Genomic DNA, 56,608 nt, shown 5'->3' on the forward strand with positions numbered 1-56,608 from the left:
CCACGAAGCCGACCTCCGCACCGACCGCCACTGCCACGTCCCCCGCGAGGACCACCGTGACTTCCACGTCCGCCCCGTCGCAGGCCGCCCCGGCGCAGCCGAAGGCCACCACCGGCACCACCGCCGCCAAGGCCGCACCGAAGCCGACCCCGGCCCAGCCGGCCGCCAAGGCGCCGGTCCCGCCCCAGGACATCGCGGCTGACCAGCCCGAGATCGTCCCGCTGCGCGGCGCGCCGGCCCGCACGGCCACCAACATGGAGACCAGCCTCGAGGTCCCGACGGCCACCAGCGTGCGCGCCGTCCCGGCCAAGCTGCTGGTCGACAACCGCATCGTCATCAACAACCACCTCGCCCGGTCCCGCGGCGGCAAGGTGTCGTTCACGCACATCATCGGGTTCGCCCTGGTCAAAGCGCTCCACCAGATGCCCGACATGAACTACGCCTATACCGACGTCGACGGCAAGCCGGCGCTGGCCAAGCCGCGGCACATCAACCTCGGCCTGGCCATCGACATGAAGAAGCCCGACGGCACCCGGCAGCTGCTGGTGCCGAGCATCAAGGGCGCCGAGCACCTCAACTTCGCCGAGTTCTGGGCCGCTTACGAGGACATCGTCCGCCGGGCGCGCGACAACAAGCTGGCGGTCGCCGACTTCCAGGGCACCACCATCACGCTGACCAACCCGGGCACCATCGGCACGGTCCACTCGGTGCCGCGACTGATGAAGGGCCAGGGCACCATCATCGGAGTCGGCGCCATGGAGTACCCGGCCGAGTACCAGGGCGCGGCGCCCGAGACGGTGGCCCGGCTGGGCGTCTCCAAGACCATGACGCTCACCAGCACCTACGACCACCGCATCATCCAGGGCGCCCAGAGCGGCGACTTCCTGCGCATCGTGCACGGTCTGCTGCTGGGCCAGGACGGCTTCTACGACGAGATCTTCCGCGCGCTGCGCATCCCGTACGAGCCGATCCGCTGGGCCACTGACGTCACCACCAGCCACGAGGACGAGGTCAGCAAGCAGGCCCGGGTGCTGGAGCTCATCCACGCCTACCGCGTGCGCGGCCACCTCATGGCCGACACCGACCCGCTGGAGTACAAGCAGCGCACCCACCCCGACCTCGACGTCAGCACCCACAACCTCACGCTGTGGGACCTCGACCGCGAGTTCGCCACCGGCTCGTTCGGCGGCAGCAAGCGGTTTATGCTTCTGCGCGACATCCTCGGCGTGCTGCGCAACGCCTACTGCCGCACCGTCGGCATCGAGTACATGCACATCCAGGAGCCCGAGCAGCGGCGCTGGATCCAGGAGCGGGTCGAGAAGCCGGTCGACCTCACCGCGCGCGAGGACCAGCTGCGCATCCTGCTCAAGCTCAATCAGGCCGAGGCGTTCGAGACCTTCCTGCAGACGAAGTACGTCGGGCAGAAGCGGTTCTCGCTCGAGGGCGGCGAGTCGCTGATCCCGATCCTCGACGAGGTGGTCGAGGCCGCCGCCGAGGCCGGGTTGCAAGAGGCGTGCATCGGCATGGCGCACCGCGGCCGGCTCAACGTGCTGGCCAACATCGTCGGCAAGAGCTACGCACAGATCTTCGGCGAGTTCCAGGGCAACATCGACCCCCGCACCGTCCAGGGCTCCGGCGACGTCAAGTACCACCTGGGCGCCGACGGCGAGTTCACCGCGCTCGACGGCTCGAAGATCAAGGTGTCGCTGACCGCGAACCCGAGCCACCTCGAGGCGGTCAACCCGGTGCTCGAAGGCATCGCGCGGGCCAAGCAGGACATCCTCGACCGCGGCGAGGAGTTCCCGGTGCTGCCGATCCTGGTGCACGGCGACGCCGCGTTCGCCGGCCAGGGGGTCGTGGCCGAGACGCTGAACCTGTCCCAGCTGCGCGGCTACCGCACCGGCGGCACCATCCACGTCGTCGTCAACAACCAGGTCGGCTACACCACGTCGCCCGACCAGTCGCGCTCGTCCATGTACTCCACCGACGTCGCGCGCATGGTGCAGGCGCCGATCTTCCACGTCAACGGCGACGACCCCGAGGCGTGCACCCGGGTGGCCCGGCTGGCTTTCGAGTTCCGGCAGGCGTTCAAGAAGGACGTCGTCATCGACATGGTCTGCTACCGCCGGCGCGGCCACAACGAGGGCGACGACCCCAGCTACACCCAGCCGCTCATGTACGACCTCATCGAGGCGAAGCGGCCGGTGCGCAAGCTGTACACCGAGGCGCTGATCGGACGCGGCGACATCACCATCGAGGAGGCCGAGCAGGTCCTGCTCGACTACCAGCAGCAGCTGGAGCGGGTGTTCGCCGAGACCCGGCAGACCGCCCCCACCAGCGTCACCACGGTACCCAGCTACCCGGACAAGCCGGCGCCCGAGGGCGAGGTCGTCACCGCCACCACGCCCGAGGTGCTCAAGCGGGTCGCCGACGCCTACCTCACGGTGCCCGACGGCTTCACCGTCCACCCGAAGGTGCTGCCGCAGGTGCAGCGGCGGGCGCAGGCGCTCACCGAGGGCGGCATCGACTGGGCGACGGCCGAGATCACCGCGTTCGGCGCGCTGCTGCTCGACGGCCGCCCGGTGCGGCTGGCCGGCCAGGACTCCCGCCGCGGCACGTTCGTCCAGCGGTTCGCCTCGCTGGTCGACCGCAAGACCGGCGAGTCGTACATCCCGCTGCAGCACCTCGACGAATCGCAGGCGAAGTTCTACGTCTACGACTCCCTGCTGTCGGAGTTCGCGGCCATGGGCTTCGAGTACGGCTACTCCGTCGCCCGGCCCGAGTCGCTGGTGCTCTGGGAGGCGCAGTTCGGCGACTTCGCCAACGGCGCACAGACCATCATCGACGAGTTCATCACCGCCGGTGAGGCCAAGTGGGGCCAGTACTCCGGCGTCGTGCTGCTGCTGCCGCACGGCTACGAGGGCCAGGGTGCTGACCACTCGTCGGCGCGCATGGAGCGGTTCCTGCTGATGGGCGCCGAGGACGCGTTCCGGGTGGCGCAGCCCTCCACCCCGGCGTCGTACTTCCACCTGCTGCGCTCGCAGGCGCTGGGCGCCAGCCACCGGCCGCTGGTGGTCTTCACGCCGAAGTCCATGCTGCGCAACAAACGGGCGGTGTCCGCGCCCGACGACATCACCGGCAGCACGACGTTCCGGCCGGTGCTGGGCGACCCCGAGCCGCTCGACGCCGCGAAGGTCGACCGCGTGCTGCTGTGCAGCGGGAAGATCACCTGGGAGCTGCTGGCCGAGCGCGGCAAGCGGTCCGACGACCACACCGCGATCGTCCCGGTCGAGCAGCTCTACCCGCTGCCTGCCAAGGAGGTCGCTGCTGAGCTTGCCAAGTATCCGAACGTGCGCGAGATCCGCTGGGTCCAGGACGAGCCCGAGAACATGGGCCCGTGGCCGTTCATGGCGCTGCACCTCACGCCGCGGCTGCCCGACGGCATCCCGTTGCGGCCGGTCACCCGGCCGGCCAGCACGTCGCCGGCGGTGGGCAACCACAACGTCCACCTCGACCAGCAGAAGGCGCTGCACAACGCCGCCTTCGCCTGATCGCCCGACCCTTCCCGCCGGAGTCAGAGGATGTACTTCACCGACCGCGGCATCGAGGAGCTCGAGGAGCGCCGGGGTGACGAACCGGTCACCCTGGGCTGGCTGGCCGAGCGGCTGCGCGACTTCGTCGACCAGAATCCCGAGTTCGAGACCGCCGTCGAGCGGCTGGCCACCTGGCTGGCCCGCGCCGACGACGAGGACGACGCCGCCGCTGCCGAGGACATCTGAGTGACCGATCCCCGCGATGTCCGGGTCTGCGTCTTCGGTGACTCCTTCGTCGCCGGCGTCGGCGATCCCAAGGCGCTCGGCTGGATCGGCCGCGTCGCCGCCCGCACGCCGCCGTCCACGGGCGTCGAGCTGACGGCGTACCCGCTGGGCGTGCGCGGCGAGGCCACTGAAGAGGTGGTCGTGCGGATGCCGCTGGAATGCGCGCCCCGGTTCGCCCGCGGCGACGAGCACCGCGTCGTGCTGGCGCCCGGCGTGGCCGACGCCTACCGCGGCGTCCCGGCGGCGCGGTCGGTGGCGGCGCTGGAGTTCGGGCTGTCGTCGGTGAGCGTCCCGGCCCTGGTGGTCGGGCCGCCGCCGGTCGGCGACGACGCCATGGTCGCGCGGATCGGCGAGCTGGACGCCGCCTGGGCCGACCTGTGCGCGCGGCGCGACATCCCTTACATCGCGACGTTCGGGCCGCTGAGCGCGAAGGCGGCCTGGCAGCGCGCCCGCGCCGACGACGGCCTGCACCCCGATCAGACCGGCTACGGCCTGCTCGCCTACCTCGTCCTCAACGGCGGCTGGTACCCCTGGCTGGGTGTCGAGGCGCCACGAACGCCGGTCAAGGATCGCCGGGTCCCCCGCGCCACGTCCTGAGCCGCGCGCCCGCCTCCACCCCACCCTCCCGTGTTGATCTTGGAGTTGTTCGGGTATCTCTCGGACATTTCACCCCTCGATTGCCGAACTTCTCCAAGATCAACGGGGGACGGAGGCGGAGTCGGGTGGCGCGGCGCTACAGGCGCGGGGCGCGGCCGGTGAACGTCCCCGCGTCGGCGAGGTAGGCCGGCGAGATCCGGCCGGCCGCGAGCGCCTCGCTGACCGCGTCGACGGCGATCTTGCGGTCGCGCGCCACCGCCTCCGGATCGCGGCGCAGCGACGCGCCCTGCTCGAGCAGCCGCTCCTGGACGGCACGGTGGTCGGTCTCGCGGACCTGGCCGGACGACGCGGCTGCCGTCGCCGCCAGCACTCCGGCGGCGTGGCCGATCGCCATGACACCGCCCTGCGTCCGGAACGAGCCGTGCGCGTCGTGGTCGGCGGAGATGGCGCGGCCGGCGATGACCAGGCCCTCCAGGTCGCGCGGGATCAGGCTGCGCATCGGGACGTCGTAGGTGTCGTCCAGGTCGCGCCAGGTGCCGCCGCCCTCGTAGCCCTCCTTGCCGGTGAGGTTGTGGATGTCGATCGGGAAGTAGCCGCGCGACACCACGTCGTCGAAGCGCGCGCCGCCGACGACGTCCGCGCCGGTCAGCACGTACCCGCCGGTGATGTGCCGGGACTCGCGGATGCCCAGCGCCGTCCCGGTGCCGGCCAGCGCCGCCCGCTCGAAGCCGGGCACGTTCTCGATCAGGTACCTCGACAGGGACATCACCTGGCGGCGGCCCTCGATCTCGCCGCGGGTGAGCGACTCGGCGTCCGTCGCGTCGACGTCGGCCACCCGCGTGGAGTTGAAGTGCAGCACGCCGTGCTGGACGGTCGTCAGGAACAGCATGGAGTCGCGGCCAAGGTGCAGCCGGTCCTCCCGCAGCCCCTTCGCCACCAGGTCGAGGAAGCCCTGTCCGACGAAGTGCTGCTGCGGCAGCCGGTCGGAGTACGGCGACACGGGCACGAACTCCGACGCCCACTCGAAGTCGTCGAGGTGGTCGTCCATGTACTGCTTGACCCGGGCGGTGTCGACGCCGGTCATGTCGAACATCAGCGTGGCCGGCTGCGACCTGCCGGCGCCGTTGCCGACGGTGTGCGCGGCGCCGGCCCGCGCGGCCACGTCGCCGTCGCCCGTCGCGTCGACCACGACCTTCGCCCGGATCTCCCGCCGGCCGGACTTGTTGGCGACGACGATGCCGGTCACGCGGCCGTCCTCGACCAGGGCGTCGGCGATCCAGGTGTGCAGCAGTGGCGTGCCGCCGGCCTCCAGGTACATCGACATCGCGGTCCACTTGTACGTCTCGCGGTCGTAGAAGCACAGGTAGCTGCCGCTGCCGTGTGGATTGGTGCAGCGGATGTGCCCGGTGCTGCCGCCCGCCGCGACCATGCGCTCGACGAACTCCTGCGGGACGCCGGCGATCACCCGCTCGTCGCGGAAGTAGAACGGCGAGATCGGGCCCAGCCAGGACACCGTCGGCATGCCGCCCAGGAATCCGTACCGCTCGACCAGCAGCGTCCGGGCGCCGCTGCGGGCGGCGGCGATGGCGGCGATGAACCCGGACGGTCCGCCGCCGCAGACGATGACGTCGAAGTCGGAGGTGGCAGTGGTCACGGTGATCCTTCCTGATGGGTGACGAGTGGCGACGGTGTCAGCGCGCGGCCGAGTCGTACTGCTCGGCGACGCCGGTCAGCGCCTCCCGCGGGTCCTCGTCGCGGAACACGGTCTGCTGGCCGACGCCGACGAGGGCGGCGCTGAGCTCGTTGAACCGGCTCGACACCGGCTGCGGGCGGCCGTGGTCGACGACGTAGTCGCGCCAGCTGCGCAGCTCGTCGGCGTTCGGCAGGGCGTCGAACTCGGGGGTGTCGTAGACACTGGCGCGCACCGGCAGCACGCCGGCCTCGGCGAACAGCGCCTGCGACTCCTCGGACGTGTAGTACTCGATGAACGTCCAGGCCGCCTCGGGGTCGTCGGCATTGGCGCCGATGGCCATGGTCTGACCGGCGACGGCGGTGGGCAGCGGCTCGCCGGGGGTCCGCGACGGGACGGGGACGGTCTGCAGGTTCTCGCCGATGCCCTCGCCGGAACGGGCGGCGCCGACCCGGTAGCTGCCTTCGATGGCCATCGCGACGGTGCCGGCGGTGACGCTCTGGATGACGTCGTCGGCGGCCATGTTCAGCACTTCGTCGCCGAACGCGCCGGCCTCGTGCAGCCGGCGCAGGTACTCCAGCGCCTGCACGCCGGCGTCGTCGTCGAACGCCGCCGTGCCGTCCTCGTCCAGGATCTCGCCGCCGAAGCCCCAGGTCAGCGGAATGAACTTCTCGACAAAGTCCGCACCCAGGCCCTGGTCGGAGAACCCGATGGCGAGGCCGGTCTGGGCGGCGCCGGACGCGGCCAGCGCCCCGGCGGTGCTCGCCAGCTCGTCCAGCGTCGCGGGCACCGGCAGGCCGGCCGCGTCGAGCAGATCCTTGCGGTACCAGAGCAGCCAGGCCCGCGTCTCCCACGGGATCGACATGACCGAGCCGCCGAACCTCACGCCCTCCAGCGGGAAGATCAGGTCGTCCCCGATCTGCGCGAGGTAGTCCGCGGCGTAGTCGTCCAGTGGCAGCACGGTGCCGGCGTCGACGTGCGTGGCCAGCTGCGCGCTGTAGACGTTGACGAGGTCCGGGCCCTGGCCGCTCGCGGTGGCGCGGACGACCTCGCTGTCGATCTTCGCGTAGTTGATGTTCCGTATGGTGACCTCCACCTCGTCCTGCGACTCGTTGAACCCGTCGACGACGGTGCGCAGCGCCTGGCCGCGCGGGTCGTCCGGCGAGTTCGGGTCCAGGAACGTCCACAGTTCCAGCCGGCCGTCGCCGGACGACGTCGAGCCGCCGCCGGAGCCGCAGGCGGCGATCAGGCCGAGCGCCGCTGCGGCCACCGCGGCGCGACGCAGCAGGGTCGCTCTCCTCGAAACGGACATGGTGAGCCCTTCTTCCTCGAAAGACACGGGTGGACGGGTCAGCCCTTGGTGGCGCCGGCGGACAGGCCGGCCACCAGGCGCTTCTCCATCAGCACGAACAGGACGACCATCGGGACGATCGTGACCAGGACGGCGGCGGTCAGCTGACCCCACTCGATGCCGTACTGGGACAGGTAGTTGTAGAGGCCGACCGAGACGAGGCGCTTGTCGTCGGAGCTGACCATCGTCGCGGCGATCAGGTAGTCGTTCCAGACGTACACGAACGCGATGACGGCGGCGGCCGCGAGCCCCGGCTTGGCCAGCGGCAGCACCAGCTGCACCATCACGCGCAGGTCGGACGCGCCGTCGATGCGGCCCGCCTCCTCCAGCGACGTGGGGATGGTCTGGAAGAAGCCGCGCAGCATCCACAGCACCGTCGGCACCTGCCAGGCCGTGTAGACGACGATCAGCCCGAGGTAGCTGTCGTACACGCCCACCTCGACAGCCAGGAAGTACAACGGCACCAGGATCGCGATGCCCGGGATCATCGACGTCATCAGGATGAAGAACAGGCTGGCGCCCCGGCCGCGGAACCGGAACCGCGCGGTCGCGTACGCGCCCAACGTCGCGAGCACCAGCGTGGCCAGCACGGTCGCGCCGGCCACGACGACGCTGTTGAACAGGTACCGCGGCACCTGCGACTCGAACAACACGATCGTGTAGTTCTCCAGCGTCGGCGCCGACGGGATCCATGACGTGTCTGTGAGCACCGCGTCGGGCGACTTGAACGACGTCGACAGCGCCCACAGCAGCGGCCCGACGGCGAACAGGCTGGCCGCGACCAGGGCGGCGTAGGCCAGCGGGCCGGCCGGCTTGCGGCGGCCGGTGCGGATGCTCTCAGCCATCGCCCTCACTCCTGATCAGCTTGATGTACGCGGCGCCGAAGACGATGTTGAAGACGAACAGGATCACGCTGTAGGCGGCGCCGAGTCCGAGGTTGAAGAAGCTGAACGACTCGTTGAAGGCGTCCAGGCTGACCAGCTGGGTCGCGCCGAACGGACCGCCGGCGGTGAACGTCAGCACCAGCGTCACCATGTTGAAGTAGAGCAGTGTCAGCAGGATCGCGACGACGAACAGCGTCGGCGCCATCATCGGCAGCGTGATCCGGCGGAACCGCGTGAACGGTCCGGCGCCGTCGACGTCGGACGCCTCCTCCAGCTCGGCCGGGATGGTCTGCAGCGCGGCCAGGCACAGGATCGTCGCCAGCGGGTAGCTGATCCAGACGTTCACCAGGATCAGCGCCGCCATCGCCTGGACCGGGTCGGCGAACACGTCGATGCGGGTGCCGGCGACGTCGCCAAGTCCCAGCGGGCCGTAGTCGGCGTTGAGCAGCCACCGCCACAGCAGCGCGGCCACCGTCTGCGAGATGACCCACGGCATGAGGATCAGCGCGCGGAACACCAGGCGGAACCGGGCCGGTCGGTTCAGCAGGTGCGCGATGCCCAGGCTCATCGGGATGGCCAGCGCCAGCGACGCGACCACGTAGATCAGCGACCGGCCGATGGAGGCCCAGCCCGCCGACGAGCCGAGGATCGCGGCGTAGTTGTCCAGCCCCACGAAGTCCTCGAGCTGGGTGAACCGGGTCTCGTGCAGCGACAGGTTCAGCGCGAAGACGATCGGGAACACCGACACCACGGCCACCACGACGACGGCGGGCAGCAGCAGGCCGTACGGCAGCAGGCGCGGTCGCGTCGATGGTCGTCGGCGCGCCTGGACCGCCGGCACCGGCCGGTGCTCGCGTACCGGTGGCGCCTCGGGCGACTTCACGGTCATCGTCGACCTCCTGTCGGGCGGGAAGTTCGGTCGGAGCAGCGTCCGGCGGCTCAGGACGCGCGGCTCCAGGAATCGAGCAGCCGCTCCGCGTCGGCCACCAGCGCCGCGGCGGGCGGGGCGGCCGGGATGCGGCAGCGGGCGGACAGCAGCATCCCGCGGCGGACGAGGCCGAGCTTGAGCAGCGTCAGGTGCGGGCCGAACGTCGACACGGCGGCGTCGACCGCACGCTGCGCGGCCCGGCGGCTGTCGTCGTCACCGCTGGCCAGGGCGGTGAGCTGGGCGTGGAACGCCTCGGCGGCGACCTGGTAAACGCCGGAGACCACGCCGGCGCCGCCCGCGTCCAGCACGGCTTCCAGCAGGCCGTCGTTGCCGGACAGCACGCTCACGCCCGGCGGGACGAGGGCGACCAGCTCGCGGACGTAGTCGACGCCCGGGATGCTGACCTTGACGCCGTCCATGCCGGTCGCGGTGACGATGCCGGCCACCTGGTCGGGGGTCAGGTGCACGCCGGTGCGGTCGGGGAACAGGTAGGCGAACACCTCGGCGTCGCCCGCGCCGTCGCGGACGGCGGCGAAGTACTCGTGCGCCTGCGCCGGCGACGTCGCGGAGTAATACGGAGTGACGGCGGCCAGCCGGGTCGCGCCGAGCTTGCCGGCCCGCGCCGCCAGCTCCCGCGCCTGGTGCGCCGACGCCGAGCCCACGTGCGCGATCACCCGGTCCGACCCGAGCACGTCGAGGGCGGTCTCGATGACGTCGAGGCGCTCGTGGTCGGCCAGGCTGACGAACTCACCGGTGGTGCCGGCGACGAAGACGGCGTCGAGGTCGTCGTGCCCGCCGAGGGCGGCGAACAGCGACCGGCAGCCGGCGAGGTCGAGCCCGCCGCGGTCGTCGAACGCGGTGACGGCGGCGGCGATGACCACGGGGCGTGCGCCGCTCATGCGCGGCCGTCCTGATGGGCGGCCGTGCTGTCGGCGGAGTTCGCCGCGGTGACCCGGGCGTGCGCCGTCATGAGCCGATTGCGGGCACCGAGCAGGTGCTCCTTCAACTCGACAACGGCCTCGTCGAGGCGGCCGGCGCGCATCAGCTCGTACAGGTCGACGTGCGACTGCAGCGACGGCCCGAGCGTGACGTCCTCGGCGTTGGTGATCTCGAGCAGCACCGCGAACGTCGGCTGGTACTGCCGCCAGATGTCGCGCAGGCGGCGGTGCCCGGACAGGTCGTAGAACCGGGCGTGGAAGTCGAGGTCGGCGCGGGCGTACTCGTCGGCCCGCCCGGCGTCGGCGGCGGAGCGCATTCGGTCCAGCGGCTCCAGCAGCGCCTGCCAGGTCGCGGTCTGGGCGTTCTCGTGCGCCATCCGCAGCGCCAGCGTCTCCAGCGACTCGCGCAACGAGTACAGCTCGGCGATGTCCGCGGCCTCCAGCCCGACGACGAACACCCCGCGGCGGCGGCTCTCGACCAGCCCTTCGGCCTCCAGCTGCCGCAGCGCGTCACGGATCGGCCCGCGGCTGACGTCGAACATCGAGGAGAGCTGAGCCTCGACCAGGTGCGCACCCCGCGGGATGCGACCGGTCACGATCAGCACGCGCAACCTCTCGACGACGTGCTGACCGAGTGCCGGCGCCGAGGGCACCGGTGCCGAGAACTCCCAAGCCATGGACGAGCGCCTCCTCATGGTGAACTGTCTACGGTTAACCGTAGACCGGAACGTAGCGGCGCCTTGTGCGACGTGTCAACAGGAGGCAGCGGTGTCGGCCGTCAGACCAGCAGCCCACCCGACGAGTTGGCCCAGGTCACCGCGCCGCCCATCCCGCGACCCGCCTTGGAAATGATCACGTTGAGTTGGGCTGCTCCAGCTCACCCATGCATGCCTGGGGAAGCGGGAGCGGTCCTATGCCTGGACGTGGGGGGTCAGGGGGTGAAGACGACCTTGCCGAAGACGTCGCCGGCGTCGAGCGCGGCGAAGCCGGCGCGGGCCTCCGCCAGCGGCAGGACGCTGTGGATCGGCGGCCGCAGGCCGGTCCGCTCGCAGAAGGCCAGCAGCCGGACCAGCTCGTCGCGCGTGCCCATGGTCGAGCCCAGCACCCGAAGCTGCAGGAAGAACACCCGGTTCAGCTCCGTCTCGGCGACGTATCCGGAGGTCGCGCCGCAGACCACCAGGGTCCCGCCCGGCCGCAACGACTTCACCGAGTGCGCCCACGTCGCCGCTCCCACCGTCTCCATGACGGCGTCGACGCGGGCCGGCAGCCGCGCGCCGCTCTCGAACACCTGGTCCGCACCGAGCGACATCGCCCGCGACGCCTTCGACGGGTTCCGTGAGGTCACCCAGACCCGCACACCGGCCGCCGCCCCCAGCGCGACCAGCGCCGTCGACACACCGCCGCCTGCGCCCTGCACCAGCACCGTCTGCCCGGGGGTGACCCGCGCCCGGGTGAACAGCATGCGGTACGCCGTCAGCCAGGCGGTCGGCAGGCACGCGGCCTCCTCGAACGACAGCGCGGCCGGTTTGGGCACCAGGTTGCGGACCGGCACCGCGACCCGCTCGGCGAACGTGCCGGGATGCAGCTCGGACAACAGCGTGCGCTTCGGGTCCAGCGTCTCGTCGTCGCGCCAGTCGGGGTCGGAGACGACGGCGTGCACGAGCACCTCACGGCCGTCGTCGGTGACGCCCGCCGCGTCGCAGCCCAGGATCATCGGCAGCCGGCTCGCGTCGAGGCCGACACCGCGCAGGGACCACAGGTCGTGGTGGTTGAGCGCGGTCGCCCGCACCGACACCGTCGTCCAGCCGTCCGGGACCGACGGCTCCGGGCGCTCGCCCAGGGTCAGCCCGGCGAGCGGGTCGTCCGCATCGAGCGTCGAGGCGTAGGCGGCGAACATCCCCTGAGCCTAGTAAAGCGCCGGCCGCGAGGTCCCAGGCAGCGGGGAGACCCACAAGGGAGAGGGAACCAGCCAGTCGATCCGGGCCCACCGGGTTCACGCCGACCGGCTCGGATGGCAGGATGCGTCCGGGCGCCCGGGGCCGGGGTGTGACACTCTGGTCGGGGAGCAACGCGAGTTCTCTGGCCTTGTGGCCGTCCGGGCAGGCGGGAATCGGTCGGCCGATTCCAGTAGGAGGAGGTTCGGTGAGCGAGTCCGATTCGATCGGTGACCTGGTGGAGCTGCAGGTACCGGCGTCCAGCGCTTACCTCACGGTGCTGCGGACGACCGCCGCCCGGCTGGCCGCCAGGATCGGGTTCACGCTCGACGAGATCGAGGACCTGCGCATCGCCGTCGACGAAGCCGGCGCCATGCTGCTCCCGCTGGCCGTCCCCGGCTCGAACATGCACTGCAGCTTCCAGCTGCACACCGACATCCTCGACGTGGTGGTGTCCGTCCCGGCCGCGCAGACCGACCTCCCCAGCCGCGACAGCTTCGCGTGGACGGTGCTGTCGGCGCTGGCCGGCGAGGTGCACTCGCGGGCCGAGGACGGCCGGGTGTCCATCATGCTGCGCAAGAAGCGGGGTTGAGTCAGGCGGTGGGAGCGGCCGAGGCGAGGCTGACCAGCGAGGCCACGGGGCCCGCCGGTCCGGTCGTCGACGTCGTCCGGCCGGTGGTGACGGTCGGACCGATCGAGCCGGCCGATCCGCCCGCGGGCGAGACCACGCGCGGCACGGTCGACCGCGCCACCAGCAGGGCGCTCCTCGAGCTGCTCGCCGGCCTCGACGCCGACGATCCCGAGCGGGCCGAGGTCCGCAACCGGCTGACGACGCTGCACCTGCCGCTCGCCGAGCACCTGGCCCGCCGGTTCGCCGGCCGCGGCGAGCCGTACGAAGACCTCGTCCAGGTGGCCACCATCGGCCTGATCAAGGCGATCGACCGGTACGACCCCAGCCGCGGCGCGGAGTTCTCCACCTACGCCACGCCGACGATCCTCGGCGAGATCAAGCGCTGGTTCCGCGACAAAGGCTGGGCCATCCGGGTCCCGCGCCGGCTGCAGGAGCTGCGGCTGTCCATCAGCTCGGCGACGACGGAGCTGCTGCAACAGCTGGGCCGGTCGCCGACCATCGCCGAGCTGGCCCAGGCCACCCGCACCACAGAGGACGAGGTGCTCGAGGCGCTGGAGACGGCGGCCGCCTACAGCACCGTCTCGCTCGACTCCCCGGAGCCGGGCGAGAACGCGCCCAGCACCATCGAGACCATCGGGCAGGACGACGAGGCGCTCGAGGGCGTCGAGAACCGCGAGACGCTGGCCCGCATGCTCGAGGGCCTGCCGGAGCGCGAGCGGCGCATCATCGTGCTGCGGTTCTTCCGCGGTATGACACAGTCGCAGATCGCCGGCGAGATCGGCATCTCTCAGATGCACGTGTCCCGGCTGCTGGCCCGAACCCTGATCCAACTGCGCGAGGGTATGTTCCGCTGACCGGCGGCGTAACCGCGGCCCGTAGGCTGGCCCCTGGAGGGCCGTGCATACCGGCGGCGACTGGGGGCCGGAGGCTCCCACGAGTCGTCGGTCGGGAGCGGGAGAGGACTGGAGCGAGTGAGCATGAGGTGCACGGACCGACGGATCGAAGGTCATTGATGCGTGCGCTCGTCGTCCTGAATCCCAACGCCACGACGACGTCCGTGCGCACCCGCGACGTGCTGCTGTCCGCGCTGAGCAACGACCTCGACCTCGAGGTCGCCGAGACCACCCACCGCGGCCACGCCACCGAGCTGACCAGGAAGGCCCGCGCCGACGGCGTCGACCTCGTCGTGTCGGTGGGCGGCGACGGCACCGTGAACGAGGTGGTCAACGGCCTGCTCGACCCCCCGCCGGCGGCCGGCGAGACCGTCCCCGACATCGCCATCATCCCCGGCGGCAGCACCAACGTGCTGGCCCGCAACCTCGGCATCCCGGAGAACTCCATCGAGGCCACCGGGCTGCTGCTGGACGCGCTCCGGGCCGGACGGCGGCAGAGCATCGGGCTGGGCCGGTTGGGCGACCGCTACTTCACCTTCACCGCCGGGTTCGGGCTGGACGCCGACGTCATCCACGCCGTCGAGGCCGAGCGCGAGCGCGGGCGGGTGTCGACCGTCCAGCTGTACGTCCGCACGGCCGTCCGCCGGTTCTTCGCCCAGCCGGAGCGGCGGCACGGCACCATCGAGCTCACCGCCGACGGCGGGCTGCCGGTCCCCGGGCTGGCGGTCGTCATCGTCACGAACTGCACGCCGTGGACGTACCTCGGCGCCCGGCCGCTGCGGCCGACCCCGTTCGCCGACCTCAACGCCGGCCTCGACGTGTTCGGGCTGACCAGCCTGCGGCTGGCGCCGACGCTCGTGCACCTAGCCCAGATGACGACGCGGCGCGGGCCGCGCGGGCGGGCCGTCGTGTCGCTGCACGACCGCAAGGAGATCGTGCTGCGCGCGCCCGAGCCGCTGCCGGTGCAGGTCGACGGCGACTACATCGGCGAGCGGACGGAGGTCACGCTGACATCGGTGCCGCGGGCGTTGCGGATCGCCTACTGAGAGGCGCCTCCGTCGATCCGAAGCCGATCGGCGCGTCGGACCTGCCGGATGCAGGTCCGCAGGACCCTTGTCAGGGCAGGAGGTGCCGGTTATCGTCGCATCTTGGCTGTTTTGAACCGATGTTGTGACCGACGCTACACCGACCTTCATGAGACGGATTACACAAAGCCCTTGTAGATGCATCACGAACTTGTCACCCTGGTAGGGCGACGCGGTTACATGCGCGCCACGCGCGCGCGGTAGGCCGCCGCAAGACTTCGCGCCATCCCCCTCGGCCCCACGGAGACACAGGGCCGGGCAGGGATTCGTGAACGAATTCACGTACTGCAACGTTGCCGGACACGTCCGGCACCACACCATAAGGAGCTGTGAGAACCATGGATTGGCGCCACCGTGCCGCCTGTCGCGACGAGGACCCTGAGCTGTTCTTCCCGATCGGGAACACCGGGCCCGCGCTGCTCCAGATCGAGGAGGCCAAGACCGTCTGCCGTCGCTGCGACGTGCGCGAAGCCTGCCTGAGCTGGGCTCTCGAGAGCGGTCAGGACGCCGGCGTGTGGGGCGGGCTGTCCGAGGACGAGCGCCGAGCCCTCAAGCGCCGCAACGCCCGAGCCCGCGCGCGAGCCTACTGACGCCGCAACGCTGCGGGCCCCGACACCCGCGCTGAACGCTACGCCCCGCCAACCCCGGATCGGCGGGGCGTCGGTATGTCCGGGCCCGGCTCGGCCCTCTCGTCAGCGCGGCGACTCGGCCTCGACCGGCAGGTCCAGTACCACCCGGGTGCCGCCGCCGGTCCGCGGCCCGATGTCCAGCGTCCCGCTCAGCTCCCCCACGACCAGCGACCGGACGATCTGCAGTCCCAGGTTCCCGGTGGTGCCCACGTCGAATCCGGGCGGCAGACCGGCGCCATCGTCCTCCACCGTCACCAGCAGCTGCCCGTCAGACCGCTGCGCCGTCAGCTGGACGGCGCCGCCGCGACGACCCAGGCCATGCTCGACGGCGTTCTGCAGCACCTCGGTGAGCGTCATGGCCAGCGGCGTCGCCGTCTCGGCGGCCAGGATCCCGAACGTCCCCGACCGCGTCGCCCGGACGTCGGACGTGGTCGCGGCCACCTCGGCGACCATGCCCAGCAGCCGGTCGGCGACATCGTCGAACGCGACGGTGTCGTCGACGGTCTGCGACAGGGTCTCGTGCACGATCGCGATCGAGCCGACGCGGCGGACCGCCTCGTCCAGCGCCGCCCGGCCCTCCGCCGAGGCGATGCGCCGCGACTGCAGCCGCAGCAGCGCCGCCACCGTCTGCAGGTTGTTCTTGACCCGGTGGTGGATCTCGCGGATGGTCGCGTCCTTGGTGAGCAGCTCGCGCTCGCGGCGGCGCACCTCGGTGACGTCGCGGCACAGCGCCAGCGCCCCGACGTGCTGTCCGCCCGGGTCGAGCGGGATGATCCGCAACGTCATCACCGTGCCGTTGCCCTCGATCTCGGTGCGGATGTGCTGCCGGCCGCCCAGCACGTCCTCCAGCGGCTCGTCGCGCGCACCCGGCGGCGGCGCCAGCGTGGCCGTCGCCTTGCCCAGGTGCTGGCCGACGAGGTCCGCGGCCAGGCCGAGCCGCCGGTAGACGGAGACGGCGTTCGGGCTGGCGTAGAGCGCCAGGCCGTCGGCGTCGAGGCGGACCAGGCCGTCGCCGACCCGGGGCGCGCCGCGGCGACCCATGTCGGTGCGGGTCGAGTGCGGGAACCGGCCCTCGGTGATCAGCGTGGCCAGCTGGCTGCCGCACTCGAGGTAGGAGAGCTCCAGGCGGCTGGGCGTGCGGACCGCGACGAGGTTGGTGTGCCGGCCGATGACGGCGATCACCCGACCCTCGTGGCGCACCGGGATCGCCTCGACCCGCACCGGGACGTCGTCCCACCACTCCGGGTCGCCCTCACGGCGGATGACGCCCTCGGTGTACGCGGTGTCGATGAGCGGCCGCCGGCCCTTCACGAGGTACGTGCCGACGAGGTCCTCGACATAGGCCGTCGGGCCGGTGGTGGGGCGCATCTGTGCCACGGCGCGGTAGCCCTCGCCGTCGCGGTCGGGCACCCAGAGCACGAGGTCGGCGAACGAGAGGTCGGCCAGCAGCTGCCAGTCGGCGATGAGGGCATGCAGCCAGTCCAGGTCGGCCTCGGAGAGATCGGTGTGACGCTGGACGACGTCGTTGAGCGACGGCACGTCACTGAGCGTAGCTCTCGTCACCTCGCTTCCCTCCACGGAGGTGGTTCTGCGAGGATTGCTCCGTGCAGCAGTCGTACTGGGAGCAGGTCGTCGCCGACGGCTTCCGGCTACCCCAGGGTGCTGCCCTCGACGAGCTCACCATCGAGCTGGTCACCATGCTCGGCGACACCGATCCGCACGTGCGCGAGGATATCGCCCGCTCGGTCCTGCAGACCTGGATCCGCGAGGGCGTCTACGACGACCTGCTCATCGGGCTCGGCGACGGGCTGGCGCTGGGCCTGAAGAAGGGCCTCGGCGAGGAGGGCACCGACTCCGTGCTGCGCCGCTCGTTCTCCGCGAGCGTGCTGGCCGAGGTCATCGCGCGCGACAACGTCACCCATGGGCTGCACCCCGCCGCCGTTCTCACCTGGGCCGACCAAGCCGTCGGCTGGTTCCTCGGCGAGCGCGACCTGCGCGGCTGGACCCCCAGCCAGGGCTGGGCCAACGCCGTCGTGCACGGTGCCGACGTGCTCGGCGCGCTGAGCGCGTCGCGGCATCTGGGCGCCGACGAGCTGCGCGTCCTGCTCGACGTCGTCGCCGAGCGGCTGACGACGCCGACGCGGCACCGCTTCTCCGCCGGCGAGGAGCAGCGCCTGGCCTACGCGACGATGTCGGTCCTGCACCGCGACCTCGTCACCATCGAGCCGCTGGAGGCGTGGCTGGACCGCCTGGGCCAGGCCTGGCGCGACGACGCCCGGCCGCCGTCGTCGCGGGCCGCCGCGCGCGAGAACACCCTCGACTACCTGCGCGCGCTGCACCTGCAGCTGCTGTTGGGCGTGCAGGGCACCCCGGCGCAGAACGTCGCCAGCACCGTGCGGCCGATGCCCGCGGTCCGCTCTGACCTGCTGCTCGCCCTGCAGGCGACGCTGCGCTCCAGCGCGCCCTGGCTGTACCGCCAGCCCTGAGCCGGGGGGCGGGCCTGGCCGTTTCGTTCAATCGCCCCGCTTCCCGGCGTCGCTAGCGTCGCCGGCATGATCGACGCGGCGCTGGACGGCGAGGTGTACGAGCCCGGCTCCCCCGGCTACGAGGCGGCGTATCGCCCGGCCGACGTGCGGTTCGCGCGGGTGCGGCCCCGGTCCGTGGTGCGCTGCCGCTCCGTCGCCGACATCGTCCGCACGCTGGAGTACGCACTGGCGACCGGGACACCCATGGTCCCGCGCGGCGGCGGCCACTGCTTCGCCGGGCGGTCGTCCACCGACGGCATCCTGCTCGACCTCGGGCCGCTCGACGGCGTCGGCGTGACCGGCGACGGGGTGGCGACGATCGGCGCGGGGGCGCGGCTGGCCGGGGTGTACGGCGCGCTGCACAGGCACGGGCGGACCCTGCCGGCGGGCTGCGGGCCGACGGTGGGCATCGCCGGCCTCACGCTGGGCGGCGGCATCGGCCTGCTGGGACGGCGGTACGGGCTGACCTGCGACCGGCTGGCCGGTGCGCGAGTGGTGCTGGCCGACGGCCGGGTCGTCGACTGCGACCGCGACCGCGAGCCGGACCTGTTCTGGGCGCTGCGCGGCGCGGGCGGCGGCCAGTTCGGAGTCGTCACGTCGCTGATCTTCGACACCGTGCCGGAGCCGGCGACGACGCTACTCGGGTTCGGCACGCCGCGGGCGCCGCTGGCCGACGTGATCGAGGTATGGCAGGAGTGGGCCCCGGACGCGCCCGACGAGGTCACCGTCACCCTGGAGGTCCTCGCGCGCCCCGGCCGGCCGGTCGAAGTGAGCCTCGGCGGCGCCTCGCTGCTGCCCGAGGCACCCACCCGGGAGCTGATCGAGGGGCTCCGCGCAGCCCTGGGAGCGCCACTCGACCTGCGGGGCGGGCTGCCGTACTCGCGGCTCAAGGACCTCCTCGCCGGGCCGGACCCGCTGGACGTCGACGGACAGGCCCGGCGGATCCGGTCGGAGTTCTTCGCCCGGCCGCTGCGGCGAGTGACGATCGACGCACTGTGCGCGGCGCTCACCGCCGGCCCGATCGACGGGCCGCGCCGGCTCGGGTTCGCCCCGATGGGCGGCGCCTACGCCCGGGTGCCCGCCGACGCGACGGCGTTCGCCCATCGCGGCGAGCGGTTCCTGCTCGAGCACGGCGCAGCCGCGACGTCGGCCTGGCCGGACACGACGTGGGCGATCGCGCACGCCGACGGCTCCGGGCACGTCTACCCGAACTTCCCCGACCCCGCCCTCGTGGACGCCCCGGCGGCCTACCACGGCGCCAACCTGCCCCGGCTCGCCGCCGTCAAACGGCGTTACGATCCCGGCCGGGTGTTCGGCTTCCCGCAGTCCCTGTGATCCTGGAGGGACCACCGATGCCGCCGTCCCCCGTTGATCTTGGAGTTGTTCGGCAATTGTGCGCCGATATGTCCGATAGATGGCCGAACGACTCCAAGATCAACCAGTGTGGGGCCTACCAAAGGTAAGTTGCTCACCGTCCGGCTTCCTGGACGTCTGGACCGTGCTCAGCTACGAGTAATTCGTGATGCTGATGCTGACCTTCATGCCCCGGCCGTAGGCACATCGACGAGCCCGAGGGGTCGGCGGGCGGTACCCGCGCCGCTGCGCCATGATCGGCACATGGATTCCGGATACGGTGGCCGCGTGAGTATTTCGCAGCGCAACGATCTCGCTCTCAACGGGCACGCCGGCCAGCACGCGCTGGCCGTCGCCGAGGCGCACGGCGTCGGGACCATGTGGACGCTGTCCGGCGCCCACGTGTTCCCGCTGTACGACGCCGTGGTCAAGGCCGAGTCGCCCACCCGCATCGTCGACGTGCGGCACGAGCAGACCGCTGTCTTCGGTGCGGAGGCGACCGCGAAGCTCACCCGCGATCCAGGCCTCGTCGTGCTCACCGCGGGCCCGGGTGTCACCAACGGCGTCAGCGGCATCGCCCAGGCGTACTTCAGCGGTGTCCCGCTGCTGGCCGTCGGCGGCCGCGCGCCGGCCTGGCGCTGGGGCACCGGCGCGCTGCAGGAGCTGGACCACCCGCCGCTGCTCGCACCGGTCACCAAGCTGTCGACGACGGCACACAAGGCCGCCGACGTCGGCCCAGCGATCGACCGTGCGCTGAGCGTGGCGCGGTCGGCGCACCGCGGGCCGGTCTTCGTCGACGTCCCGATGGACGAGCTGTACAGCTTCGCCGACGTCACGCTCGAGGTCACCCCGCCGGCGCCGCGGCCGGAACCCGACCCCGCCGGCCTCACCGCCATCGCCACGCTCATCGGCGAATCCCGACACCCGGTCGTCGTGCTCGGCTCCGACGTCTGGATGGACGGTGCCGAGGATGCCGCGCTGCGCTTCGCCGACGAGACCGGCATCCCGGTGGTGGCCAACGGCATGGGCCGCGGCGTGCTGCCGCGCGGGCACCGGCTGCTGGTCAACCGGGCCCGGTCGGCCGCATTCAAGAACGCCGACCTCGTCGTGGTGGTCGGCACGCCGCTGGACTTCCGGCTCGGCTTCGGCACGTTCGGCGGCTCCGACGGCGCCGCCCCGGCGAAGGTGGTCCACGTCGCCGACTCCCCCGACGGCCTGGCCACGCACGTCGAGCTCGCGGCCGGCGCCGCCGGCGACCTCACGCTGGTGCTCGACGGCGTCCTGACGGCGATGCGCGCGACCCGGCGCTGGGACGACTGGGCCAACGGGCTGCGCGACCAGGCGGCCGCCGCCGCCGAGCGCGACGCCCCGCTGCTGGCCTCCGAGGGCGAGCCGATCCACCCGGCTCGCGTCTACGGCGAGCTGAACCGCGTCCTAGAGGACGATGCCGTGGTCATCGGCGACGGCGGCGACTTCGTGTCGTGGGCCGGCAAGCTGATCGAGCCCGGCCGGCCGGGCTGCTGGCTCGACCCCGGCCCGTACGGCTGCCTCGGCGCCGGCGCGGGTGCCGCGGCGGCCGCCCGGCTGGCCCGCCCGGACAGCCAGGTCGTGCTGCTCTACGGCGACGGCGCCGCCGGCATGTCGCTGATGGACGTCGACACCCTGGTCCGGCACGACCTGCCCGTGGTCATGGTGGTCGGCAACAACGGCGCGTGGGGGTTGGAGAAGCACCCGATGCGGTTCCTGTACGGCTACGACGTCGCCGCCGACCTGCGCCCCGAGACCGGCTACGACGCCGTCGTCGAGGCCCTCGGCGGCGCAGGCGAGACCGTCACCGAGCCGGGCGACATCGGTCCCGCGCTGCGCCGGGCGTTCGACGCGGGCATGCCGTACCTCGTCAACGTGCAGTGCGACCCGAAGGTCGCCTACCCCCGCTCGACGACCGGCATCTGACCCGGAAATGATCACGTTGAGTAGGGTCATCCCGCTCTACCAGGCATGCATGCCTGGTAGAGCGTGGACACCGCTGGTCAACGTGATCATTTCCCGTCAGGCGGTGGTGGTGCTGGCGGGGCGGCGGTGGCAGAAGGCGGCCCGGTAGGCCTGCGGCGTGGTGCCCAGCCGCTTGGCGAAGTGGTGACGCATGGCCGCCGCCGTGCCGAAGCCGGCCCGCGCGGCCACCGTCTCGACGACGTCGTCGCCGCGCTCGAGCATGCGCTGCGCCGCCGCCAGCCGGGCCGTCAGCAGCCACTCGTACGGCGTGGTGCCGGTCTCGGCGCGGAACCGGCGGGCGAACGTGCGCGGCGACATGGTGGCCAGCGCCGCGAGGTCGTCGACGGTGAGGTCCTGGTCGAGGTGGGCGGCCATGTAGTCGACGACGGCGGCCAGCGTGCGGGCCGGGGTGGCGCGGATGGGCGCCTCGATGAACTGGGCCTGGCCGCCGTCGCGGTGCGGCGGGACGACCATGCGGCGAGCCACCATGGCCGCGGCGTCGGCGCCGAACTCCTTGCGCCACAGGTGCAGGCTGGCATCGAGCCCGGCGGCGGTGCCCGCGCTGGTGATGATGGGGTCGTCGTCGACGTAGAGGACGCCGGGGTCGACCTTCGCCTCGGGGAACCGGGCCGCCAGCTCGGCGCTGTACATCCAGTGGGTGGTGCAGCGGCGGCCGTCGAGCAGGCCGGCCTCGCCCAGCACGAACGCGCCGGAGCAGACCGAGAGCACCCGGGCACCGCGGTCGACGGCGGCCCGCAGCGCCTCGAGCACCTCGCCCGGCACCGGGTTCGCCCGCGGCATGGCCGGGATGCCGATGAGGTCGGCCGACTCCAGCCGCTCGAGGCCGTGCTCGATCACCAGCTCGAAGCCGAGCGACGTCCGGACCTGCCGGGACGGCCCGCACAGGTCGAAGTCCATGACCGGCAGACCCTGGTCGGAGCGGTCGATGCCGAACGCCTCACAGAGCACACCGAGCTCGAACGGGGCGACGCCGTCGAGCACCACGGCAGCGACATTTCGCAGCATTCAGACAGTCTGCCAGACGACTGGCAGAAAGTCGATGCCTAGTGGCAGTACTGCCACTGGTGGCAGCATTCCGTCAGGAGCAGAATTACTGCCATGAGCACAGTCATGGTTCTTCTCGTCCTGGCAGTCGCGATCGCCGCCGCGGTCTCCGCGGCACGCTGGGCGGGCTCGGACGGCGGCCCTCGGCACGACCCGCTTCCGCGGGCCGAGGACGACTGGTCGCCGACCCTGCCCACGCACCCCTACGCGCGCTGAGCCCAGCGCGCCAGGAACCGCTCGCGCCCCACGACGGCGCGGGTGATCGTCCCACGACCCACCGGCTCGCCGTCGCCGCCCAGAGCGACGACGGAGAACCGCAGGGTCCGCCCGTCGACGGCGGTCAGCTCGCCGCGCACCTCTACGAGGGCGCCGAGCGGGCTCGCCGCGACGTGATCCACCTCAACCCGAGTGCCCACCGTGGTGTCGCCGTCGGCGAGCGCGTCGTCGACGGCGACCACGGTCGCGGCCTCCATCCACGCCACCAGCGTCGGCGTCGCCAGCACCGGGACGTCGCCGGAGCCCACCGCGAGCGCGGTGTCGACCTCGGTGACGGTGTGCGCCTCGCGCGCCGCCAGGCCGGGCTCGAGCGCCGTCACGAGATGACGACCAACACGTCGCCCTCCTGGACGACGTCGCCGGGGCCGACCTTGACCTCGGACACCAGTCCGCCGTCCTCGCACAGCACCGGGATCTCCATCTTCATGGACTCCAGGATCAGCAGGGTCGCCCCGGCATCGACCTGGTCACCCACCGATACCGCCACGGAGTGGACATTGGCCACCATCTCGGCGGCCACCATCTCGGCCACGTGCTGACTCCTCTCGCCTGCTGCGGAGCATTCCACCACGAAGCCGCGCGCTCCCGGGCGTGGCATCCCCCGGTTCGGCGCCGGACCAGGTCAGGATGATGATATGGCGCTCCTCCTGCTCGCCCTGGTCGCCGGCCTGGCGGCGGGGTACGCACGCGGCGGGCGGCTGCGCCGGCTGGGCGAACGGCCGCCGGTGCGCAGCCGGCTCATCCTCACCGCGCTGGGCGCCTACGCGGTCGGCGTCGCCGGCAGCTGGGTGTGGGAGCCGCTGCTGCCGGCCATGACGGCGCTGTGCTGGTTCACGCTCGGCTTCTACGCCTGGCTCAACCGCGCGTACCACGGCGCCCGGCTGATCGCGCTGGGCCTGGCCGCCAACGGACTGGTCATCCTGCTCAACGGCGGCATGCCGGTGTCGGTGTCCGCCGAGCAGCGGGCCGGCGTCGAGGTGACGGCGGCCGAGCGGCCCGACGAGGGTGTCGTCACGGTCGCCGGCGACGACACCCGGCTGCGCTGGCTGGGCAAGACCATCCCGGTCGCGTTCCCGCCCCGCCCGGAGGCGGTCAGCCCGGGCGACATCGCGGTCGCCGCGGGAGTCGCGGCCGCGCTGGCCACGGCGATGACGGGACGGCGCACGGCGGCGGCCCGCGAGCGTGCCGAGGCGCCGCGGCGACCCCAGCGGCGTCCAGCCGAGCGAGCCGGGCAGCGACCCCGGCCGTCCGGCCCGCCACCGCCGCCGGAACCGGCCACCGGTCGTGCGACAATGGACGACGACGCGACCGCCGGTACCGCGCCGGAATCACCGCGCGTCACCGCGTGACGGTCTCACCGTCACCCGCGGATCCGGCGGTTCGCCCGCCAGCAGCACACACCGATCCCGGAGAGGAGTCAGCTCGCCATGGGCAAGAAGGCACGCAAGCGCCGTTCGCGCAAGAAGAGCGCCGCCAACCACGGCAAGCGCCCCAACTCCTAGCCAACCGCCGACCGCGAGGTCCCAGGCGGCCAGGAGTCCCGCAAGGGTAGGAGGAACAGAGGCGCCCCGTACGGCGACGAGAGCCCCGGCACCTGCAACGGCAGGGCCGGGGCTCTCGTCGATTCGGTCGTGGTGTCAGGGCGTCCTGGTCATCTGCACCCGGACCTCCTGGATGCGGGCGCGGATCTTGAGCCGCAGCTCGTCGGGTGCGTGGTCGCAGGCGCACGCGCGCGCCAGCGTCTCGCGGACCACCCGCTCGATGTCGTAGGTGGACAGGCACGGCTGGCAGGCGTCGAGATGCGCCTTGATCTCGTCGTACGTGAGGGTGCGGTCGTCGAGCTCGTGGTCGAGGAACACGTAGATCCGGTCCAGAACCTCAGCGCAGTCGACGTCGTTGTCGTCGCAGCTCATCCTCCGACCTCCTGAGTGACCTTCGGAACCAGCCCGCGCTCGCGGGCGTAGTCCTCCAGCAACCCGCGCAGCTGACGGCGGCCACGGTGCAGCCTGGACATCACCGTGCCGATCGGTGTGCCCATGATGTCGGCGATCTCCTTGTAGGGGAAGCCCTCGACGTCGGCGAGATAGACCGCGATGCGGAACTCCTCGGGGATCTCCTGGAGCGCGTTCTTCACGTCGGAGTCGGGCAGGTGGGCGAGCGCCTCGGCCTCGGCCGAGAGCAGGCCGGACGAGGTGTGCGCCTCGGCCCGGGCCATCTGCCAGTCCTCGATCTCCTCAGTGGCGCTCTGCTGCGGCTCGCGCTGCTTCTTGCGGTACGTGTTGATGAACGTGTTGGTCAGGATGCGGTAGAGCCACGCCTTGAGGTTCGTTCCCTCCTTGAACTGGTGGAACGAGGCATAGGCCTTCGCGAACGTCTCCTGGACCAGGTCCTCGGCGTCGCTGGCGTTGCGCGTCATGCGCAGCGCGGCCGAGTACAACTGGTCGAGGTACGGCAACGCATCGCGTTCGAAGCGCTGCGTGCGCTGCTCGTCACTCTCCTGATCAGTCATCACCGTCAAGTCTACCGGCGCGATGGCATCCCAGGTCTCACGGCTGTCGCGCACCGTGCCCTCGGACACCGGACGCTCCAAGCACGTCGCACCCACAGTCAGTTGAACCTCCCGGACTCGGTCGTTCCGCTGGCGTCAACGGCGCCGGCGTCCGGTTCATTCCCCGATGGGGGCCAGGAAGGCCTGCACCGCGGCCACGACGGCGTCGATCGCCTCGCGCTGCGAATGACCCTTGAGCACGCGCATGCCGTGGTCGGCGCCTGGGACGGCGACCAGCCGGTGCTGGCCGGGCGGGAACTCGTCTGGGCCGCCGAACGTGTCGCGCTCGCCCTGCACGACCAGCACCGGCAGCTTCTCCGCGGCCCTGGTCAGCTCGGGCAGCCGCGAGGCCTCCGGCTTGCCCGGCAGATGCAGCGGGAACGCCAGGCAGACGACGGCGGCGGCATCCAGCTCCGCGGCGGTGCGGCAGGCGACGCGAGCGCCGGAGCTGCGACCGCCGATCACAAGCGGCACGTCGCGCGGCAGCGTCGCGAGCGCCGCCAGCCAGGCCTCGTCGAGCACCGGCGTCCGCGGCGCGACCTTCTTCCCGGCCAGCCGCCACGGCTGTTCGAACCGGACGACCGTGACGCCCTCGGCCGGCAACGTGCGGGACAGCGCCTCGAGGTCGGCCGCGTTGGGCCCGCCGCCGGCGCCGTGCCCGAGCACCAGCCGCAGCCGGGGCTCGTCGGCGGCGTCGGTCCAGAACGCGGCCTCGCCGATCGGGGTGCCGACGGTGGTCCGGACCGGCGCCATCACAGCTCCACCGGCTCGACGAGGTGCGGCCCGTTGTTGCCGACCTTGTTGACGTCAGTGGACACCGGGTAGGCATCGAGCACGCCGGGGACGGCCGGGTTCAGCAGCCGCGTCACGTCCTCGGGATCGGTGATGGAGGGGTCGAGCCAGCGCCCCCAGTCGTCCGGCCCGACCAGCATGGGCATGCGGTCGTGGATCTGGCCGACGTCGTCAGTGGCGTCGGTGGTCAGGATCACCACGGACCACACGAACGCGTCGTCGGCGTCCTCGGGCTTGCTCTTGTCGCGCCAGATCTCGTACAGCCCGGCCATGGCCAGCGAGCCGTCCTTCGGGTGGATGAAGAACGGCTGCTTCTCGCCCTTCTCACCGCGCCACTCGTAGAAGCCGTCGGCCGGGAGAATGCATCGGCGCAGGGCGAACGCCTTGCGGAACGCCGGCTTCTCCGCCGCCGTCTCGACCCGGGCGTTGATCAGCCTGTTCCCGATGGCCAGGTCTTTCGCCCAGGACGGCACCAGGCCCCAGCGCAGCGTCCGCAGCCGGCGCACCGGCGGCTCGTCGGGCTCGTCCTTCTTCCCGCGGGTGAGCACCGCGTAGACCTTCTTGCTGGGTGCGACGTTCCAGTCGGGGTCGAGGCGCTCGCGCACCTCTTCCCGCTCGACGCCGAACTCGTCGGCGAGGTCGTCGGCGCTCTGACTGACCGCGTACCGTCCGCACATACGTCCATCCTCGCACCGGCGGGCGCCGGTTTCGTGGTAGGCAATGTGTATGAGCCTCGTCCGAATGATCGCCCGCCCGATGCTCGCGTCGATCTTCATCGTCCAGGGTGCGAAGAACCTGCGCGACCCGGAGCCGGGGATCCCTGCGGCCACCACCTTCGCCGAGAAGTTCGGGCCCACCCTGCAGAAGCGGGTGCCGCAGCTGCCGACGGACCCGAAGACGCTCGTCCGCATCAACGCCGGCGCGCAGGTCGGCGCCGGGCTGGCGCTTGCCACCGGACGCTTCCCGCGGCTGGCCTCGCTCGTGCTGCTCGGCTCGCTGATCCCCACCACCATGGAGGGCCACCCCTTCTGGACCGTCGAGGACCCCGCCCAGCGCAACACCCAGCGCGTCCAGGCCATGAAGAACGTCGGCCTGGCCGGCGGGCTGCTGCTGGCCAGCGTCGACACCGAGGGCAAGCCGGGCCTGTCGTGGCGGGCGCGGCGGGCGACGAAGGACGCGAAGCGGGCGACGAAGACGGCCAAGCGCGAGGCGCGGCTGGCCGCCAAGGCCACCGCCGGCCAGGCCAAGGCGGGCCTGCGCTCGGTGCAGCACCGCGTCACACCCTGACGCGCACCCCCGGCAGAGCGGCGGCGAGCAGGTCGGCGGCGGCCGCGCGGGCGTGCGTGAGCGCGTCCGGCCGGCCGCCGGCGGTCATCGTCACCAGGGCGCCCTCGTGCAGCAGGGCCAGCCTCAGGCCCAGTTCGGTGGCCTCGGCCGCTTGCACGCCGGCCTCGGTGACCAGCCGCACGTAGAGCTCGCGGACCGTCTCCTTCTCCGCCCGGATCACCGCGACACCCGGGTGGTCGGTACCACCGATCTCCGCGAACGCGTTGACGAACGCGCAGCCGCGCTCGGCGTCGCGCTGCCACTCGGCGAGCGCGTCGTATACCGCCAGCACCCGCTCCGGGCCGGGTTCCGGCGCGTGCTCGTCGAGGTGGGTGGCGACGAACTCGCGCCACCGCTCGAACCGGCGGCTCAGGTACAGCGCGACCAGTGCGTCCTTCGAGCCGAACCGGTCGTACAGGGTCTTCTTCGTGGTGCCGGCCGCCTCGGCGATCGCGTCGACGCCGACCGCGCGGATGCCATGCCGGTAGAACAGCGCGCTGGCGGTGTCGAGCAGCCGCTGTCCAGCCGGGGTGAGTTGTCCCGCTGGATGCCGACGAGCCACGAGCGCTCCTCCCAGCCAAGAGGACACTGACAGTATACCCACCGGTGTGTTTACATCGAGGGCATGACGGAGACGACGACCCGCCCGCAGCAGCGCACCTCGGCCGTGGACGTCGCGGCGGCCACCGCCCTCGTCGTCTTCTGGAGCTCCGGCTTCATCGGCGCCCGCCTCGGCACCCAGTACGCACCCGCCGACACACTGCTGTCGTGGCGTTACCTCATCGCCGCGGCGATCCTGGTGCCGGTCGTCGCACCCCGGCTGGTTCGGCTCGCCCGGCGCGACCTCGGGCGGCACGCCGTCGTCGGCCTGCTCGCGCAGACGTTGTACCTCGGCGGCGTCGTCACCGGCATCGGCCTCGGCGTACCGGCCGGCACAACCGCGCTGATCGCCGCGTTGCAGCCGCTGGTCGTCGCCACCGCCGCCCGTCGGCTGCTCGGCGAGGCGGTGAGCGGACGGGCCCGGCTCGGGCTCTGGCTCGGCCTGGCCGGCGTCGGCATCGTCATCGCCGATGACATCGGCGCCGGCGGGTCTGCCTTGACCTACCTGCTGCCGGTCGGCGGCATGCTGGCACTGTCGGCGGGGACGGTGCTGGAGCAGCGCTGGCGGCCTTCGGGCGGCCTGGCGGCGTCGCTGACGGTGCACGTGGCGATCGCAGCGGTCGCGTTCACCGCCGAGACGGTCGCCTTCGGGCGGTTCACCGTCCCGGAGACCAGCGGGTTCTGGTGGTCGGTGGCGTGGGTGCTGGTGCTGTCGACGGCCGGCGGGTACGGCGCGTACCTGCTCGTGCTGCGGCGTGGCGGGGCTACGAGGGTGAGCAGCCTGCTGTATCTGACCCCGCCCACCACCGCAGTGTGGGCGTGGGCGATGTTCGGTGAGGACATCGGGGTTGCCACCGTCGTGGGGTTCGCCGTGTGTGCCGTGGCGGTGTGGTTGGTTCTGGGTCGCCGGGCATCAGTTGCTCCCTAGGCGTTTTCCCGCTTCACCAGGAACGCATATGCATGGGTGGTAGAGCGGGAGAACGCCTGTGCCTGGCCGCCGCCCTCAGACGACGGGTTCGGCGACTCCCGGACGGAACTCGGGAGCGGCCGAGCGGACGCCGTCGGCGGCTTGGTCGTCGGGCTCGTTCTGGGAGCCGCGCTCGGCCTCGACCCGCTTGCGGTAGACGTCGACCTCGCGGGCGATGGTCGCGTCGTCCCAGCCGAGGGTCTCGGCCATCAGCCGGGCGACGGCCTCGGCGGACTCCAGACCACGGTGCGGGTACTCGATGCTGATCCGCGTGCGCCGGGTCAGCACGTCGCTGACGTGCAGCGCGGCCTCGTGCGTGACTGCGTAGACGACCTCGACCTGCAGGTAGTCGGCCGCGCCGGGAATCGGCTGCAGCAGTTCGGGGCGGCCCTCGGCAGGGGCGAGCACCTCGTGCACCATCGAGCCGTAGCGGTCGAGCAGGTGGCGCAGCCGGTGCGGGTGCACGCCGTGCTCCTCGCCCAGCCGGTCGACCTGGTTGACGAGGGCGTGGTAGCCGTCGGCCCCGAGGAGCGGCACCTTGTCGGTGATGGACGGGCGGATCCAGCCGCGCAGGTCCTCGCGGGCCGCGTCGATGGCGTCCTTGGCCATGACCCGGTAGGTCGTGTACTTGCCGCCGGCGATGGCGACCATGCCGGGCGCCGGGCGGGCGACTGCATGCTCACGCGACAGCTTCGAACTCTGCTCGCTCTCGCCGGCCAGCAGCGGCCGCAGCCCCGCGAACACGCCCTCGATGTCGTCGTGCGTGATCGGCGTGGCCAGGACGGCGTTGACGTGCTCGAGGATGTAATCGATGTCGGCCTTGGTGGCCGCCGGGTGGGCGAGGTCGAAGTTCCAGTCGGTGTCGGTGGTGCCGATGATCCAGTGGTTGCGCCACGGGATGACGAACAGCACCGACTTCTCCGTGCGCAGGATCAGCCCGCTCTCGGCGGCGATGCGGTCGCGCGGGACGACGATGTGCACGCCCTTGCTCGCCCGGACCCGGAACCGGCCACGGGTACCGGCCAGCCGCTGCATCTCGTCGGTCCACACGCCGGTGGCGTTGACGACGACGTCGGCGGTGACCTCCTGCTCGGCGCCGGTCTCGACGTCGCGGACGCGGACCCCGGTGATGCGGTCGGCCTCGCGCAGGAAGGCGATGACCTGCGTCGACGAGCGCACGACGGCGCCATAGTGGGCGGCGGTGCGGGCGACGGTGAGGGTGTGCCGGGCGTCGTCGGCCTGGGCGTCGTAGTAGCGGACGCCACCGATGAGCGCGTCGTGGCGCAGGCCCGGGAACAGCCGCAGCGCGCCGGCCCGGGTGAGGTGCTTCTGGCCTGGAACAGACCGCGCGCCGCCCATGGTGTCGTACATGAACAGGCCGGTCGCGGTGTACGGACGCTCCCACCAGCGGTGCTTGAGTGGGTAGAGGAAGCTGACCGGCTTGACCAGGTGCGGCGCGATGCGGGTGAGCATCAGCTCGCGCTCGTGCAGCGCCTCGCGGACCAGGCCGAACTCGAACTGCTCCAGGTAGCGCACGCCGCCGTGGAACAGCTTGCTCGACCGGCTGGACGTCCCGGCCGCGAAGTCGCGCGCCTCGACCAGCGCCACCCGCAACCCGCGGGTGACGGCGTCCAGCGCGGCGCCGGTGCCCACCACGCCGCCGCCGATGACGACGACGTCGAAGTGCTCGGAGCCGAGCCGGTCCCAGTTCTCCCGCCGAGCCCGCGGCCCCAGCCGGCTGCTCGGGCCGGCGATCTCGGCCCGCTCGCTGTCACCGGTCACGTAGATCACGTCTCCTTGCAGCTCAGAGCGCGTAAAAGCGGTCGAATGCCACCAAGGTTCGACATGTCGGCGCGACCGTCAGCGGCACCCAGCAACACGCTACCCGCTCTGGTCCCGGAGGACGTAGACAGTTGCTCTACGCACCAGTAAGTTCCGGAAGTGACCCTTGGCAACGTTGCCGAGACCAGCCGGGACACCGGGGACGCCACGGCCGTTGTCGTCAACGGAAGCGGAGGTTCACATGGATCTGGACCTGAGTTTCGGCGAGATCTTCCTGTCCGAGTTCCTCGGCACAGGAATGCTCCTGCTCCTCGGTTGTGGTGTGGTCGCCACGGCCATCCTGGACCGGAGCAAGGGACTCGGCGGCGGCTGGCTCCTCATCAACTTCGGCTGGGGCCTCGGCGTGTTCGCCGGTGTCTACGTCGCATTCGAGTCCGGCGCGCACATCAACCCGGCCGTGACACTGGGCTTCGCGGTCGAAGGGCGGACCGCGTGGTCGGACGTCCCTGCCTACCTACTCGGCGAGCTGGCCGGCGCCATCGTCGGTGCCACGCTGTGCTGGCTAGCGTTCAAGCAGCACTTCGACGCCGAGGAGGACCCGGCCAAGAAGCTCGCCGTGTTCTCGACCGGCCCGCAGATCCGGAACCCGCTGTGGAACACGACGACGGAGGTCATCGCCACCTTCGTCCTGCTGTTCGTCATCTTCTCGTTCGCCAACTCGCCGGCCGAACTCGGCCCGCTGCCCGTCGCCCTCCTCGTCCTCGGCATCGGCGCCTCCCTCGGTGGCCCGACCGGTTACGCCATCAACCCGGCCCGCGACCTGGGCCCCCGCATCGCCCACGCGTTCCTGCCCATCAGGGGGAAGGGCTCGAGCGACTGGGGATACTCCTGGGTTCCCGTGGCCGGCCCGATCATCGGCGGCATCCTGGGCGGACTGCTCGCCCGCGCCGTCTACTGATCGCCCGACCCGGGCACAGCCTGCCCCGTACGACGATGTGAGGAGAAGGGATGACTCAGTACGTAGCCGCCATCGACCAAGGAACCACATCCACCCGGTGCATGATCTTCGATCACTCCGGACGGGTGGTCTCCGTCGACCAGCGGGAGCACGAGCAGATCTATCCTCAGGCCGGCTGGGTCGAACACGATCCGGAAGAGGTCTGGCGGAACACTCGTGAGGTCTGCGCGGGGGCGCTGGCGAAGAAGGACCTCGTCACCAGCGACATCGTGGCCGTCGGCATCACGAACCAGCGCGAGACCGCCGTCGTGTGGGACCGCACCACCGGCAAGCCCGTCTACAACGCGATCGTGTGGCAGGACACCCGCACCGACCGCATCGTGAACGAGCTGGCCCGCGACGGCGGGCCGGATCGGTACCGCTCCAGGACCGGCCTGCCGCTGGCCACCTACTTCTCCGGCCCCAAGGTGAAGTGGATCCTCGACAACGTCGACGGTGCCCGGGCCAAGGCCGAGGCCGGTGACCTGCTGTTCGGCAACATGGACACCTGGGTGCTGTGGAACGCCACCGGCGGGATGGACGGCGGGCTGCACTACACCGACCCGACCAACGCCTCGCGCACCCTGCTCATGGATCTGGACACGCTCTCGTGGGACGAGAACAACGCCGCCGACATGGGCATCCCGATGTCCATGCTGCCGGAGATCCGCTCGTCGTCGGAGGTGTACGGCAACATCCGTGAGCGGGGCGCGTTCGCCGGTCTGCCGATCGCGGGCGACCTCGGCGACCAGCAGGCGGCCACGTTCGGTCAGGCCTGCCTGTCGGTTGGCGAGGCGAAGAACACCTACGGCACGGGCAACTTCGTCCTGCTCAACACCGGGACTGAGCAGGTGATGAGCGAGAACGGGCTGCTCACCACTGTCTGTTACAAGATCGGCGACAACGCTCCCGTCTACGCGCTCGAGGGCTCGATCGCCATCACCGGCGCGCTGGTGCAGTGGTTGCGCGACAACCTCGGCATGATCGCGTCGGCGCCGGAGATCGAGGCACTGGCAAGCAGCGTCCCGGACAACGGCGGCGCCTACTTCGTGCCGGCGTTCTCCGGGCTGTTCGCACCGTACTGGCGATCCGACGCCCGGGGCGCGATCGTCGGTCTCACCCGGTTCGTCACCAAGGCCCACCTGGCCCGGGCGGTCCTCGAGGCGACGGCGTTCCAGACCCGCGAGGTCATCGACGCCATGAACGCCGACTCCGGGGTCGACCTGACGTCGTTGAAGGTCGACGGCGGCATGGTCGGCAACGAGCTGCTGATGCAGTTCCAGGCCGACATCCTCGGCGTGCCGGTCATCCGTCCAGTGGTCGCGGAGACGACGGCGCTCGGCGCGGCGTACGCGGCGGGCCTGGCGGTCGGCTTCTGGGAGAGCGAGGACGACATCCGCACCAACTGGGCCCAGGACAAGCAGTGGGATCCGGCGATGGACGACGCCCACCGCGAGAAGATCTACCGCACCTGGAAGAAGGCCGTCACGAAGACCTTCGACTGGGTCGAGGACGAGTAGCACCTGTCCGGTCATCGGGCACCGATAGGCTTGGTGCCCGATGACCGACACCACTGCCCCGCTCTGGCCTGCACCGACCGCCCCCGGCCCGGTGGATGCCACCGTCGTGCTGCCCGGCTCCAAGTCCCTCACCAACCGCGCCCTGGTGCTCGCGGCGCTCGCCGACGGCCCGTCGCTGGTCCGTCATCCGCTGCTCGCACGCGACACTCGGCTCATGATCGACGCGCTGCGCGCCCTCGGCGCCGGCATCGAACCGGTCGACGACGGCGTGCGCGTCACCCCCGCGCCGGTCCGGGGTGGCGTCGCCATCGACACCGGACTGGCCGGCACCGTCATGCGGTTCGTGCCGCCGCTCGCCGCGCTGGCCGACGGCGACGTCCGGTTCGACGGCGACCCGCAGGCGCGGCTGCGGCCCATGGGAACCGTGCTCGACGCGCTGCGGACGCTCGGCGTCTCGATCGACGACGGTGGCCGCGGGGTGCTGCCGTTCACCGTCGCCGGCGCCGGCGCCGTCCCCGGCGGCGAGGTCACCATCGACGCGTCGGCGTCGTCGCAGTTCGTCAGCGGGCTGCTGCTGTCCGCGCCCCGCTACGACAAGGGCGTCACCGTCCGCCACGACGGCAAGCCGGTCCCGTCGCAGCCGCACATCGACATGACGGTGGCCATGCTGCGCGAGCGCGGCGTCGAGGTCGACGACGCCGCGGCGAACACCTGGAGGGTCGAACCGGGCGCCGTCCGGGCCGTCGACACCGTCGTCGAGCCCGACCTCTCCAACGCCGCGCCGTTCCTGGCCGCCGCCGTGCTGACCGGCGGGACGGTCCGGGTGCCGCGCTGGCCGGCCGCCACCACACAGCCGGGCGCCGAGCTGCGCGACCTGCTCGCCCGCATGGGCGCCGACGTCTCGCTCGACGACGGCGTGCTGACGGTGCGCGGCACCGGCACAGTGCTCGGCCTCGACGCCGACCTGCACGACGTCGGCGAGCTGACTCCCGTCCTGGCCGCACTGGCCGCCGCCGCGACCACGCCGTCGCACCTGCGCGGTATCGCCCACCTGCGCGGGCACGAGACCGACCGGCTGGCGGCACTGGCCGCGGAGATCAACGGACTGGGCGGCGACGTCACCGAGACCGCCGACGGCCTCGACATCCGGCCGGCGCCGCTGCGGGCGGGCGTGTTCCACAGCTACGCCGACCACCGCCTGGCGCAAGCGGGCGCCGTCCTCGGACTGGTGGTGCCGGGCGTGCAGGTCGAGGACATCGCGACCACCTCGAAGACGCTGGCCGACTTCCCCGGCATGTGGGCGGCCCTTCTCGGCCGGTCCGGCGGGGATCCGGACGCGTGATGGCCCGGCGGACCGCCGCCTCCTCCTACGACGAGGGGGATGTCAGGGTCCGCCCGGGGCGTGGCTCGCGGCCGCGCAGCAAGCTCCGCCCTGCCCACGCCAACGCGACGTCGGCCCTGGTGATCGCCGTCGACCGCGGCCGCTACACCTGCGTGCTCGACGGGCGGACGGTGACGGCGATGACCGCGCGCGAGCTGGGCCGCAAGGCGGTCGTCGTCGGCGACCGCGTGGGCCTGGTCGGCGACGTGTCCGGCGCGCCGGGCTCGCTGGCCCGCATCGTGCGCGTCGAGTCGCGCTCCACCGTGTTGCGGCGCACCGCCGACGACGACGATCCGGTCGAACGGGTCATCGTCGCCAACGCCGACCAGCTGATGATCGTCACCGCCGTCGCCGATCCGGAGCCGCGGCCCCGGCTGATCGACCGCGCCCTGGTGGCGGCGTTCGACGCCGGCATCGAGCCGCTGCTGTGCCTCACCAAGGCGGACCTCGCCGACCCCGGGCCGCTGCTCGCGACGTACGCCCCGCTGCACGTCCCGGCCGTCGTGACCCGCCTGGCGCCTGGGTCCGACGCCGACGTCGGGGACGTCGAGCGGCACCTGCGTGACCGCGTCACCGTCCTCGTCGGCCACTCCGGGGTCGGCAAGTCGACACTGGTGAACGTGCTGGTCCCAGGTGCGGACCGGGCGGTCGGCCAGGTCAACGTCGTCACCGGGCGGGGCCGGCACACGTCCACCAGCGCGGTCGCGCTGCCGCTGCCCGACGGCGGCTGGGTCATCGACACGCCGGGCATCCGCTCGTTCGGCCTCGCGCACGTCGACCCCGACCGCCTCATCCTCGCCTTTCCCGACCTCGCCGCCGAGACCGAGGAGTGCCCGCGCGGCTGCACCCACGCCGACGGCGAGCCGGAGTGCGGACTCGACGCCGCGCTGGCTGCCGGCCGTGTCGACCCGGACCGGCTGGCGTCGTACCGCCGGCTGCTGGCCAGTCGCGACCGCCAGGCCGGCGACTGACCGTGTAGGTTGACCGTTCGTGGCCCACGACGACGACCTCCGCTTCGCCCACGTCCTGGCCGACGACGCCGACTCGCAGACGATGTCGCGGTTCCGGGCTGCTGACCTGCGGGTCGAGATCAAGGCCGACCAGTCCCCCGTCACCGACGCGGACAAGGCGACCGAGGAGGCGATCCGGCGCACCCTGTCGCGGGCGCGCCCGCGCGACGCCGTCGTCGGCGAAGAATTCGGTGCCGGCGGCTACGGCGCCCGCCGCTGGGTCGTCGATCCCATCGACGGCACCAAGAACTACCTGCGCGGTGTCCCCGTCTGGGCCACGCTGATCGCGCTGATGGTCGAGGACGCCGTGGTCGCCGGCGTGGTGTCGGCGCCCGCGCTCGGCCGGCGCTGGTGGGCGGCGCGCGGCACCGGCGCCTACACGGGCCGGTCGCTGTCCTCGGCGACCCGCTGCCGGGTCTCCGACGTGTCCGCGCTGGAGCGGGCGTCGCTCTCGTACTCGTCGCTGTCGGGCTGGGAGGAGCGCGGCATGCTGACCGCGTTCCTCGACCTGACGCGGGCGTGCTGGCGCACGCGCGCCTACGGCGACTTCTGGTCGTACATGCTGCTCGCCGACGGCGCCGTCGACATCGCGACGGAGCCGGAGCTGGCCCTGCACGACATGGCCGCCCCCTCGATCGTGGTGGAGGAGGCCGGCGGCCGTTTCACCAGCCTCGACGGCGTTCCCGGCCCGCTGGGCGCCAACGCCCTCGCCACCAACGGCCCCCTCCACGACGATGTCCTGGCCCTGCTGAACCCGGCGGATGATGACCGCCCGGCCTAGGTGCGGCCCCCGGACACGCGTCTCGCCATGAGCGGGCGTCGGCAATCGCATTCCTGTCGCCGAGCCGGGCCCGTCACCAGTATTTCTCGAGCGTCGACACGATTACAGGCGTAATGCGACACGAGTTTTCGTGGTGAACGTGATCATTTTGGCCCGGCGATGGCCGTCGGCCTGCCCACCCTGGCTCAGCCGGACGCGACGGGCGGCGGCCGCTCCCGGGTCGACGCCAGGTAGCTGCCGACGGTGTTGACCAGCGCGATGATCGGCACGGCGATGATGGCGCCGATGATCGAGCCGGCCAGGGTCCCGATGGCGACGGCCACCGCGACGGCCAGCGGGTGGATGCGCACCATGCGGCCGAGGATGAACGGCTGGAAGATGTTGCTCTCGATCTGCTGGACGACGATGAGCCCGGCCAACACGACGATGGCGATCAGGAGCCCCTGCGTCACCAGGGCGACCAGCACGGCGACCGTCCCGGTGACGAACGCACCGATGAGCGGCACGAACGCGCCGAAGAACACCAGCACACCGAGTGGCAGGGCCAGCGGGACCTGCAGGATGAACAGCAGGACGGTGATGGCCACGGCATCGAACAGCGCCACCAGGACCGTCCCCCGGATGTACTGCCCGAGCGTCAGCCAGGCGACGTCGCCGGCGGCGGCCGCGCGGGCCCGCGCCCGGGCCGGGAACAGCCGCACCAGCCACGTCCAGATGCGCTCGCCGTCGTAGAGGAAGAAGATCAGGGCGAACAGCGCCAGGGCCAGCCCGACCAGGATCTCGATGGCGACGGTGGCCGCCGTGGCCGCCTGCTCGGTGACGGAGCTGTCGTCCTGGAACAGCGCGACGGCGCGGTCGATGTAGCTGTCCAGCTGCGCCTCGTCGATGCTGAACGGCGGCCCGGCCAGCCAGTCGCGGATCTCCTGCAGACCCTCCTCGGCCTGGTCGACGACGTCCTCGAACTGGCCGCCCACGGCGTTGCCGACCAGCGTCAGCGACCCCACCACGACGAGTAGGAACCCGACGAAGACGACGGCGGCAGCGGGCCCGCGCGCCCATCCGGCCATCCGCAGCCGGCGGACCAGCGGTTGCAGCCCGGCGGCCAGCAGCAGCCCGGCCACCAGCGGGAAGATCACGACCCGCAGCTCCCACGCCAGCCAGCCGACGCCGGCCACCGCCGCGGCGATGATGATCAGCCGCCAGCTCCACTCGGCGGCGTCGCGGACCACCCGCGGCACCGGGTGGCCGTCGGGGGCGCGCGGCGCGGGCGCCTCCGCGGGCGGCGGAGGCACCGGGCCGGGCCCGGGCGCTTTGCCGGGTGTCGTCGCCTCGCCCAGCGGACGCGGCGCACCGTCCGGCTGCAGCGCGGGGTCGCCGTCGGGTGGCGCGGCCTGCTGACCGGCCGCGGCAGCTTGCGCGACCCGCTGGCGCACGTCGGTCAGCCAGCGGGTCAGTCGCACCATGCGCTCCGGCACAGGGTCAGCCTGACATACGCACCCGGCGGTCCGGACGATGCGGTCGGGGCGGCCCGCGAAGTTTTCTGCCGCACCCGCGTCATGATGCGGCGTGGCCGCCGTCGTGGTGGGTGCAAGGGTCGGACGAAGCGTGCGCGAGAACGGGGAGTTCCGAGGATGACGATGTTCAACCACGGCGAGGTTCCGGTGACATCGTTGCTGGCCGCCTGGCTGGATCGGCCGGTGCCGGCGAGCGCGCACGAGGACGGCCCTGCACCGGAAACGAGCCGGGCGGAGGCGACCACCGGGGAGTTGCCTCCGCCCGGCGTCGAGGCCGTCGTGGACGCACTGACCGCCGACGAGCCCGACCCCGAGGACGTCGAGCACGGTCTGACGGTCTTCGCGTGGGAGCGCGCCGCCACGACCGGCGACCTCACCTGCCTGCTGGACGAGCTGGACGAGCTGTGGGACGTGCTCGAGGCGTCGGCGGGCGCACCACTCCCCCGCGCGACGGCGCGGCACCGGCTGGTCGACGCCTGGGTCGACGCGGTCGCCGCCGAGCGCGGCTCGCCCGGCATCGATCCGCTGTCCGGACTGCACACCGTCGGCTATCTCTACGGCCGGGTGCAGGAGCTCGACCGGCTGTCCGGGATCGAGCCGATGGCGTTGGTGCTGCTCGTCATGCGATGGGAGCCTGCGGACGGCCCGTGGCGGCGGATCGCCCGGGTCCTCCAGGCCGCGTCCGCGCTCCGTTCGCGCGTCCGTCCGGAGGCCACACTGAGCCAGGTCGGCACCGCGATGGCGCTGGCCCTGGTGCCCGACGATGCGCAGGCGCGGCTCGAGCGGATCTCCTTGACGAAGTCGGTCGAAACCGGTGAACTGAGCACAGCAAATGTGCGGGTCGACGTGTTCGCTGTCCCGGACTCCAGAGCACGATTGCCTGAACTCGTGACTGGGCTGCTTGGGGGGGCTAATGTCGATCATGAGATCAGGCCGCCCAGGTCTCGTCATTCAGGGAGAGGTTCCCTGGACTGAGCTGCCTGGGTGTAACCGGGATAGCGAGAACAGGTGACGATTCCAGCAGACGGCGCCAGCGACGAACAGCTCATCGCGCGCACGCGTGAAGGCGACATGGGCGCCTACGACGAGCTGTACCGCCGCCATGTTGACGACGCCTCCAAAGTCGCCCGAATCGTCACGAACAACAGCGACGAGGCGCAGGACGTCGTCGCCGAGGCGTTCACCCGGGTGCTCATGCGGCTGCGCGAGGGCGGCGGTCCCGACCTCGACTTCGCGCCCTACCTGAAGACGGTCGTTCGGCGGCTTGCCATCGACCGCCACCGCAGCTCGCAGCGCGACGGCTCGCAGACCGATCCCTCGATCCTCGACATCCTGCCGACCGCCGACGACGCCATGGCCCGCTCCACCGACCGCCAGCTGGTGCGGCACGCGTTCGAGACGTTGCCCGAGCGGTGGCAGCAGGTGCTGTGGCACACCGAGATCGAGGGCCGGTCGCCGGCGTCGCTGGCGCCCGCGCTGGGCAGCTCCGCCAACGCCGTCGCCGCACTGGCCTACCGCGCTCGCGAGGGCCTGCGGCAGGCCTACCTGGCGGTGAACCTGTCCGCCGAGGTCCAGCCGGAGTGCCGCCCATACGCGCCGAAGATCGCGTCGTACGTCCGCGGCACGCTGTCGGCACACGACACCCGCGAGATGAGCGCCCACCTCGCCACCTGCGCCCACTGCCGCGAGCGGCGCGACGAGCTGCTGCTGCTCGTGTCCGACATGCGGGGCATCCTTTGGCCGGCCCTGCTGCTCCCCGCCTCCGGGGTCGCCGCCGGTGCGGTGGCGGCCGCCGGCGCCGGCGCGACGGGCGGCGGCGTGCTGGCGTTCCTGTCGCCGGCCAGCTGGGGCAAGCAGGCCCGGCAGTTCGCCGCCGCCGGTGGCGTCGCGGCCGCTGCCGCCGCCATCGCCGTCGCGGCGTGGGCACTGACCAGCAACGACGACCCTGCCGATCCGCCCGCCGCCGCGCCGTCCGCCAGCGCCGAGTCGGACCCGCCGGCCGATGACCCGCCGGACGACGAGCCGGCCGACCCGCCGCAGGCGCCGCCGGAGCAGGAGGAGCAGCCGCCGGCGGAGCCGCCCGCGGACGAGCCGCCGGCCGACCAGCCGATTGCCGACCCCCCGGAGGAGGAGCCGGACGAGCCGGCCGAGGAGGAGCCGCCGGTCGACCAGCCCGAGGTCGAGCCGTCGCAGCCGTCCGAAACGCCGACCAGCGAGCCCACGGAGGAGCCGACCGAGGAGCCGACGCCGGAGCCGACGCCCGAGCCCACCCAGCCGCCGGCCGAGGCGCCGCCCACCATCGACCGACAACCCCCGCCCAACCCGGTCGTGGTCGCCGGTGAGGACGTCACGCTGACGGTGGCGGTCTCCGGCAACCCGCCGCCGGAGCTGCAGTGGCAGTACGCCGATCCGCCCACGGGGTCCAGTGGCGGGCAGCCGGCCGGCGAGCAGCCGCAGACGGCGACCGCGGAGACGTCCGGCCCGAGCTTCCTGATCGTGCCCACGTCGTCGGGCACGCCGTACGTCCAGTCCGCCGACGACCGCGCCGATGAGGTGCCGGCCGACGAGACACCAGACGGCAGCCAGGACGTGCCGCCGGAGGAGGACTGGGTCGACGTCGCCGGCGCCACCACCGACACGCTGGTCATCGAGGCGCCCGACCGCGACATCGACGGCCGCCTCTACCGCGTCAAGGCGACCAACCCGTTGGGCACCATCACCACCGAGCCCGCCGTCATCACCGTGCAGTACCCGCCGGCCATCGAGGAGCAGCCGCAGAGCGTCACGGTCGTCGAGGGCGGCACCGCGGTGTTCGAGGCGACCGCCGTGGCCAACCCGGACGCCATGACCATCACGTGGCAGGCGCGGCCGCCCGGCGGCGAATGGCGTTCGCCCGACACCACGCTCGCCACCAGCCGCCAAGAGGGCGTCACGTCGACGCTGAAGCTCACCGGCGTCGGCTCCGAACGCGACGGCTACCAGTACCGCGCGGTCTTCACCAACGAGGTCGGCGAGGCGACGTCCGAGCCGGCCACGCTCACAGTGCACTGGCAGCCGGAGATCACCGAGCAGCCCGAGTCCGTCGAGGCCGGCCCCGGCGACGACGTCGAGTTCACCGCGAGCGCCTCGGCCAACCCGGAGGCGACCTGGGCCTGGGAGAGCGCGCCGTCGGCCGACGGCCCGTGGACCCCGGTCCCCGACGCCACCGGCACCGGACCCGACGCCACGCTGACCCGCACCGGCGTCACGCTCGACGACGACCACACGCGGTACCGCGCCGTCTTCACCAACGAGCTGGGCTCGGTCACCACCGACGCCGCAACGCTCGAGGTCGTGCGAGCCGGCCGGTTCGAGGTCGACCTCGGCGAGCACGGCACCCGCTGCATCGTGGTCGACGGCGCCGACGTGCCGCGCGCCGGCGACTGCGCCGACGCGCCCAGCCGCGGCTGGGAGGTCCCGGGCGACGGCACCATCGTCTGGCGCGAGACCGGCGAGTGCCTCGACGGCGTCGCCCCGATCGAGGCGGTCGTCCTGGCGCCGTGCGACGACGGCGACAGCCAGCAGTGGAACCTCGACCCCGAGACGTCGGCCGCGCAACCGATCAAGAGCGTGAAGTACCACGCCTTCGTGCTCGACATCGAGCAGGTCGCCCCCGACGGCCGGGTGATCCTCTTCCCGTCGCACAACGGCATCAACCAGCAGTTCCGGTACATCCAGCCGTAAACAGGCCAGCACCTCGGGCCGGCCCGGTGAGCCCTCGTGGCTCGCCGGGCCGGTTCGTTCGTACGGCCGTCCTCATGCCTGTTTTCCGCTGCTCCGAACCGGTTCACGCGAGCCTTTCATCCGGTTCGTCCGGCCCTCAGAAATTCCTCGAGAAAATTCTTCGTCAGCCGCGTCATAGCCGACCCCGATCTCTGTCTTGTCGATCAAAGGCCCTGATCCACTCGACACGACGGCGAAGGGGGAACTGGCCGCATGACCGCACTGGCCGATCACATGAACACGTACGCAGAGGACTGGTTCGAGCTGCGGGACGCATGGCGGGCGTACGCCGCCTGCCGGGGCATGGACACCGACCTCTTCTACCCCGAGGGCCGCGGCAGCACGCTGCGGGCCCGGGAGCAGATCGCCAAGAACATCTGCACGTCCTGCCCGGTCGCGCAGCAGTGCCGGGAGGCCGCCACGGCCCTTCCGGAGCGGTACGGCATCTGGGGCGGGCTGACCGAGGCTGAGCGGGGCTGGTCGCGCCGCTGACGTCGGCCGACCAATTCCCCTCAGCGCACTCTCGACCCACCCCGAGATCCACCGACCGCACGACGCTCAGAAATGAGCGATGTCACGTACCACGCGACGATGCGAAGAACGTGACGCGCACCACATCGCATCCCTTTCGATCTCCGGCTTCCGCCGCATTCCGCGGACGGGCGGGAACACCGTGTCAGGCGAGTGTCAGACGGATGTCAGCCGCGGCATCAATACTGGCCGCATGTTTGCTTCGCTGGGCCGTCACGTGGCCCGACACCCGTGGCAGGTCATCGTCGCGTGGGTCGTGCTGGCGGCGGCGGTCATCGCCACAGCTCCCGCCCTCACCTCCACCACCGATGAGGCCGAGTTCCTGCCCGACCACTACGAATCCATCCAGACCGCGGAGCTGCAGTCCGAGGCGTTCCCCGAACGCACCGAGATCGCCGCCATCCTCGTGTTCGACCGTGAGGACGGCGGTGAGCTGACGGACGACGACGTCGCCACCGTCGAGCAGGTCTCCGGCGAGCTGGGCGACCTGGACCTGCCCGAGTTCGGCCCGATCACGCCGTCCGACCCGTCGGAGAACCGGCTGGTGCAGACGGCCATCGTCAGCCTGGGCCAGGACGCCGACCCGTTCGGCGAAGAGATCCTCGACAGCGTCCGCGACCTGCGCGAGGAGGGTCAGGACCTCGTCGACGGTACCGGCCTGCGGCTGGGCGTCACCGGGTCGGCCGCCCAGAACCTGGACTCGCAGGAGGCGGCGTCGAACGCCGAGACGATCGTCGGCATCGTGACCGTCCTGCTGATCCTGGGCCTGCTGCTCATCATCTTCCGCAGCCCGATCATCGCGATCATGCCGATCATCGTCGTCGGCATCATCTCGCAGGTGGCGACCGGCCTCATCGCGTTCGCCAACGACGCGTTCGACCTGCAGGCCGACTCGTCGATCACGGTCATCCTCATCGTGGTGCTCTACGGCATCGGCACCGACTACATCCTGTTCTTCCTGTTCCGCTACCGCGAGGCGCTGCGGCAGGGCATGGACAGCAAGACCTCGGTCGCGCACGCCATAGAACGGGCCGGCGAGGCCATCGCGTCGGCCGGTGGCGCCGTCATCGTCGCGTTCATGGCGCTGATCCTGTCGACGCTGAGCATCTTCCGCTCGATCGGCCCGGCGCTGGCCATCGCCGTCGCCGTCACGGTGCTCGCCGCGCTGACCCTGGTGCCGGCCATCGTGTCGCTGCTGGGCACGAAGGTGTTCTGGCCGTCGAAGGCGTGGAAGACCGAGCCGAAGGCGGCCCGCTTCGGCGCCGTCGGCGACTCGCTGGGCCGGCACCCGGTCCGGTTCGCCCTCGTGTCCGGCCTGGTGCTCGCGGCGCTGGCGGTGCTGGCGTTCGGGTTCCGGCCGACGTTCGACCTGTCCGACACCGGCGTGCCCGCGGACGCCGAATCCACCGTCGCGCTCGAGACGCTCCAGAAGGGCCTGCCGCCGGGCGCGACCGACCCGACGACGGTGCTGCTGCACAGCACGAACGGCGACCCCGTCGACGAGGCCGACCAGACGGCGTTCGGCACCGCACTCGGCGAGGCGACTGGCGTGGCGCAAATGGGTGAGCCGACCGCGTCGCCCGACGGCACCACGGTGATCTACAGCGTCGTGCTCGACTCCGACCCTACCTCGGACGCGTCGATGGAGAACGTCGAGGGTCCGATCCGCGACACCGCGCACGACGCCGCGCCCGACGGCACCGAGGCGCTGGTCGGCGGCACCACGTCGGTCTTCGTCGACCTGCAGGACGCGATGAACCGCGACTACTCGGTCGTGTTCCCGGTGGCCGCGCTGATCATCATGGTGATCCTGGCGGTGCTGCTGCGCAGCCTGGTGGCGCCGTGGTACCTCATGGCGTCGGTCGGCCTGGGCTTCGGCGCAACGCTGGGCGCGACGGTGTTGGTATTCCAGACGATCCAGGGCGACGACGGGCTCATCTTCATGCTGCCCATCTACATCTACCTGTTCGTCGTTGCACTCGGCACCGACTACAACATCCTCATGGTGGCCCGGCTGCGCGAGGAGGCACGCAACGGCCTGGAACCGCGCGACGCCGCGGCCATGGCGGTCCGGCACGCCGGGCCGACGGTCGCCGCGGCCGGTCTCATCCTGGCCGGCACGTTCGCCTCGCTGATGCTGGGCGGCAACGCGCTGTTGACGTCGATGGGCTTCGCCATCTCGTTCGGCATCTTCGTCGCGGCGTTCGTCATGGCGATGTTCTTCACGCCTGCACTGACGGCGCTCATCGGGCACGCCGCCTGGTGGCCCGGCCACGGCGACCGGCGCGACGAGCCGGCACCGGAGGACGACCAGCTGGTCAGGTCCGCGGACTGAGGGCACGGATCCGGCCGCGTAGATGAGGCTGCTCGGGCTCGCGTCACCGCCCCGGGCTGGCCTGTCGGTCCGGGCGTGTTGACAAGGGCGCCACCTGTTGGCGCTAGTGTCAACACGCCCGGATCATGATCGGCCGGGGGTGCGGCGTTGGCCGTGGGGTGCAGCGTTGGCCGTCCCCCCGGCGCCCATTCCTGGCCGCGCACCCGCGCCTCAAGTCCCCGGACTCTGCTGCGTGCGGTTCGCTGTGGCCGGGGCCGTGGACTTTGACCCGCGCGCACGCGGCCCTGGGCGCTATCAGGGGGACGGGGAAGAGCGGGCACACCCCGGCGGTGGTGGACCGTTCGCTGGTGTCCACGTGGTGAGATTTCCCAGTGATCCGGAGGGCATCATGAGGTTTTCTCGAGCCTCAACACGCCTGCAATCATTGTGAGGCTCGGGTAATCCTGGTGGTGTACGCGATCGTGGATGATCATCGCTGTCCACAGACACCAACGCCACACCGAACCACGCCAGCGCGGGGTCGAGGTGTGCCCAGACTCGCCCCGTGGACGTGGCAACCCCGGCCGACGCGGCATCCCCGGCGACCCGAACGCGACCGACCCACGGATCGGGTCGCAGAGCCTCATTTACCTACGAGAATCCCCAGGTCAGTGGCGCCGCACCGACATCTGCGCCAGAGTACGGATCATGAAGTGGCTCATCCGGCTCGTGCTCGCCGCCGCCGCGAACGGCGTGCTGTTCCTGATCGCCGCTGTGCTGTTCGACGAGTTCAGCCTGTCCTTCACCGGCTGGCTGGTCGGCACCGCCCTGTTCACGTTCTTCACCATGCTGCTGCGCAGCGTCATGGCGGCGCTGGCGCGCAAGTACGCCTCCAGCGCGACGTTCCTCGGCGGGGTGGCGCTGGCGTGGGTCGGGCTGCTGCTGACCGACCTGTTCACGTCCCGTGAGAACTTCGACCTCGAGGGCGTGGGCACGTGGGTCTTCGTCACCCTCATCGTGTGGGTCGGCACCGTCATCTACGACCAGGTCGACGACCGCCTCATCGACGCGGTCCACAACCGGTCGAAGGGCCGCCCCGCCAGCACGTGAGCTGAATCGGTCCGGAGTTCTGTGGCCAGATTGGCCCTCACGACCGGACCGATCCGTCCGTAGCGTCGGGGCATGACCACCGCCACGCTCGCCGTCGCCGCCGCTCCCGCCAGCTTCCACGCGCCCCTGGTCACCCGGGCGCTGCTGCTCCGGTTCGTCACGATCGTCGGCTCGTCGCTCGGCTTCTACCTGCCGCTGTCGGTCGTCCCGCTGGTCGCCGACGCTGCCGGGGCCGCCGGCCTGGCCACTAGCGCGCTGCTGGCCGCGTCGATCGCCGGTGAGGTCGCGACGCCGCGCCTGGTCGCCCGGTTCGGCTACCGCACGGCGCTGACCGCGGGGCTGGTGCTGCTGGGCGCGCCCACCCTGGTGCTGCTGGCCTCGTCGGAGCTGGCCGTCATCTGGAACGCCGCCTACGACGCCGGCATGGCGGCGGGTGCGGCCGGCGCCGGGATCGTCGCGGCCGGTGCGGGCTACCCCGTCGTCTTCGCCCTGACCGCCGCACTGCTGGTCCCCGCGCTGTTGCCGGCGCGGCGCGAGCGGCGGGTGGTCTCGTCGCCGGATTCTGACGCCTGACCGGCACCGGCCGCCGCGGCGGCGGCGCGCATGTGCCGCAGCCGCGCCTCGGGCGTCATCCCCATGAAGTGCAGCGCATGCGGCCGCGGCACCGTCGGCCGGTCGGCATAGGAGTCGGCGGCGCTGTTGAACGACTCCGCAGGAGTCCGCCCAGCGATGTAGGGCTGGTTCCAGCTCGGCGGCAGCCAGGAGGTGCCGTCGAGGAAGGGCGTGCCGCGGCCGGGCCGGGCCCAGTAGTAGCGCTCGTCGCCGCGGTTCCAGCCCAGCGCCAGCAGGACGGCGCCCTGGTCGGCCCACGGCCCGGGCTGCGGACCGGCCGCCTCCACCGCGTCGAGCAGCGCGGTCGCCGCCGGTCCTGCGCGCAGCAGCCAGACCCCGGTGTTGGGGTTGAGCCGGTGCTCGTACGGCACCTGCTCCAGCACCAGCGCCTGGAAGGCGTCCGCGTGCAGATGGCCGGCGATGTCCTCGTCGTCGCGCAGCACCAGGACGTCGGCGTCGAGCCACAGGGCCAGGTCGTAGCGCTCCAGCGCCGCACGCAGCAGCGTGATCTTCGCCCACTTGGCCCGCTGCGCGGCGGCGTCGGCGGCCGTGCCGTCGGCGGGCAGCCGCACGACGTGGACGTCGAAGCCCCAGCGGGCGGCGTAGCGGTGGAACGACGGCAGCGCGCACTCCTCGAGCACCGGCCACATCCCCGGCCCGGCCGCCGTCACGATCACCCGGCGCCCCGTCACCGTTCCCGCCATGGCCGAAACATGCCCGATTCGTCGGATTTCAATCGGGGCGGCGGCCGGTCCCGTGCTCGACGGCGGCGGCGAGCGCCTCGCGGCAGGCGAGGATGGACGGGCGCGAGGCCATCGAGCGGCGGGCGGCGGTGAACACCGTCCGGTGCGGCACGCCGTCGAGGTCGACCAGCCGAACCGACGGCGGGCGCCGGGCCCACATGAGGTCGGGGATCAGCGCGACCGCGTTGCCGGTCTCGATCAACTCGATCTGCGCGGTCAGATCGGCCGTCTCGAACCGCACGTCCGGCTCGAACCCGGCCTGCCGGCAGGCCTGCTCGGCGAAGTGCCGCGACGCCGCGCCGTGCGGCTCGACCACCCACGGCAGCCCGGCCGTGTCGGCCAGCCGGGTGATGTGCGCCCACTCCGGCCCGGGCGGTACGGCCAGCCGGATGGCGTCACGGGTGAGGCCGACGCGGTCAAGCTCCGGGTGCCACGGCGCCGCGTGGTTCGGGTACTGCTCGGCGACCACGAGGTCGAAGTCGCGGGCGAACGTCTCCATCAGCGCGGTCTCGGGCTCGCGCTGTGTCATGGTGACGCGCAGCCGCGGATGCCGCTCGGCCAGGGTGTGCAGCAGGTCGGGCATCAGCGCCAGCGCGGCGGACTGGAAGACGGCGATGCGGACGGTGCCGGTGGCCTCCTGAAGCGACGCCCGCAGGTCCGACTCCGCCTCCTCCAGCCGCTGCAGGACGGCGGCGGTGTGCTCTACCAGGATCTCCGCCTGCGGGGTGAGCAGCAGCCGCCGGCCGACCTTGCGCAGCAGCGGCACGCCGGCCTCCTTCTCCAGCAGCGTGAGCTGCTGCGACACCGACGACGGGCTCTGGTGCAGGGCGGCGGCGACGTCGGCGATGGTGCCGCGGACGGCGAGCTCGCGGAGCAGCCGCAGCCGGCGGACGTCGAGCACGGGAACCTCCAGCCATGGGTAAGAAGTTCTGACGAGTACTCGTCAGAAAACATCGCTTTACCTTATGCCAGTGGGTGACCAGACTGTGGACATGGCCGTGACCTGGAACGACACCGACGCTCGCGCGGGCGGGCTGGACGATCTGCTGGCGCTCTCCGACGAGGTCGTGGCGACCGTCCGCCGCTGGCTGGACGAGTCGGCCCGGCAGCCCGCGAGCGCCGCCGCCCAGCGGCTCGCGCAGGTGCTGGCCGATCCCGCCGGGCTGCCGTTCGCGGTCGGGTTCGTCGACGGCGTGATCCGTCCCGAGGACCCGAAGGAGGCCGCCCGGGCGCTGCGCGACCTCGCCGCGGACGTCCCCGCGTTCCTGCCCGCGCACCTGCGGCTCGCCGTCCGCGCCGGCGGGCTGGCCGGACGGGTCGCGCCCGGGCTGGTCGTGCCGGTCGCCCGGCGGGCGCTGCGCGCGATGGTCGGCCACCTGGTCGTCGACGCCCGGCCGGTCCAGCTGGGCAGGGCGATCGCCCGCATCCGCCGCCGCGGCGCCCGGCTCAACGTCAACCTGCTGGGCGAGGCGGTGCTCGGCGAGCGCGAGGCGCGCCGCCGGCTCGACGGCACCCTGAAGCTGCTGGACCGCTCCGACGTCGACTACGTCTCGGTGAAGGTGTCGTCGACCGTGGCGCCGCACTCGGCGTGGGCGTTCGACGAGACCGTCGCGCACGTCGTCGAGACGCTCATCCCGCTGTACCGCCGGGCCGCGGCGGCGTCGACGTTCGTCAACCTCGACATGGAGGAGTACCGCGACCTCGAGCTGACGACGGCGGCGTTCACCACGCTGCTGGACCGGCCGGAATTCCTAGATTTGGAGGCCGGCATCGTCCTGCAGGCCTACCTGCCGGACACGCTGGGCACGATGATCCGCCTGCAGGAGTGGGCGGCCGCGCGCCGGGCCCGCGGCGGCGCGCCGGTCAAGGTGCGCGTCGTCAAGGGCGCGAACCTGCCGATGGAGCGGGTCGAGGCGTCGCTGCGCGGCTGGCCGCTGGCCACCTGGCACAGCAAGCTGGAGACCGACACCAACTACAAGCGGCTCCTCGACTACGCGCTGCGGCCCGACCACATCGGCAACGTGCACATCGGCGTCGCCGGGCACAACCTGTTCGACCTCGCGTTCGCCGGGCTGCTGGCCGGCCGGCGCGGCGTCCGCGACGGCGTCGAGGTCGAGATGCTGCTGGGCATGGCCCAGGGCCAGGCCGAGGTGGTCCGCCGCGAGGTCGGCAAGGTCCGCCTGTACACCCCGGTGGTGCAGCCGCGCGAGTTCGACGTCGCCATCGCCTACCTGGTCCGGCGGCTGGAGGAGGGCGCAAGCGAGGAGAACTTCCTGTCCGCGCTCGCCGGCCTGCACGACCACGAGGAACTGTTCGTCCGCGAGCGAGACCGATTCCTCGCCTCGCTGGCCGCGCTCGACCGCACCGTGCCGATGCCGCACCGCATCCAGGACCGCCGCGAGCCGGTTCTTGGCACCGTCCAGACCGAGTTCGCGAACGTCTCCGACACCGACCCCGCGCTGCCGGGCAACGTGGCGTGGAGCCGCGACATCCTCGCGCGCGTGCCCGCGAGCACGGCGGGCGTGGCCACCGCCGCCGCCGCCGTCGTCACGTCGGAGGAGGACCTCGACGAGACCCTGGGCGCCGCCGCGGAGGCGGGCCGGGGCTGGGGCGCGCTGCCGGGCAAGGAACGGGCCGCGGTGCTGAGGCGCGCGGCTGTCGAGCTGGAACGGCACCGGGCCGAGCTGCTGGAGGTCATGGCGGCCGAGGCCGGCAAGACCCTCGACCAGGGCGACCCCGAGGTGTCCGAGGCGATCGACTTCGCCAACTACTACGCGAGCCTGGCCGAGGAGCTGGACGACGTCGACGGCGCGGTCGCCCGGCCGGTGCCACTGACCGTCGTCACGCCACCGTGGAACTTCCCGCTCGCCATCCCGGCCGGGTCGACGCTGGCCGCGCTGGCGGCCGGGTCCGCCGTCGTGCTGAAGCCCGCGTCGCAGGCGGTGCGCTGCGGCGCGGTGCTGGCCGAGGCGTTGTGGGCGGGCGGGGTCCCGCGCGACGTGCTGCGGCTGGTCCGGGTCGGCGAGTCCCAGCTGGGCCGCCGGCTGGTGTCCGACCCGCGCGTGGGCCGGGTCATCCTCACCGGCGCCTACGAGACCGCCGAGTTGTTCCGGTCGTTCCGCACCGACCTGCCGCTGCTGGCCGAGACCAGCGGTAAGAACGCCATCGTCGTCACCCCGAGCGCCGACATCGACCTCGCCGTCCGCGACGTCGTGTCCTCCGCGTTCGGCCACGCCGGGCAGAAGTGCTCGGCGGCATCGCTGGTCATCCTGGTCGGCTCGGTGGCGCGGTCGCGCCGGTTCCGCGACCAGCTGGTCGACGCCGTCGCGTCGCTGAAGGTCGGACTCCCGACCGACCCGACGTCGCAGGTCGGCCCGCTGATCGGCCCGGCAGAGGGCAAACTGTTGCGGGCACTGACGACGCTCGGCCCGGGCGAGTCCTGGGTGGTGCGGCCGCGGCAGCTCGACGACGAGGGGCGGCTGTGGTCGCCAGGGGTCAAGGTCGGCGTCGCCGACGGCTCGGAGTACCACCTGACGGAGTACTTCGGCCCGGTCCTCGGCATCATGACCGCCGCCACGCTCGACGAGGCGATCGAGCTGCAGAACCGGGTCGCCTACGGCCTCACCGCCGGCCTGCACACCCGCGATGCCGGCGACATCGCCACCTGGCTGGACCGCGTCGAGGCCGGCAACCTCTACGTCAACCGCGGCACCACCGGCGCGATCGTGCGGCGGCAGCCGTTCGGCGGCTGGAAGCGATCGGCCGTCGGCGCCGGGACGAAGGCGGGCGGGCCGAACTACCTGGTCGGCCTGACCGACTGGGCGCCGGCCATGTCGTCCGCGCCCGAGGTGGCGCTCGCCGCGGGACCGGCGGCACTGCTCGCCGCCGCGCACGCCGCCGGTCTGGCCGGCACCGACGCGCTGGAGCGGGCGCTGCGCAGCGACGCCGCGGCCTGGCGCGACGAGTTCGGCGTCGCCCGCGACGTGTCCGAGCTGATCGCCGAGCGGAACGTGCTGCGCTACCTGCCGCACCCGGTCACCGTCCGGCATGATTCCGGCGCGCCGGTGGCGGACCTGCTGCGGGTGGTCGCGGCGGGCGTGCTCGCGGGCGCTGCGGTGACGGTGTCCGCGACCGGCGAGCTGCCCGCCGCCATGACGTCGGCGGTGACGGCGCAGGGGGTCGACGTCGCCGTCGAGGCCGAGGCGGACTGGCGCCGGCGGGCCGCCCGGCTGACCGGCCGCGTCCGGCTGGTCGGCGGCGACCCGGCGGCGCTGTACGAGGCGACCGGCGGCCGTCCCGACCTCGCCGTCTACGCCCAGCCGGTGACCGAGGCGGGCCGCGTCGAGCTGTTGCCGTTCCTGCACGAGCAGGCGGTCAGCATCACGGCGCACCGGTTCGGCACCCCCGACCCGCTGGCAGCCAACGCACAGCTCTGAGCGATCGCTACGCTCGCCGGATGACCCAGCGCAACGCCGACGTCCGGGCCGCCCTCGACTTCCACGCCGCGACACGGTACTGGCGGGCCGGCACCGGCACCGGCGACGAACGGCTGGTCATGGGGACGCCGCCGGACGTCGAGAGCGCGATCTGGGAGGAGGACCGCTCGCTCGAGCCGTACCCGTTCAAGGTGTACGAGACGCTGGAGCCGATCGCGATCCCGCGCGAATTCACGCCGTCGGCGCTCCCGGCACTACTGACGGTTTCGGCGGACGGCACGGCGCCGGGCGGCGACGTGGTGCCGGATCTCGCGGCACTGGCCCGCATCGCGCGGTTCAGCAACGGCCTGCTGGACCGCACCGTGACCGTCCGCGGCACCACCATCACCTACCGGACGGCCGGTGGCACCGGCGCCCGCTACCACCTGGAGCTGTACTTCGTCTGCGCCGACCTGCCCGGCCTCGCCGCGGGCGTCTACCACTACGCCGCGCACGACCACAGCCTCCGACGGGTGCGCTCGGGCGATGTCCGGGCCGCACTGGTGGCGGCCACCGGCGGCGAGCCCGCGGTGGCGGCCGCACCGGTCGTCCTCGCGGTGACCAGCACGTTCTGGCGCAACGCCTGGCGGTACAAGGCGCGCGCCTACCGGCACACGTTCTGGGACGCCGGCACCTCGTTGTCGCAGGCACTGGCCGTGGCGGCGTCGGCCGGCCTCCCGACGGAGCTCGTGCTGGGCTTCGCCGACCAGGAGGTCAACGACGTCCTCGGGGTCGACGGCGTGCGCGAGGCCACCGTCGCGCTGTGCGCGCTCGGCCGGGGCGGCGCGTCGGCCCCGTCAGTGGAGGCGCTGCCGCCGGTCGACCTGCCGGTGCGGCCGGTGTCGCCGCGCGAGGTCACCTTCCCCGCGATCCCCGCGATGCACCTGGCGTCGTCGCTGGCCACCGGGGCCGAAGCGGCGGACTGGCGGTCGGCGACGACGGCCGCCGCCGGCCCGGAGCCGGCCGGCCCGCTCACCGCGCTGGACCCGCTGCCCGACCACGCGCTGCCGCCGGAGCCGGTCGAGGACGTCGTGCTGCGGCGCCGCTCGACCCGCAACTACGACACGGATGCCGAGCTGGGGTTCCGCGACTTCTCCACGCTGCTGGACCGCTCGTCGCGGGCCTACGGCGCCGAGGTCCGTCCTCCGCTGGACTGCTACCTCATCGTCAACGCCGTCGAAGGGCTGACTCCCGGCGTCTACCTGCACCACCCGGCCCGCGGCGCGGTCGAGCTGCTGCGGGCCGGCGACTTCCGCGCCGACGCCGCGCGCATCGCCGTCGGGCAGGAGTACTGCGCCGACGCACACGTCAACGCGTACTGGCTGGCCGACCTGGGGCCGCTGTTGGAGCGGTACGGCAACCGCGGCTACCGCGCCGCCCAGCTGACCAGCGCGTTGCAAGCCGGGAAGCTCCACCTCGGCGCGCACGCGCTCGGCCTGGGCGCCGTCGGCTCCACCTCGGCCGACGACGAGGTCGTGGAGTTCTTCTCGCCGCACGCCGCCGGCAAGACCTACCTGTTCGTGACGGTGTTCGGGGTCAGGCGGCCGCGAACCGCTCCCCCGCGTCGGTGAGCACGTCGCGTAGGCCGTCGACGATCTCGTCGAGGACGGCGCGGTCGCTGATCAGCGGCGGCGCGATCTGCAGGACGGCGTCGCCGCGGTCGTCGGCGCGGGCGATGAGGCCGGCCTCCAGCAGCCGGCCGGGCAGGAACCCGCGCAGCAGCGCGTCGCGCTCGGCCTGGTCGAAGCGGCCGTTCGCGGCGTCCTTCACCAGCTCGATCGCCCAGAAGAAGCCGGTACCACGAACGTCGCCGACGATCGGCAGCGCCAGCAGTTCGCCCAGCCGGTCGCGCAGGTACGGCTCCAGCGTGCGGACGTTCTCGAGGACGCCGTCGCGGGCGACGATGTCGATGGTGCGTAGCGCGACGGCGGCGCTGGCCGGGTGGCCGCCGAACGTGATGCCGTGCCGCAGCACCCGTCCCCCGTCGACCAGCGGCTGGACCACGCGGTCGGTGGTGACCACGGCGCCCATCGGGGCGTAGGCCGCGGTGATGCCCTTGGCCAGGCTGACGAGGTCGGGCGTGACGCCCTCGCGCGCGACGCCGAACCACTCGCCCAGCCGCCCGCAGCCGGTGATGACCTCGTCGGCCATCAGCAGGATGCCGTACCGGTCGGCGATCTCGCGCAGCCCGCGCCAGTAGCCCGGCGGCGGGGTCAGGCAGCCGCCGGCGTTCTGCACCGGCTCGGCGATGATCAGCGCCACCTCGTCCGGGCCGGCTGCGACGACCGCCGCCTCGACCTCCGCCAGCAGCCGGGCGCAGAACGCGGCCGGGTCGGCGCCGTCGGGCGCCCGGAACGCGTTGGTGTTCGACACGTGGGTGACGTCGATGGGCGGCCGGCCGAAGTCGTCCTTGAACCGCGCGACGCCGGTGAACGCCAGCGCGCCGAGCGTCACGCCGTGGTAGGCGACGTCGCGGGCGATCGCCTTGGTGCGCCGCGGCTGGCCGACCGCCATGTAGTGCTCGCGGACCAGTTTCCAGGCCGCCTCGACCGCCTCGGAGCCGCCGCTGGTGAAGAACGCGCGGGTCAGCCCGGCCGGCGCGAGACCGGTGAGCCGCTCGGCCAGCTCGATGGCCGGCGGGTGCGCCGTCGCCCAGTTGGTGTTGAACGGCAGCCGGGTGAGCTGCTCGGTGGCCGCGGCGCCCAGCTCGGCGCCGTACGAGTAGCCGAGCTGGGCGCAGAACAGGCTGGACAGCGCGTCGACGTACCGCCTCCCGCGGGTGTCGAACACGTACGGTCCCTCGCCCCGTTCGAGTACCAGCAGGTCGTCGAGCCGTTGCTTGGAGAAGTGGAGCAGCAGGTGGTCCGCCGCGGACCGCTGCAGCTCGTCGTGCATCATGGTCAGCTTCTTCGTGTTCGTCACGCCGCACCGCCTCCGCCCCTCAGTCTGGCGCATCCGGGATCGCTCACGCCGGGACGCGCGCCGGCTGCTGGAACGTTCGCCGGTACCGCAGTGGGCTGGTGCCGAGCCGGCGGGCGAAGTGCTGGCGCAGCGAGGCCGAGGTGCGGAAACCGGTGCGCCGGGCGACCTCCTCGACCGGCAGGGTGGTCGTCTCGAGCAGCTCGCGGGCGTGGTCGAGCCGCTGGCCGATCAGCCACTGCAGCGGCGTCGTGCCGCACTCCTGGCGGAACCGCCGAACAAGCGTGCGGGTGCTCACGGCCGCGTGTTGGGCGATGTCGGCGAGCTGGAGGTCCTCGGCGAGGCTGGACCGCAGCCAGGCGAGCGTCGGCGCGAGCTCGCCGCCGTTGCGGGCCGGGTCGGCTTCCGTGCGGTATTGCGCCTGGCCGCCCTCGCGGTGCGGCGGCATCACGATCCGGCGGGCGACGTAGGTGGCCGCGGCGGCGCCGTGGTCGCGGCGGACCAGGTGCAGACACAGGTCGAGCCCGGCCGCGACGCCGGCGGCGGTGAGCACGTCGCCGTCGTCGACGAACAGCACCGACGGATCGACGTCGACGGCCGGGTAGCGAACGGCGAGGTCGTCGGCGTGTGCCCAGTGCTCCTCAGCCCGTTCACCGTCCGCGCGCACGTGCAGCGCGCCATGACGAAGCTGCAGGCCCGCGATCGCGCGCAGCTGGTCGTCATCGCGTACCAATCAGGCCTGGCTACGGCGCGGACGGCGGCATGGATCGGTCGCCGTGATCCGAAGATGGAAATGCGCTTCCCCGGTCCCGTTCGCTCCATGGTCGACGAAGGCGCACATCGGGCGAACCCGAAACTCACCTTGAACGTCGGCTGCGCCTGCTCCTTGTCCGAGTGCACGGCCACCAGCGTGGCATCCAGATCCACGATCACGCGGGCTGACGGGAACCGCGTCTCCGCCACCGCGTTGTCCAGGTCCCATGGTCGGAGCCTTGCTGCCTACGGCTCATTGCGCCTGGTCTCGAACGTCTTGTGCCCGTTCGGACATGCCGGGATGGTGTCGCCCTTGGTGACATGGACCTTCTCGTCACAGCTGGCGCAAAAGAAGTCCCCCGTCTGCTGCGCCTTCTCGCCTGCTTTGGCCGCCATGGTCGTCCGCCTCCTCAGGGTGGTGACGTGCTCGTCTGGCTCACGGCTAGCCGCCATCCAGAGCCTCATGCCGCCGCATCGCCGGGTGACGTCGGCCGGCGCGTACCTGCTCCCCCGGAGGCAGACGTAACCGCTGGGAGCCGGTTCGGCGCGCCGGTTGCGGCGCGACCCGTTCCTCAGGGTGCTCACCCGGGGTCAAGCCGGGCCAGACGTCTCCTCCTGGCCCAACCTCGCGGCGAGCAGCTGCTTGCCCTGCTCTCCCGCCTTGACATTGCTGTGCTGGATCTTCCTGAACCACTCCGCGAGCTCGGAGTCGCCTGCCTCTTCAGCATCGGCGATGTAGGTCTCCATCCGCCAGGCGTACTCCAAGGACGCCTGCAGCACGGTGACCAGGTCGTAGTTCTTGTCACGGACAGGACTCTGCGGTTCAGATGTCATCTGGTCCCCCTCCTCCACACGGAAATCAAGTGAGGTGAGCGCCCCTCACCCTCCTGGGTGCGGTGCGCCTCGGATTGAGATCTTGCGCCTCCTGGCCACGCTGCCTCCGTCTAGCTGTCGCCGGCGTCACGTTCACCCTTCGGGCCGAGCGCACGTCCGCTCGGTTCGTCGGGCCGCATCCTAGGGTCGGACTGGAGTCGACGATTCGCCTCCTCATCGGCCTCGTGGTCGGCGGCGACGCCGTCGTCTTCGAGCTCCTTTCGCAGCCGGGTTCTCTTGATGTCGTACCGATGGGTTCCCGGTCGAGGCATCATCCACTCCTCTCCTGCATCGTCCGCACCCATACCCCTCGATCAGCCATGGAAACGGCAACGAGCCGCCCGCAACGGCGCAAGCACGGACCCCGCAACTCCGCCTCATCCTGGATGGCGGCCGAGGTGAACGGGACGTGATCGCCCTCGATGATGTTCACCAACTCGTCGCTATGCGGAACGGTGTGAATGTCGCCGGCTGCCATTGGACGACGTGATCAGCTGCGCGAGCGCGCCTCGGCGATCACGTGCTGCCCGTCCTGGACCGCAGCGTCGGAGCGCGCCCCAGCGCGCGTTCACCGCGCGTCAACCCGTCCGGGCGCGGCGGTTGCGACCAGCGTGCGCAAGCGGCCGAGGACGCGGGCCAGCAGGCGGGAGACCTGCATCTGAGTCACGCCGAGCTCGTCGGCGATCTCCTGCTGCGTCCAGCGCTTGAA

The 56,608-nt window shown here is 72.1% G+C and carries 52 protein-coding genes and 2 pseudogenes (1 of these 54 cut by a window edge); 29 read left to right on the forward strand and 25 right to left on the reverse strand.

Annotation, left to right across the window (positions count from 1 at the left end; all coding sequences use genetic code 11):
- The 3 genes from E1262_RS13525 to E1262_RS13535 all read left to right on the forward strand — a co-directional run.
- Positions 1–3,551, forward strand: a 3,551-nt coding sequence (locus E1262_RS13525) for a multifunctional oxoglutarate decarboxylase/oxoglutarate dehydrogenase thiamine pyrophosphate-binding subunit/dihydrolipoyllysine-residue succinyltransferase subunit (protein ID WP_132103667.1), incomplete at its 5' end; no start/stop codon positions are given.
- Between the two features lie 30 nt (positions 3,552–3,581).
- The gene (locus E1262_RS13530) at positions 3,582–3,779 is read left to right on the forward strand and encodes a DUF6104 family protein (protein ID WP_132103668.1); all 198 of its coding nucleotides are present in this window, start codon (positions 3,582–3,584) and stop codon (positions 3,777–3,779) included.
- Entirely contained in the window at positions 3,780–4,415 is a 636-nt protein-coding gene (locus E1262_RS13535) for a GDSL-type esterase/lipase family protein (RefSeq protein WP_132103669.1), read from the forward strand.
- Between the two features lie 136 nt (positions 4,416–4,551).
- On the opposite strand, the gene E1262_RS13540 is transcribed toward E1262_RS13535, so the two are convergent.
- The 7 genes from E1262_RS13540 to E1262_RS13570 form a co-directional block, all read right to left on the reverse strand.
- A complete protein-coding gene (locus tag E1262_RS13540; RefSeq protein WP_132103670.1) occupies positions 4,552–6,069 on the reverse strand; it encodes an FAD-dependent oxidoreductase in 1,518 nt (505 codons plus the stop codon).
- Positions 6,070–6,106: 37 nt separating this feature from the next.
- Positions 6,107–7,417, reverse strand: coding sequence for an ABC transporter substrate-binding protein (locus tag E1262_RS13545; RefSeq protein ID WP_132103671.1), 1,311 nt, complete (start codon positions 7,415–7,417; stop codon positions 6,107–6,109).
- Between the two features lie 38 nt (positions 7,418–7,455).
- The gene (locus tag E1262_RS13550; protein ID WP_132103672.1) at positions 7,456–8,301 is read right to left on the reverse strand and encodes a carbohydrate ABC transporter permease; all 846 of its coding nucleotides are present in this window, start codon (positions 8,299–8,301) and stop codon (positions 7,456–7,458) included.
- On the reverse strand, positions 8,294–9,229 hold the full coding sequence (locus E1262_RS13555) for a carbohydrate ABC transporter permease (protein ID WP_132103673.1): 936 nt from the start codon (positions 9,227–9,229) through the stop codon (positions 8,294–8,296). The genes E1262_RS13550 and E1262_RS13555 overlap by 8 nt, the downstream gene beginning before the upstream one ends.
- Positions 9,230–9,279: 50 nt before the next feature.
- On the reverse strand, positions 9,280–10,167 hold the full coding sequence (locus E1262_RS13560) for a dihydrodipicolinate synthase family protein (protein ID WP_132103674.1): 888 nt from the start codon (positions 10,165–10,167) through the stop codon (positions 9,280–9,282).
- Entirely contained in the window at positions 10,164–10,883 is a 720-nt protein-coding gene (locus tag E1262_RS13565) for a GntR family transcriptional regulator (protein ID WP_132103675.1), read from the reverse strand. Before E1262_RS13565 ends, E1262_RS13560 begins: the two co-directional genes overlap by 4 nt.
- Before the next feature lie 254 nt (positions 10,884–11,137).
- Entirely contained in the window at positions 11,138–12,103 is a 966-nt protein-coding gene (locus tag E1262_RS13570; RefSeq protein WP_132103676.1) for a zinc-binding dehydrogenase, read from the reverse strand.
- Positions 12,104–12,348: 245 nt separating this feature from the next.
- On the opposite strand from E1262_RS13570, the gene E1262_RS13575 reads away from it, so the two are divergent.
- The 4 genes from E1262_RS13575 to E1262_RS13590 all read left to right on the forward strand — a co-directional run bounded on the left by E1262_RS13575 (position 12,349) and on the right by E1262_RS13590 (position 15,339).
- Positions 12,349–12,732 carry an ATP-binding protein gene (locus E1262_RS13575; RefSeq protein ID WP_132103677.1) on the forward strand — a complete coding sequence of 128 codons (384 nt, stop codon included), beginning with the start codon at positions 12,349–12,351 and terminating at the stop codon, positions 12,730–12,732.
- Positions 12,729–13,625 (forward strand): RNA polymerase sigma factor SigF, encoded by an 897-nt coding sequence (locus E1262_RS13580; RefSeq protein WP_203453840.1) that lies wholly within the window; start codon positions 12,729–12,731, stop codon positions 13,623–13,625. Before E1262_RS13575 ends, E1262_RS13580 begins: the two co-directional genes overlap by 4 nt.
- Before the next feature lie 158 nt (positions 13,626–13,783).
- Positions 13,784–14,710: a diacylglycerol/lipid kinase family protein gene (locus E1262_RS13585; RefSeq protein WP_132103679.1), complete on the forward strand. Its 927-nt coding sequence runs from the start codon at positions 13,784–13,786 to the stop codon at positions 14,708–14,710.
- 377 nt (positions 14,711–15,087) lie between these two features.
- Positions 15,088–15,339 (forward strand): WhiB family transcriptional regulator, encoded by a 252-nt coding sequence (locus E1262_RS13590; RefSeq protein ID WP_053203257.1) that lies wholly within the window; start codon positions 15,088–15,090, stop codon positions 15,337–15,339.
- Positions 15,340–15,441: 102 nt separating this feature from the next.
- On the opposite strand, the gene E1262_RS13595 is transcribed toward E1262_RS13590, so the two are convergent.
- Positions 15,442–16,917 (reverse strand): sensor histidine kinase, encoded by a 1,476-nt coding sequence (locus tag E1262_RS13595; RefSeq protein ID WP_132103680.1) that lies wholly within the window; start codon positions 16,915–16,917, stop codon positions 15,442–15,444.
- A gap of 65 nt (positions 16,918–16,982) precedes the next feature.
- Here E1262_RS13595 and E1262_RS13600 point away from each other — a divergent pair, with 65 nt between their 5' ends.
- From E1262_RS13600 to E1262_RS13610, 3 genes are all read left to right on the forward strand, one after another.
- Positions 16,983–17,864, forward strand: coding sequence for a DUF2785 domain-containing protein (locus E1262_RS13600; protein ID WP_132103681.1), 882 nt, complete (start codon positions 16,983–16,985; stop codon positions 17,862–17,864).
- A 66-nt stretch (positions 17,865–17,930) separates the two neighbouring features.
- Positions 17,931–19,238 (forward strand): FAD-binding oxidoreductase, encoded by a 1,308-nt coding sequence (locus E1262_RS13605; protein WP_132103682.1) that lies wholly within the window; start codon positions 17,931–17,933, stop codon positions 19,236–19,238.
- 306 nt (positions 19,239–19,544) lie between these two features.
- Positions 19,545–21,209 carry an acetolactate synthase gene (locus E1262_RS13610; protein ID WP_203453846.1) on the forward strand — a complete coding sequence of 555 codons (1,665 nt, stop codon included), beginning with the start codon at positions 19,545–19,547 and terminating at the stop codon, positions 21,207–21,209.
- Between the two features lie 96 nt (positions 21,210–21,305).
- Here E1262_RS13610 and E1262_RS13615 read toward each other — a convergent pair whose 3' ends face one another.
- Positions 21,306–22,274, reverse strand: a complete 969-nt coding sequence (locus E1262_RS13615; RefSeq protein ID WP_132103684.1) for a GlxA family transcriptional regulator — start codon at positions 22,272–22,274, stop codon at positions 21,306–21,308.
- A gap of 93 nt (positions 22,275–22,367) precedes the next feature.
- Here E1262_RS13615 and E1262_RS30320 point away from each other — a divergent pair, with 93 nt between their 5' ends.
- Entirely contained in the window at positions 22,368–22,529 is a 162-nt protein-coding gene (locus E1262_RS30320; protein ID WP_162605891.1) for a hypothetical protein, read from the forward strand.
- Here E1262_RS30320 and E1262_RS13620 read toward each other — a convergent pair.
- Together E1262_RS13620 and E1262_RS13625 are read right to left on the reverse strand one after the other, a co-directional pair.
- Positions 22,517–22,909 carry a thioesterase family protein gene (locus E1262_RS13620; RefSeq protein WP_132103685.1) on the reverse strand — a complete coding sequence of 131 codons (393 nt, stop codon included), beginning with the start codon at positions 22,907–22,909 and terminating at the stop codon, positions 22,517–22,519. The genes E1262_RS30320 and E1262_RS13620 overlap by 13 nt on opposite strands.
- Positions 22,906–23,121 carry a biotin/lipoyl-binding carrier protein gene (locus E1262_RS13625; RefSeq protein ID WP_132103686.1) on the reverse strand — a complete coding sequence of 72 codons (216 nt, stop codon included), beginning with the start codon at positions 23,119–23,121 and terminating at the stop codon, positions 22,906–22,908. Before E1262_RS13625 ends, E1262_RS13620 begins: the two co-directional genes overlap by 4 nt.
- A gap of 103 nt (positions 23,122–23,224) precedes the next feature.
- Here E1262_RS13625 and E1262_RS13630 point away from each other — a divergent pair, with 103 nt between their 5' ends.
- Both E1262_RS13630 and E1262_RS32075 read left to right on the forward strand, forming a co-directional pair.
- Complete coding sequence (locus tag E1262_RS13630; RefSeq protein ID WP_132103687.1) at positions 23,225–23,938, forward strand: DUF5317 domain-containing protein; 714 nt, start codon at positions 23,225–23,227, stop codon at positions 23,936–23,938.
- A 78-nt stretch (positions 23,939–24,016) separates the two neighbouring features.
- On the forward strand, positions 24,017–24,091 hold the full coding sequence (locus E1262_RS32075) for a 50S ribosomal protein bL37 (protein WP_370246331.1): 75 nt from the start codon (positions 24,017–24,019) through the stop codon (positions 24,089–24,091).
- A 135-nt stretch (positions 24,092–24,226) separates the two neighbouring features.
- On the opposite strand, the gene rsrA is transcribed toward E1262_RS32075, so the two are convergent.
- From rsrA to E1262_RS13650, 4 genes are all read right to left on the reverse strand, one after another.
- On the reverse strand, positions 24,227–24,502 hold the full coding sequence (gene rsrA, locus E1262_RS13635; protein ID WP_132103688.1) for a mycothiol system anti-sigma-R factor: 276 nt from the start codon (positions 24,500–24,502) through the stop codon (positions 24,227–24,229).
- On the reverse strand, positions 24,499–25,098 hold the full coding sequence (locus E1262_RS13640; protein ID WP_119660221.1) for a sigma-70 family RNA polymerase sigma factor: 600 nt from the start codon (positions 25,096–25,098) through the stop codon (positions 24,499–24,501). The genes rsrA and E1262_RS13640 overlap by 4 nt, the downstream gene beginning before the upstream one ends.
- Before the next feature lie 156 nt (positions 25,099–25,254).
- Positions 25,255–25,890, reverse strand: coding sequence for an alpha/beta hydrolase family protein (locus tag E1262_RS13645; RefSeq protein ID WP_203453847.1), 636 nt, complete (start codon positions 25,888–25,890; stop codon positions 25,255–25,257).
- Positions 25,890–26,606, reverse strand: a complete 717-nt coding sequence (locus tag E1262_RS13650; protein ID WP_132103689.1) for an SOS response-associated peptidase — start codon at positions 26,604–26,606, stop codon at positions 25,890–25,892. The genes E1262_RS13645 and E1262_RS13650 overlap by 1 nt, the downstream gene beginning before the upstream one ends.
- Positions 26,607–26,655: 49 nt before the next feature.
- On the opposite strand from E1262_RS13650, the gene E1262_RS13655 reads away from it, so the two are divergent.
- Entirely contained in the window at positions 26,656–27,216 is a 561-nt protein-coding gene (locus E1262_RS13655; RefSeq protein WP_132103690.1) for a DoxX family protein, read from the forward strand.
- Here the strand turns inward: E1262_RS13655 and E1262_RS13660 are convergent.
- Positions 27,206–27,817, reverse strand: coding sequence for a TetR/AcrR family transcriptional regulator (locus tag E1262_RS13660; protein WP_132103691.1), 612 nt, complete (start codon positions 27,815–27,817; stop codon positions 27,206–27,208). The genes E1262_RS13655 and E1262_RS13660 overlap by 11 nt on opposite strands.
- Before the next feature lie 63 nt (positions 27,818–27,880).
- Between E1262_RS13660 and E1262_RS13665 the strand changes: the two genes are divergently transcribed.
- A complete protein-coding gene (locus tag E1262_RS13665) occupies positions 27,881–28,783 on the forward strand; it encodes a DMT family transporter (protein WP_132103692.1) in 903 nt (300 codons plus the stop codon).
- A gap of 75 nt (positions 28,784–28,858) precedes the next feature.
- On the opposite strand, the gene E1262_RS13670 is transcribed toward E1262_RS13665, so the two are convergent.
- Positions 28,859–30,604, reverse strand: coding sequence for a glycerol-3-phosphate dehydrogenase/oxidase (locus E1262_RS13670; protein ID WP_238992924.1), 1,746 nt, complete (start codon positions 30,602–30,604; stop codon positions 28,859–28,861).
- Positions 30,605–30,845: 241 nt separating this feature from the next.
- On the opposite strand from E1262_RS13670, the gene E1262_RS13675 reads away from it, so the two are divergent.
- From E1262_RS13675 to hisN, 5 genes are read left to right on the forward strand one after another with little or no spacing between them, the layout of a single operon-like run.
- Complete coding sequence (locus E1262_RS13675; RefSeq protein WP_238992925.1) at positions 30,846–31,562, forward strand: MIP/aquaporin family protein; 717 nt, start codon at positions 30,846–30,848, stop codon at positions 31,560–31,562.
- A 50-nt stretch (positions 31,563–31,612) separates the two neighbouring features.
- Complete coding sequence (gene glpK / locus E1262_RS13680) at positions 31,613–33,121, forward strand: glycerol kinase GlpK (protein WP_132103693.1); 1,509 nt, start codon at positions 31,613–31,615, stop codon at positions 33,119–33,121.
- A gap of 40 nt (positions 33,122–33,161) precedes the next feature.
- A complete protein-coding gene (aroA, locus tag E1262_RS13685) occupies positions 33,162–34,463 on the forward strand; it encodes a 3-phosphoshikimate 1-carboxyvinyltransferase (protein ID WP_132103694.1) in 1,302 nt (433 codons plus the stop codon).
- On the forward strand, positions 34,463–35,473 hold the full coding sequence (rsgA, locus tag E1262_RS13690; protein ID WP_132103695.1) for a ribosome small subunit-dependent GTPase A: 1,011 nt from the start codon (positions 34,463–34,465) through the stop codon (positions 35,471–35,473). The genes aroA and rsgA overlap by 1 nt, the downstream gene beginning before the upstream one ends.
- A gap of 19 nt (positions 35,474–35,492) precedes the next feature.
- Positions 35,493–36,293: a histidinol-phosphatase gene (gene hisN / locus E1262_RS13695; RefSeq protein WP_238992926.1), complete on the forward strand. Its 801-nt coding sequence runs from the start codon at positions 35,493–35,495 to the stop codon at positions 36,291–36,293.
- Positions 36,294–36,478: 185 nt separating this feature from the next.
- Here the strand turns inward: hisN and E1262_RS13700 are convergent, their stop codons facing one another.
- Positions 36,479–37,756, reverse strand: a complete 1,278-nt coding sequence (locus tag E1262_RS13700; protein WP_132103696.1) for an AI-2E family transporter — start codon at positions 37,754–37,756, stop codon at positions 36,479–36,481.
- Between the two features lie 168 nt (positions 37,757–37,924).
- Here E1262_RS13700 and E1262_RS30325 point away from each other — a divergent pair, with 168 nt between their 5' ends.
- The 6 genes from E1262_RS30325 to E1262_RS13730 all read left to right on the forward strand — a co-directional run bounded on the left by E1262_RS30325 (position 37,925) and on the right by E1262_RS13730 (position 46,097).
- Positions 37,925–38,782, forward strand: coding sequence for a hypothetical protein (locus tag E1262_RS30325; RefSeq protein ID WP_162605893.1), 858 nt, complete (start codon positions 37,925–37,927; stop codon positions 38,780–38,782).
- Positions 38,783–38,815: 33 nt separating this feature from the next.
- Entirely contained in the window at positions 38,816–41,530 is a 2,715-nt protein-coding gene (locus E1262_RS13710) for a sigma-70 family RNA polymerase sigma factor (RefSeq protein WP_132103697.1), read from the forward strand.
- Between the two features lie 273 nt (positions 41,531–41,803).
- Positions 41,804–42,061: a WhiB family transcriptional regulator gene (locus E1262_RS13715; RefSeq protein ID WP_132103765.1), complete on the forward strand. Its 258-nt coding sequence runs from the start codon at positions 41,804–41,806 to the stop codon at positions 42,059–42,061.
- 232 nt (positions 42,062–42,293) lie between these two features.
- Positions 42,294–44,435: an MMPL family transporter gene (locus E1262_RS13720; protein WP_132103698.1), complete on the forward strand. Its 2,142-nt coding sequence runs from the start codon at positions 42,294–42,296 to the stop codon at positions 44,433–44,435.
- A 687-nt stretch (positions 44,436–45,122) separates the two neighbouring features.
- Positions 45,123–45,524, forward strand: coding sequence for a hypothetical protein (locus E1262_RS13725; RefSeq protein ID WP_132103699.1), 402 nt, complete (start codon positions 45,123–45,125; stop codon positions 45,522–45,524).
- A 72-nt stretch (positions 45,525–45,596) separates the two neighbouring features.
- Positions 45,597–46,097, forward strand: coding sequence for a hypothetical protein (locus tag E1262_RS13730; RefSeq protein WP_203453849.1), 501 nt, complete (start codon positions 45,597–45,599; stop codon positions 46,095–46,097).
- Here E1262_RS13730 and E1262_RS13735 read toward each other — a convergent pair.
- Entirely contained in the window at positions 45,995–46,840 is an 846-nt protein-coding gene (locus E1262_RS13735; RefSeq protein ID WP_132103700.1) for a hypothetical protein, read from the reverse strand. The genes E1262_RS13730 and E1262_RS13735 overlap by 103 nt on opposite strands.
- Before the next feature lie 28 nt (positions 46,841–46,868).
- Positions 46,869–47,780 carry a LysR substrate-binding domain-containing protein gene (locus tag E1262_RS13740; RefSeq protein WP_132103701.1) on the reverse strand — a complete coding sequence of 304 codons (912 nt, stop codon included), beginning with the start codon at positions 47,778–47,780 and terminating at the stop codon, positions 46,869–46,871.
- 91 nt (positions 47,781–47,871) lie between these two features.
- Between E1262_RS13740 and E1262_RS13745 the strand changes: the two genes are divergently transcribed.
- Together E1262_RS13745 and E1262_RS13750 are read left to right on the forward strand one after the other, a co-directional pair.
- Complete coding sequence (locus E1262_RS13745; RefSeq protein WP_132103702.1) at positions 47,872–51,315, forward strand: proline dehydrogenase family protein; 3,444 nt, start codon at positions 47,872–47,874, stop codon at positions 51,313–51,315.
- Between the two features lie 20 nt (positions 51,316–51,335).
- The gene (locus tag E1262_RS13750; protein WP_132103703.1) at positions 51,336–52,925 is read left to right on the forward strand and encodes a SagB/ThcOx family dehydrogenase; all 1,590 of its coding nucleotides are present in this window, start codon (positions 51,336–51,338) and stop codon (positions 52,923–52,925) included.
- Here the strand turns inward: E1262_RS13750 and E1262_RS13755 are convergent.
- Positions 52,891–54,276, reverse strand: a complete 1,386-nt coding sequence (locus E1262_RS13755; RefSeq protein WP_203453850.1) for an aspartate aminotransferase family protein — start codon at positions 54,274–54,276, stop codon at positions 52,891–52,893. The genes E1262_RS13750 and E1262_RS13755 overlap by 35 nt on opposite strands.
- Before the next feature lie 43 nt (positions 54,277–54,319).
- Complete coding sequence (locus tag E1262_RS32080; protein ID WP_420810526.1) at positions 54,320–54,721, reverse strand: helix-turn-helix domain-containing protein; 402 nt, start codon at positions 54,719–54,721, stop codon at positions 54,320–54,322.
- A 192-nt stretch (positions 54,722–54,913) separates the two neighbouring features.
- Here E1262_RS32080 and E1262_RS32085 point away from each other — a divergent pair.
- A pseudogene (locus tag E1262_RS32085) lies at positions 54,914–55,024 on the forward strand (LuxR C-terminal-related transcriptional regulator); the annotation flags it as partial.
- Between the two features lie 248 nt (positions 55,025–55,272).
- Here the strand turns inward: E1262_RS32085 and E1262_RS13770 are convergent.
- The 3 genes and pseudogenes from E1262_RS13770 to E1262_RS32090 form a co-directional block, all read right to left on the reverse strand.
- Positions 55,273–55,422, reverse strand: a complete 150-nt coding sequence (locus E1262_RS13770; protein ID WP_132103705.1) for a zinc ribbon-containing protein — start codon at positions 55,420–55,422, stop codon at positions 55,273–55,275.
- Between the two features lie 195 nt (positions 55,423–55,617).
- On the reverse strand, positions 55,618–55,860 hold the full coding sequence (locus E1262_RS13775; protein ID WP_132103706.1) for a hypothetical protein: 243 nt from the start codon (positions 55,858–55,860) through the stop codon (positions 55,618–55,620).
- A 709-nt stretch (positions 55,861–56,569) separates the two neighbouring features.
- Positions 56,570–56,608: pseudogene (locus tag E1262_RS32090) on the reverse strand (sigma factor-like helix-turn-helix DNA-binding protein) (its annotated part continues 90 nt past the right edge of the window); the annotation flags it as partial.

It is taken from the genome of Jiangella aurantiaca (assembly GCF_004349105.1).
GTDB classification, from domain to species: Bacteria; Actinomycetota; Actinomycetes; order Jiangellales; family Jiangellaceae; genus Jiangella; species Jiangella aurantiaca.

Excerpts from the sequence above, each read along its gene's own strand:
- E1262_RS13530 (WP_132103668.1), top strand. The coding sequence starts at position 3,582 with ATGTACTTCACCGACCGCGGCATCGAGGAGCTCGAGGAGCGCCGGGGT.
- E1262_RS13545 (WP_132103671.1), bottom strand. The coding sequence starts at position 7,417 with ATGTCCGTTTCGAGGAGAGCGACCCTGCTGCGTCGCGCCGCGGTGGCC.
- E1262_RS13550 (WP_132103672.1), bottom strand. The coding sequence starts at position 8,301 with ATGGCTGAGAGCATCCGCACCGGCCGCCGCAAGCCGGCCGGCCCGCTG.
- E1262_RS13555 (WP_132103673.1), bottom strand. The coding sequence starts at position 9,229 with ATGACCGTGAAGTCGCCCGAGGCGCCACCGGTACGCGAGCACCGGCCG.
- E1262_RS13560 (WP_132103674.1), bottom strand. The coding sequence starts at position 10,167 with ATGAGCGGCGCACGCCCCGTGGTCATCGCCGCCGCCGTCACCGCGTTC.
- E1262_RS13565 (WP_132103675.1), bottom strand. The coding sequence starts at position 10,883 with ATGGCTTGGGAGTTCTCGGCACCGGTGCCCTCGGCGCCGGCACTCGGT.
- E1262_RS13570 (WP_132103676.1), bottom strand. The coding sequence starts at position 12,103 with ATGTTCGCCGCCTACGCCTCGACGCTCGATGCGGACGACCCGCTCGCC.
- E1262_RS13585 (WP_132103679.1), top strand. The coding sequence starts at position 13,784 with ATGCGTGCGCTCGTCGTCCTGAATCCCAACGCCACGACGACGTCCGTG.
- E1262_RS13590 (WP_053203257.1), top strand. The coding sequence starts at position 15,088 with ATGGATTGGCGCCACCGTGCCGCCTGTCGCGACGAGGACCCTGAGCTG.
- E1262_RS13605 (WP_132103682.1), top strand. The coding sequence starts at position 17,931 with ATGATCGACGCGGCGCTGGACGGCGAGGTGTACGAGCCCGGCTCCCCC.
- E1262_RS13615 (WP_132103684.1), bottom strand. The coding sequence starts at position 22,274 with ATGCTGCGAAATGTCGCTGCCGTGGTGCTCGACGGCGTCGCCCCGTTC.
- E1262_RS30320 (WP_162605891.1), top strand. The coding sequence starts at position 22,368 with ATGAGCACAGTCATGGTTCTTCTCGTCCTGGCAGTCGCGATCGCCGCC.
- E1262_RS13630 (WP_132103687.1), top strand. The coding sequence starts at position 23,225 with ATGGCGCTCCTCCTGCTCGCCCTGGTCGCCGGCCTGGCGGCGGGGTAC.
- rsrA (WP_132103688.1), bottom strand. The coding sequence starts at position 24,502 with ATGAGCTGCGACGACAACGACGTCGACTGCGCTGAGGTTCTGGACCGG.
- E1262_RS13640 (WP_119660221.1), bottom strand. The coding sequence starts at position 25,098 with ATGACTGATCAGGAGAGTGACGAGCAGCGCACGCAGCGCTTCGAACGC.
- E1262_RS13645 (WP_203453847.1), bottom strand. The coding sequence starts at position 25,890 with ATGGCGCCGGTCCGGACCACCGTCGGCACCCCGATCGGCGAGGCCGCG.
- E1262_RS13650 (WP_132103689.1), bottom strand. The coding sequence starts at position 26,606 with ATGTGCGGACGGTACGCGGTCAGTCAGAGCGCCGACGACCTCGCCGAC.
- E1262_RS13655 (WP_132103690.1), top strand. The coding sequence starts at position 26,656 with ATGAGCCTCGTCCGAATGATCGCCCGCCCGATGCTCGCGTCGATCTTC.
- E1262_RS13665 (WP_132103692.1), top strand. The coding sequence starts at position 27,881 with ATGACGGAGACGACGACCCGCCCGCAGCAGCGCACCTCGGCCGTGGAC.
- E1262_RS13675 (WP_238992925.1), top strand. The coding sequence starts at position 30,846 with ATGGATCTGGACCTGAGTTTCGGCGAGATCTTCCTGTCCGAGTTCCTC.
- glpK (WP_132103693.1), top strand. The coding sequence starts at position 31,613 with ATGACTCAGTACGTAGCCGCCATCGACCAAGGAACCACATCCACCCGG.
- aroA (WP_132103694.1), top strand. The coding sequence starts at position 33,162 with ATGACCGACACCACTGCCCCGCTCTGGCCTGCACCGACCGCCCCCGGC.
- rsgA (WP_132103695.1), top strand. The coding sequence starts at position 34,463 with ATGGCCCGGCGGACCGCCGCCTCCTCCTACGACGAGGGGGATGTCAGG.
- E1262_RS13700 (WP_132103696.1), bottom strand. The coding sequence starts at position 37,756 with ATGGTGCGACTGACCCGCTGGCTGACCGACGTGCGCCAGCGGGTCGCG.
- E1262_RS30325 (WP_162605893.1), top strand. The coding sequence starts at position 37,925 with ATGACGATGTTCAACCACGGCGAGGTTCCGGTGACATCGTTGCTGGCC.
- E1262_RS13715 (WP_132103765.1), top strand. The coding sequence starts at position 41,804 with ATGAACACGTACGCAGAGGACTGGTTCGAGCTGCGGGACGCATGGCGG.
- E1262_RS13720 (WP_132103698.1), top strand. The coding sequence starts at position 42,294 with ATGTTTGCTTCGCTGGGCCGTCACGTGGCCCGACACCCGTGGCAGGTC.
- E1262_RS13725 (WP_132103699.1), top strand. The coding sequence starts at position 45,123 with ATGAAGTGGCTCATCCGGCTCGTGCTCGCCGCCGCCGCGAACGGCGTG.
- E1262_RS13730 (WP_203453849.1), top strand. The coding sequence starts at position 45,597 with ATGACCACCGCCACGCTCGCCGTCGCCGCCGCTCCCGCCAGCTTCCAC.
- E1262_RS13735 (WP_132103700.1), bottom strand. The coding sequence starts at position 46,840 with ATGGCGGGAACGGTGACGGGGCGCCGGGTGATCGTGACGGCGGCCGGG.
- E1262_RS13745 (WP_132103702.1), top strand. The coding sequence starts at position 47,872 with ATGGCCGTGACCTGGAACGACACCGACGCTCGCGCGGGCGGGCTGGAC.
- E1262_RS13750 (WP_132103703.1), top strand. The coding sequence starts at position 51,336 with ATGACCCAGCGCAACGCCGACGTCCGGGCCGCCCTCGACTTCCACGCC.
- E1262_RS32080 (WP_420810526.1), bottom strand. The coding sequence starts at position 54,721 with ATGCCGCCGCACCGCGAGGGCGGCCAGGCGCAATACCGCACGGAAGCC.
- E1262_RS13770 (WP_132103705.1), bottom strand. The coding sequence starts at position 55,422 with ATGGCGGCCAAAGCAGGCGAGAAGGCGCAGCAGACGGGGGACTTCTTT.
- E1262_RS13775 (WP_132103706.1), bottom strand. The coding sequence starts at position 55,860 with ATGACATCTGAACCGCAGAGTCCTGTCCGTGACAAGAACTACGACCTG.